At 68.0% G+C, this 57,494-nt stretch carries 47 protein-coding genes and 2 tRNA genes (2 of these 49 only partly in view); 36 read left to right on the top strand and 13 right to left on the bottom strand.

All coding sequences use genetic code 11. The features are described from left to right. Positions 1–119, top strand: the 3' portion of a protein-coding gene (locus tag ACE3OU_RS05045; protein WP_374240450.1) for an adenylosuccinate synthase. 1,192 nt of this gene lie to the left of the window's left edge; only the last 119 of its 1,311 coding nucleotides appear in the window; its start codon lies off the left edge, out of view; the stop codon is at positions 117–119. A gap of 169 nt (positions 120–288) precedes the next feature. On the opposite strand, the gene ACE3OU_RS05050 is transcribed toward ACE3OU_RS05045, so the two are convergent. Beyond that, a tRNA-Leu gene (locus ACE3OU_RS05050) sits at positions 289–373 on the bottom strand. Between the two features lie 152 nt (positions 374–525). After that, a tRNA-Leu gene (locus tag ACE3OU_RS05055) sits at positions 526–610 on the bottom strand. A gap of 151 nt (positions 611–761) precedes the next feature. On the opposite strand from ACE3OU_RS05055, the gene rnr reads away from it, so the two are divergent. The 3 genes from rnr to ACE3OU_RS05070 are packed head-to-tail and all read left to right on the top strand — an operon-like array spanning position 762 to position 4,569. Further along, positions 762–3,143, top strand: coding sequence for a ribonuclease R (gene rnr, locus ACE3OU_RS05060; protein ID WP_374240529.1), 2,382 nt, complete (start codon positions 762–764; stop codon positions 3,141–3,143). Further along, a complete protein-coding gene (rlmB, locus tag ACE3OU_RS05065; RefSeq protein WP_374240451.1) occupies positions 3,064–3,882 on the top strand; it encodes a 23S rRNA (guanosine(2251)-2'-O)-methyltransferase RlmB in 819 nt (272 codons plus the stop codon). The genes rnr and rlmB overlap by 80 nt, the downstream gene beginning before the upstream one ends. A 15-nt stretch (positions 3,883–3,897) precedes the next feature. Continuing rightward, positions 3,898–4,569, top strand: a complete 672-nt coding sequence (locus tag ACE3OU_RS05070) for a HugZ family protein (RefSeq protein WP_374240452.1) — start codon at positions 3,898–3,900, stop codon at positions 4,567–4,569. Positions 4,570–4,580: 11 nt separating this feature from the next. Here ACE3OU_RS05070 and ACE3OU_RS05075 read toward each other — a convergent pair whose 3' ends face one another. Continuing rightward, positions 4,581–5,369, bottom strand: a complete 789-nt coding sequence (locus ACE3OU_RS05075) for an outer membrane lipoprotein-sorting protein (protein ID WP_374240453.1) — start codon at positions 5,367–5,369, stop codon at positions 4,581–4,583. A gap of 84 nt (positions 5,370–5,453) precedes the next feature. Here ACE3OU_RS05075 and ACE3OU_RS05080 point away from each other — a divergent pair, with 84 nt between their 5' ends. The 27 genes from ACE3OU_RS05080 (at position 5,454) to htpG (ending at position 38,821) form a co-directional block, all read left to right on the top strand. Further along, complete coding sequence (locus ACE3OU_RS05080) at positions 5,454–6,212, top strand: ABC transporter ATP-binding protein (RefSeq protein WP_374240454.1); 759 nt, start codon at positions 5,454–5,456, stop codon at positions 6,210–6,212. Positions 6,213–6,252: 40 nt separating this feature from the next. Further along, entirely contained in the window at positions 6,253–7,536 is a 1,284-nt protein-coding gene (locus ACE3OU_RS05085) for a DUF1302 family protein (protein ID WP_374240455.1), read from the top strand. 195 nt (positions 7,537–7,731) lie between these two features. Next, positions 7,732–8,337 (top strand): XrtA/PEP-CTERM system exopolysaccharide export protein, encoded by a 606-nt coding sequence (locus ACE3OU_RS05090; protein WP_374240456.1) that lies wholly within the window; start codon positions 7,732–7,734, stop codon positions 8,335–8,337. Between the two features lie 60 nt (positions 8,338–8,397). Further along, positions 8,398–9,960 (top strand): XrtA system polysaccharide chain length determinant, encoded by a 1,563-nt coding sequence (locus ACE3OU_RS05095; protein WP_374240457.1) that lies wholly within the window; start codon positions 8,398–8,400, stop codon positions 9,958–9,960. A 9-nt stretch (positions 9,961–9,969) separates the two neighbouring features. After that, complete coding sequence (locus ACE3OU_RS05100) at positions 9,970–10,998, top strand: XrtA-associated tyrosine autokinase (RefSeq protein WP_374240458.1); 1,029 nt, start codon at positions 9,970–9,972, stop codon at positions 10,996–10,998. Next, positions 10,995–12,539 (top strand): TIGR03016 family PEP-CTERM system-associated outer membrane protein, encoded by a 1,545-nt coding sequence (locus ACE3OU_RS05105; RefSeq protein WP_374240459.1) that lies wholly within the window; start codon positions 10,995–10,997, stop codon positions 12,537–12,539. The genes ACE3OU_RS05100 and ACE3OU_RS05105 overlap by 4 nt, the downstream gene beginning before the upstream one ends. Positions 12,540–12,546: 7 nt before the next feature. Beyond that, entirely contained in the window at positions 12,547–13,644 is a 1,098-nt protein-coding gene (locus ACE3OU_RS05110) for an XrtA/PEP-CTERM system-associated ATPase (protein WP_374240460.1), read from the top strand. Then, positions 13,641–14,507 (top strand): XrtA system polysaccharide deacetylase, encoded by an 867-nt coding sequence (locus tag ACE3OU_RS05115; protein ID WP_374240461.1) that lies wholly within the window; start codon positions 13,641–13,643, stop codon positions 14,505–14,507. Before ACE3OU_RS05110 ends, ACE3OU_RS05115 begins: the two co-directional genes overlap by 4 nt. Before the next feature lie 14 nt (positions 14,508–14,521). Continuing rightward, complete coding sequence (locus ACE3OU_RS05120; protein WP_374240462.1) at positions 14,522–15,559, top strand: FemAB family XrtA/PEP-CTERM system-associated protein; 1,038 nt, start codon at positions 14,522–14,524, stop codon at positions 15,557–15,559. 6 nt (positions 15,560–15,565) lie between these two features. Beyond that, on the top strand, positions 15,566–16,810 hold the full coding sequence (locus ACE3OU_RS05125; protein ID WP_374240463.1) for a TIGR03087 family PEP-CTERM/XrtA system glycosyltransferase: 1,245 nt from the start codon (positions 15,566–15,568) through the stop codon (positions 16,808–16,810). Then, the gene (locus tag ACE3OU_RS05130; RefSeq protein ID WP_374240464.1) at positions 16,807–17,997 is read left to right on the top strand and encodes a TIGR03088 family PEP-CTERM/XrtA system glycosyltransferase; all 1,191 of its coding nucleotides are present in this window, start codon (positions 16,807–16,809) and stop codon (positions 17,995–17,997) included. The genes ACE3OU_RS05125 and ACE3OU_RS05130 overlap by 4 nt, the downstream gene beginning before the upstream one ends. A 15-nt stretch (positions 17,998–18,012) precedes the next feature. Next, entirely contained in the window at positions 18,013–19,941 is a 1,929-nt protein-coding gene (locus ACE3OU_RS05135) for an XrtA/PEP-CTERM system amidotransferase (RefSeq protein WP_374240465.1), read from the top strand. Continuing rightward, positions 19,942–21,147 (top strand): TIGR04063 family PEP-CTERM/XrtA system glycosyltransferase, encoded by a 1,206-nt coding sequence (locus tag ACE3OU_RS05140; RefSeq protein ID WP_374240466.1) that lies wholly within the window; start codon positions 19,942–19,944, stop codon positions 21,145–21,147. It begins immediately after the preceding gene. Further along, positions 21,144–22,238, top strand: coding sequence for a glycosyltransferase family 4 protein (locus ACE3OU_RS05145; protein WP_374240467.1), 1,095 nt, complete (start codon positions 21,144–21,146; stop codon positions 22,236–22,238). Before ACE3OU_RS05140 ends, ACE3OU_RS05145 begins: the two co-directional genes overlap by 4 nt. 11 nt (positions 22,239–22,249) lie before the next feature. After that, a complete protein-coding gene (locus ACE3OU_RS05150; protein WP_374240468.1) occupies positions 22,250–23,602 on the top strand; it encodes a phenylacetate--CoA ligase family protein in 1,353 nt (450 codons plus the stop codon). Between the two features lie 52 nt (positions 23,603–23,654). After that, positions 23,655–24,992 carry a putative O-glycosylation ligase, exosortase A system-associated gene (locus tag ACE3OU_RS05155; protein WP_374240469.1) on the top strand — a complete coding sequence of 446 codons (1,338 nt, stop codon included), beginning with the start codon at positions 23,655–23,657 and terminating at the stop codon, positions 24,990–24,992. Between the two features lie 18 nt (positions 24,993–25,010). After that, positions 25,011–26,585, top strand: coding sequence for an exosortase A (gene xrtA, locus ACE3OU_RS05160; protein ID WP_374240470.1), 1,575 nt, complete (start codon positions 25,011–25,013; stop codon positions 26,583–26,585). After that, the gene (locus ACE3OU_RS05165) at positions 26,582–27,850 is read left to right on the top strand and encodes a glycosyltransferase family 4 protein (RefSeq protein ID WP_374240471.1); all 1,269 of its coding nucleotides are present in this window, start codon (positions 26,582–26,584) and stop codon (positions 27,848–27,850) included. The genes xrtA and ACE3OU_RS05165 overlap by 4 nt, the downstream gene beginning before the upstream one ends. Continuing rightward, positions 27,843–29,267 carry a glycosyltransferase gene (locus ACE3OU_RS05170; RefSeq protein ID WP_374240472.1) on the top strand — a complete coding sequence of 475 codons (1,425 nt, stop codon included), beginning with the start codon at positions 27,843–27,845 and terminating at the stop codon, positions 29,265–29,267. The genes ACE3OU_RS05165 and ACE3OU_RS05170 overlap by 8 nt, the downstream gene beginning before the upstream one ends. Then, positions 29,264–30,115: an AAC(3) family N-acetyltransferase gene (locus tag ACE3OU_RS05175; protein ID WP_374240473.1), complete on the top strand. Its 852-nt coding sequence runs from the start codon at positions 29,264–29,266 to the stop codon at positions 30,113–30,115. Before ACE3OU_RS05170 ends, ACE3OU_RS05175 begins: the two co-directional genes overlap by 4 nt. A gap of 45 nt (positions 30,116–30,160) precedes the next feature. Then, entirely contained in the window at positions 30,161–31,342 is a 1,182-nt protein-coding gene (locus ACE3OU_RS05180) for a hypothetical protein (protein ID WP_374240474.1), read from the top strand. Then, positions 31,339–32,508: a glycosyltransferase family 4 protein gene (locus ACE3OU_RS05185; RefSeq protein ID WP_374240475.1), complete on the top strand. Its 1,170-nt coding sequence runs from the start codon at positions 31,339–31,341 to the stop codon at positions 32,506–32,508. The genes ACE3OU_RS05180 and ACE3OU_RS05185 overlap by 4 nt, the downstream gene beginning before the upstream one ends. A gap of 77 nt (positions 32,509–32,585) precedes the next feature. Next, positions 32,586–33,587: a glycosyltransferase family 2 protein gene (locus ACE3OU_RS05190; protein ID WP_374240476.1), complete on the top strand. Its 1,002-nt coding sequence runs from the start codon at positions 32,586–32,588 to the stop codon at positions 33,585–33,587. Further along, positions 33,584–35,035: an oligosaccharide flippase family protein gene (locus tag ACE3OU_RS05195; protein WP_374240477.1), complete on the top strand. Its 1,452-nt coding sequence runs from the start codon at positions 33,584–33,586 to the stop codon at positions 35,033–35,035. Before ACE3OU_RS05190 ends, ACE3OU_RS05195 begins: the two co-directional genes overlap by 4 nt. Beyond that, positions 35,032–36,192 carry a glycosyltransferase family 2 protein gene (locus tag ACE3OU_RS05200; protein WP_374240478.1) on the top strand — a complete coding sequence of 387 codons (1,161 nt, stop codon included), beginning with the start codon at positions 35,032–35,034 and terminating at the stop codon, positions 36,190–36,192. The genes ACE3OU_RS05195 and ACE3OU_RS05200 overlap by 4 nt, the downstream gene beginning before the upstream one ends. 74 nt (positions 36,193–36,266) lie before the next feature. Further along, the gene (gene greB, locus ACE3OU_RS05205) at positions 36,267–36,818 is read left to right on the top strand and encodes a transcription elongation factor GreB (RefSeq protein ID WP_374240479.1); all 552 of its coding nucleotides are present in this window, start codon (positions 36,267–36,269) and stop codon (positions 36,816–36,818) included. Positions 36,819–36,901: 83 nt separating this feature from the next. Next, positions 36,902–38,821 carry a molecular chaperone HtpG gene (gene htpG / locus ACE3OU_RS05210; RefSeq protein WP_374240480.1) on the top strand — a complete coding sequence of 640 codons (1,920 nt, stop codon included), beginning with the start codon at positions 36,902–36,904 and terminating at the stop codon, positions 38,819–38,821. A gap of 95 nt (positions 38,822–38,916) precedes the next feature. On the opposite strand, the gene ACE3OU_RS05215 is transcribed toward htpG, so the two are convergent. Further along, a complete protein-coding gene (locus ACE3OU_RS05215) occupies positions 38,917–39,468 on the bottom strand; it encodes a hypothetical protein (protein ID WP_374240481.1) in 552 nt (183 codons plus the stop codon). 167 nt (positions 39,469–39,635) lie between these two features. On the opposite strand from ACE3OU_RS05215, the gene ACE3OU_RS05220 reads away from it, so the two are divergent. Continuing rightward, positions 39,636–40,406: an MBL fold metallo-hydrolase gene (locus ACE3OU_RS05220; RefSeq protein WP_374240482.1), complete on the top strand. Its 771-nt coding sequence runs from the start codon at positions 39,636–39,638 to the stop codon at positions 40,404–40,406. Between the two features lie 15 nt (positions 40,407–40,421). Here the strand turns inward: ACE3OU_RS05220 and ACE3OU_RS05225 are convergent, their stop codons facing one another. Genes ACE3OU_RS05225 through ACE3OU_RS05235 form a run of 3 tightly spaced genes read right to left on the bottom strand, consistent with a single transcriptional unit; the run spans position 40,422 to position 43,403 of the window. Beyond that, positions 40,422–41,600 (bottom strand): VWA domain-containing protein, encoded by a 1,179-nt coding sequence (locus ACE3OU_RS05225; RefSeq protein ID WP_374240483.1) that lies wholly within the window; start codon positions 41,598–41,600, stop codon positions 40,422–40,424. Positions 41,601–41,609: 9 nt separating this feature from the next. Next, positions 41,610–42,452 carry an AAA family ATPase gene (locus tag ACE3OU_RS05230; RefSeq protein ID WP_374240484.1) on the bottom strand — a complete coding sequence of 281 codons (843 nt, stop codon included), beginning with the start codon at positions 42,450–42,452 and terminating at the stop codon, positions 41,610–41,612. Between the two features lie 30 nt (positions 42,453–42,482). Further along, a complete protein-coding gene (locus tag ACE3OU_RS05235) occupies positions 42,483–43,403 on the bottom strand; it encodes a histone deacetylase (RefSeq protein ID WP_374240485.1) in 921 nt (306 codons plus the stop codon). A gap of 78 nt (positions 43,404–43,481) precedes the next feature. Here ACE3OU_RS05235 and ACE3OU_RS05240 point away from each other — a divergent pair, with 78 nt between their 5' ends. From ACE3OU_RS05240 to rmuC, 3 genes are all read left to right on the top strand, one after another. Beyond that, the gene (locus ACE3OU_RS05240) at positions 43,482–44,654 is read left to right on the top strand and encodes a M20 aminoacylase family protein (protein WP_374240486.1); all 1,173 of its coding nucleotides are present in this window, start codon (positions 43,482–43,484) and stop codon (positions 44,652–44,654) included. Positions 44,655–44,839: 185 nt separating this feature from the next. Beyond that, positions 44,840–47,317 (top strand): ABC transporter permease, encoded by a 2,478-nt coding sequence (locus tag ACE3OU_RS05245; RefSeq protein WP_374240487.1) that lies wholly within the window; start codon positions 44,840–44,842, stop codon positions 47,315–47,317. A gap of 121 nt (positions 47,318–47,438) precedes the next feature. Continuing rightward, positions 47,439–48,830: a DNA recombination protein RmuC gene (gene rmuC, locus ACE3OU_RS05250; RefSeq protein ID WP_374240488.1), complete on the top strand. Its 1,392-nt coding sequence runs from the start codon at positions 47,439–47,441 to the stop codon at positions 48,828–48,830. A 378-nt stretch (positions 48,831–49,208) separates the two neighbouring features. Here the strand turns inward: rmuC and ACE3OU_RS05255 are convergent, their stop codons facing one another. From ACE3OU_RS05255 to ACE3OU_RS05280, 6 genes are all read right to left on the bottom strand, one after another. Continuing rightward, a complete protein-coding gene (locus ACE3OU_RS05255; protein ID WP_374240489.1) occupies positions 49,209–50,660 on the bottom strand; it encodes an ArnT family glycosyltransferase in 1,452 nt (483 codons plus the stop codon). Continuing rightward, positions 50,657–52,219, bottom strand: a complete 1,563-nt coding sequence (locus tag ACE3OU_RS05260) for an ArnT family glycosyltransferase (protein WP_374240490.1) — start codon at positions 52,217–52,219, stop codon at positions 50,657–50,659. The genes ACE3OU_RS05255 and ACE3OU_RS05260 overlap by 4 nt, the downstream gene beginning before the upstream one ends. A gap of 13 nt (positions 52,220–52,232) precedes the next feature. After that, positions 52,233–53,288, bottom strand: coding sequence for a glycosyltransferase family 2 protein (locus ACE3OU_RS05265; protein WP_374240491.1), 1,056 nt, complete (start codon positions 53,286–53,288; stop codon positions 52,233–52,235). Between the two features lie 5 nt (positions 53,289–53,293). Beyond that, on the bottom strand, positions 53,294–54,265 hold the full coding sequence (locus ACE3OU_RS05270; protein ID WP_374240492.1) for a lysylphosphatidylglycerol synthase transmembrane domain-containing protein: 972 nt from the start codon (positions 54,263–54,265) through the stop codon (positions 53,294–53,296). Further along, a complete protein-coding gene (locus ACE3OU_RS05275) occupies positions 54,262–55,089 on the bottom strand; it encodes a phosphatase PAP2 family protein (RefSeq protein ID WP_374240493.1) in 828 nt (275 codons plus the stop codon). Before ACE3OU_RS05275 ends, ACE3OU_RS05270 begins: the two co-directional genes overlap by 4 nt. 84 nt (positions 55,090–55,173) lie before the next feature. Beyond that, positions 55,174–56,583 carry a diguanylate cyclase domain-containing protein gene (locus ACE3OU_RS05280; RefSeq protein WP_374240494.1) on the bottom strand — a complete coding sequence of 470 codons (1,410 nt, stop codon included), beginning with the start codon at positions 56,581–56,583 and terminating at the stop codon, positions 55,174–55,176. A 258-nt stretch (positions 56,584–56,841) separates the two neighbouring features. Between ACE3OU_RS05280 and purL the strand changes: the two genes are divergently transcribed. Continuing rightward, positions 56,842–57,494 carry the 5' portion of a phosphoribosylformylglycinamidine synthase gene (purL, locus tag ACE3OU_RS05285; RefSeq protein WP_374240495.1) on the top strand. It continues 3,277 nt past the right edge of the window, so only the first 653 of its 3,930 coding nucleotides appear in the window; its start codon is at positions 56,842–56,844; its stop codon lies off the right edge, out of view.

Raw genomic sequence — 57,494 nt, forward strand, 5'->3', positions numbered from 1 at the left:
CCGAGGCGCGCGCCTACCTGCACCGCATCGAGGAGATCTGCGAGGTGTCCATCGACGTGATCTCGACCGGCCCCGAGCGGGACGAGACCATCCTCAAGCGCCACCCCTTCGGCGTCTGAGTCGCCCGAGGGCGTGATTCCGGGCGGGGCGCTTGTGCGCTGCCCGGAATTGCCTCGAAAGCCGGCGCCCGGGCAGGGCGCCACAACATGCCGGAAGAAGTGCCGGATGGCGACAGCGGGATGTACAGGCGAAAAAAAAACCGGCCAAAAGACCGGTTTTTTTAAAACTTGGTGCCCAGAAGAGGACTCGAACCTCCACGCCTCGCGGCACTAGTACCTGAAACTAGCGCGTCTACCAATTTCGCCATCTGGGCAGCGAAGGCGCTATTATAGACAAAACGTATGCCTGCGCAAGCCCCCAACCAGCAAATGTCGCTCCGTCAGATTACTGCCCTTGCAACTCACCCCGCCGGAGTGACAGACAAAAAAAAAGAGCCGGTCGAATCGACCGGCTTTCCGTAAAACCTGGTGCCCAGAAGAGGACTCGAACCTCCACGCCTCGCGGCACTAGTACCTGAAACTAGCGCGTCTACCAATTTCGCCATCTGGGCAGCAACGGGCGCCATTATAGATTAGAAAGAAGCTGTGTCAACTTTTAAAGCAAAAAATACCAAGAAGCCGAGCAAATTCCGCCAGAGCGATCCGTTCTACGAGCGGGAGTGCCACAAATACGATTTCCCGCTCCCCAGCCGGGAGTTCATCATGCAGGTGCTCGCCGACCGGGGGGTGCCCCTGGCCTTCGGAGAGCTGGCCGAGGCGATGGACATCCTGCCCGTCGAGCGCGAGTTCTTCGAGCGCCGGATGTTCGCGATGGAGCGTGACGGGCAGGTGGTCCGCAATCGTCGCGGCGCCTATCTGCTGCCGGCCAAGGCCGACCTGATCCGCGGCACCGTCCAGGGCCATCCGGAAGGCTATGGTTTCGTGGTCACCGACGACGAGGGGGCGGATCTCTTCCTCGGCCCCAACGAAATGCGCGAAGTGCTGCACGGTGACCGGGTGATGGTCCGCGTCGCCGGCCTCGACCGACGGGGGCGCCCGGAGGGCAAGATCGTCGAAGTGCTCGAGCGTGCCAATACCCGCGTGGTCGGCCGCGTGCTCGTCGAGAACGGTGTGACCCTGGTGGTGCCCGAAAACCGTCGGATCTCCCAGGAGATCCTGCTGGCGCCGGGCGTCAAGGCCAAGAAGGCGGTGGCCGGGCAGGTGGTGGTGGTCGAGATTGTCGAGCAGCCCACCCGCTACGCCCAGCCCGTCGGCAAGGTGGTCGAGGTCCTCGGCAACTACGCCGATCCGGGGATGGAGATCGAGATCGCGCTGCGCAAGCACGAGCTGCCCTTCGAGTTCTCGAGCGCCGCCAAGGAGCAGGCCCGGCGCCTGCCCGACAAGGTCCGCAAGATGGACTGGAAGGGCAGGGAAGACCTCACCGCGCTGCCCTTGGTCACGATCGACGGCGAGACGGCGCGGGACTTCGACGATGCTGTGTTCTGCGAGCGCCAGGGGCGTGGTTTCCGCCTGGTGGTGGCGATCGCCGACGTCTCCCATTATGTCAAGGTCGGCTCCGCCCTCGACGGCGAAGCCTACGACCGGGGCAACTCGGTGTATTTCCCGCGCCGGGTCATCCCGATGCTGCCCGAGAAGCTCTCCAACGGCCTGTGCTCCCTCAACCCGCAGGTGGAGCGCCTGTGCATGGTGTGCGACATGGCGATCTCGATGACCGGGGCGATCAAGCAGTACCGCTTCTACCCGGCGGTGATGTTCTCTAAGGCGCGCCTGACCTACAACCAGGTCGCGGCGGCCCTCTACGAGCAGGCGCCGGATGCCATCGAGAGCGTGGGCGATCTGCTGCCGCACCTGCAGAACCTCGACAAGCTGTTCCGCGTGCTCCTCAAGGCGCGGGCCAAGCGGGGCGCGATCGACTTCGAGACCCAGGAAACCCGGATGATCTTCGACGACAACGGCAAGATCGCCCAGATCGTCCCCGAAACCCGCAACGATGCCCACCGGCTGATCGAGGAGTGCATGCTGGCGGCCAACGTGTGCGCGTCCGAGTTCCTGCAGAAGCACGAGCACCCGGCGCTGTACCGGATCCACGAGGGCCCGACGCCCGAGAAGCTGGCCAAGCTGCGGGAGTTCTTTGCCGAGTTCGGCCTCCAGCTGGGCGGCGGCGAGGAGCCGAGGGCGTCGGACTACGCCCGCCTGCTCGAGAAGATCCAGGGCCGGCCCGACCTGCAGCTGCTGCAGACGGTGATGCTGCGTTCCCTCCGGCAGGCCATGTACAGCCCCGACAACGTGGGCCACTTCGGCCTGGCCTACGAGGCCTACACCCACTTCACGTCGCCGATCCGGCGCTACCCTGATCTGCTCGTGCATCGGGCGATCAAGGCCGTGCTGGCATCCGAGCAGTACAACCCGGCCCAGGAGGCCGGTGACTGGGAACAGATCGGCCTGCACTGCTCGATGACCGAGCGGCGCGCCGACGAGGCCGACCGGGACGTCGAAAACTGGCTCAAGTGCTACTACATGCAGGACCGCATCGGCGAGGAATTCGACGGCAGCGTTTCGGCGGTGGTACCTTTCGGGCTTTTTGTCGCCCTGGACGACGTGTTCGTCGAGGGGTTGGTGCATATCTCCGATCTCGGCAGCGACTACTTCCACTTCGACGACGCCCACCACACCCTGGTGGGGGAGCGTACGGGCGAGCGTTACCGCCTGTCCGACCGGGTGCGGGTGCAGCTGGTGCGGGTGAACATGGAGGCGAGCAAGATCGATTTCCGCCTCGTCGCCGGCCCGTCGCGGGCCACCGAGCGGGTCGGCAAGACGGCTCGGGACAAGCAGGCTTCCGAGCCGGTGCCGGAGGTGGCGCCGAAGCCGCGTCGCTGTGCCGCCAGGGCGGAGGCCACCGCGGTGGCGGCCCCCGAGGCTGTGGAGCCGGTTGCCAAGCCCCGCAAGGCGAAGGTCGCGTCAAAGTCCAGCGCGGTCGCCGACAAAAAGATCGACAAGAAGGCCGATGCCAAGCCGGCAAAGGCCAAGAAGCCGGCCAAGACTTCCCTTGCCGGCACCAAGAAGAAAGCGAAAACCCGTGTCTGAAACTGCAAGTTCCCGTCTCATCTACGGCTTTCATGCCGTGCTGGCCAAACTGCGTCACGATCCTGAGGCGATCTTCGAGATCTACGTGGATGCCAAGCGCACCGACCCCCGCGCCCGTGACCTGCTGCGCCACGCGGAGCAGCTGGCGACCCGGGTGGTCCCGTCCGACGGCGAGCGCCTCGACCGCATGGTCGGCACGCGCCGCCATCAGGGGGTGGTGGCGCGCATCGACGGCCGCCGCAAGGAGCTCAAGCTGGCCGACGTGCTGGATGGTCTCGACGAGCCGGCGCTGTTCCTGGTGCTCGACGGCATCCAGGACCCGCACAACCTCGGCGCCTGCCTGCGGGTGGCGGATGCGGCCGGCGCCCACGCGGTGATCGCGCCGAAGGACAAGGCCGTGGGCCTCAACGCCACCGCCGTCAAGGTGGCGAGCGGAGCCGCCGACACGGTGCCCTACATCACCGTGACCAACCTGGCCCGGGCGCTGCGCGAGATGCAGGACGCCGGCGTGTGGGTGCTGGGGGCAGCGGGCGAGGCGCAGAAGTCGATCTACACCGTCGACCAGAAAGGCCCGATCGCCTGGGTGCTCGGTGCAGAGGGGGATGGGCTGCGGCGCCTGACCCGCGACACCTGCGACGAGCTGGTGAGCATCCCGATGTACGGCACCGTCGAGAGCCTCAACGTGTCGGTGGCCAGCGGCCTGTGCCTCTTCGAGGCCCGTCGCCAGCGCGCGGGCTGACGGCCGGAGCGCCGGGTGAAGGTCGATTACGCCGAGGTTCGCCGGCTGTTGCGGCTGGGAGGCGCGGGCGCCCTGGGCACCCACGCGGTCAGCGCCGCAGGCTACCCCTTCGTGAGCAGCCTGCCCTATGGGCTCGACGAGGCCTGCCGGCCGGTGTTCCTGGTCAGTGGGCTCGCCGAGCACACCCGCAACCTGCTGGCCGATCCCCGCGCCAGCCTGCTGGTGCTGGAAGGGGAGGGCGGGCGTCTCGATCAGGCGCGGGTCACGCTGCTTGGCCGCGTCTTGCCCCTCGAGCCGGGGGAGGCGATTCGCACGCGCTATCTGCGCTACCGGCCGGAGGCCGCGGATTACCTCGCCCTCGGTGACTTCCGTTTTTTCAGGATGGAGCCGGAGCGGGCGCGTTTCATCGGTGGTTTCGGGCGCATGGGGTGGGTCGATGCCTGCCCGCTACCGCAGCAGCTCGACCCCGCCGCCGAGGCCGGGCTGCTCGAAAACCTGGCTCGACTCGCTCCTCCAGGGGTGAGCGTGCTGGGAGTCGATTTCGAAGGTCTGGACCTGCGGATCTGCGGTGTCTTCCGGCGGCGCTGCCTCGCACCCGCAGGGCATGGCACAGCCCAGCTCCTTGAAGCGGCCTCCGAGGCCTTGCGCCGGCTGGAGGCCCCGCCACCGGAGGCTGGGCTGGCCTGAGCCGTCCCGGCTCAGTCCACGCGGTTCAGCTTGTCCATGTATTGCTTGGTGAACACCCGGTCGGGGAGATCCTTGGCGCTCATCTGGGAGTAGCGCAGGGTCGACACCTCGCCCTTGCGCAGGGCGTCCTCCATGACCAGCTGGGTCGGGCGCACCCGGCCGCCGAGGCTCTGGAATTTCTCGTAGCGGCAGACCTTCAGGAGGCGGTCCGACAGGGAGTAGAACTCGGCCTTGTGGGGCCAGTTGTTCGACTGGCGCACCCAGTACAGCACCTTGCCGTAGGTGACCCCCCGATCCACCGCGGTGAGTTCCAGAACGTGCATCTTTTCGCCGTCGATGGTTTCGGTGCGCAGCAGCTTGGGCTCGTAATCCCCCGCGAAGTTGGCGCGGGCCAGGTCGCCGTTGGCCACCTGGCCGGTCAGGCGCTGGGCCACCGACAGGCGCACCGGCTGCGAGATGTTGGGCATGAAGACCCACAGGTCGCGGTCGCGCATCAGCATCGCCTGGCCCCGGTCGGAGGCGGGCTCCAGGGTCTGGACGATGGTCTTCTCGTTGCCTTTTGACAGGATCTTGTATTTCCGCTCGTCGGGCTGCTCGCCGGGGCTGGTGGACACGATGTCGATGGTCACCTGGAAGCCCTCGGCCGGAAAGCGGATTTCATCCGCCTTGGCGACGATGCTCCGGGCCAGATCGGGGTCGTCCGCCGCCAGGCAGCTCCCGCCGCCCAGCAGCGCCAGCGCGGCGAGCAGGCCCAGGAAGCGGCCGGCTCTGCGGCGCGAAGGGGAAAATTTAAGGCTCATGGTGTTATCCTTTGGACGCAAATAACATAGGACGGTGAGGCGATGCCAATTACCAGCGAGGGTGCTGTCGGCGAATCCAAGAAAATGGTCATTGAGATCAAGGACGTTAGCAAGATCTACCGTCTCGGTGAGCAGAACGTCCCTGCGCTCAAGCACGTGAATCTGAAAGTCGAAGAGGGCCGTTTCATGGCGATCGCAGGGTCGTCCGGCAGCGGCAAGTCTACCCTATTGAACATCATGGGCTGCATCGATACGCCTAGCAAGGGCAAGGTGATCATCGACGGCCGGGACGTGTCCGGCCAGACGCCCGACGAGCTGGCCGAGATCCGCTCGCGGGTCATCGGTTTCGTCTTCCAGACCTTCAATCTCCTGCCGGTCCTGTCGGCCGAGGAAAACGTCGAATATCCGCTCCTGCAGATGCCCGAGATCAGCCGCGAGGAGCGTCGCGAGCGGGTCCATGCCTACCTGGGCATCGTAGGGCTCGGCAAGTATGCCGGCCACCGGCCCAACCAGCTGTCGGGCGGCCAGCGCCAGCGGGTCGCCATCGCGCGCGCGCTGGTGACGAATTCCCGCGTCGTGCTGGCCGACGAGCCCACCGCCAACCTCGACCGCAGGACGGGGGCCGGCATCCTCGACCTGATGCAGAAGATCAACCAGGAGCGCGGCACCACCTTCGTCTTCTCGACCCACGACCGGCGGGTGATGGAACGCGCCGATACCCAGGTCCGCATGGAAGACGGGCGAATCATGAAACTCGGCCTCAAGCTGCCCGACGGTTCGTGGAAGTTCGTGCTGGATCAGAGCAAGGGCGAGGAAGGGCCGGAGATCAACCCCGAGGCCTGAGTGCCTGCGTGAGACACCATTGAAAGCTGGAGAAAGACCCATGACTCATACTGTGCGCCGCACTGCCGCGGCGTGTTCCATGATGCTGTGCGTCGCGGCGGCCCAGGCGGCCGACGACGTGCTGGAGCTCGACGAGGCCGCCGACGAGGGCATCCGGACCACCGGCGTGCTGCAGTTCGACGTGGCCCGCACCTACGCCCGCCCAGCCCACTGGTCGATGGCGCGGGCGCGGGCCGAGCTGACGGCCCAGGGCGGCAGCGAAGGGCTGAAGTGGAAGGTGTCGGGGCGCGCCGACGCCGATGCGGTATTCGGCATCGATTCGGGCTTCTACCCGGACGCGGTGCGCCGCGATCAGCAGTACCAGTTCGACCTGCGCGAGACCTACGTCGACTTCTCCGCCGGTGATGTGGACATCCGGCTCGGCCGGCAGCACATCGTGTGGGGCGAGATGGTCGGCCTGTTCTTTGCCGACGTGGTGTCGGCCCGCGACCTGCGGACCTTCTTCCTGCCGGAATTCGAGCAGCTGCGGATCCCCCAGTGGGCGGCGCGGGCCGAATACTATTTTGGCGAGACCCACGCCGAACTGGTGTGGATTCCCGTGCCCAGCTACGACCGGATCGGCAAGCCGGGCGCCGAGTTCTATCCGCTGCCCCAGGGCACGCGCGTGCGCGGCGAGGTCAAGCCCGACAACACCCCGGCCAACTCCAACTGGGGTGTCCGGCTGTCGCGGATGGTGGGCGGCTGGGATCTTTCCGGTTTCTACTACCGCAGCCTCGACGTGGCCCAGACCTTCTATCCGATCGGCAACGAGTTCCAGCCCCGCCACGACCGCATCACCCAGGTAGGCGGCACGATGGCCAAGGATTTCGGCGAGTTCGTGCTGAAGGGCGAGGCGGTGCATACGCGTGGGCGCAAGTTCAACACTTTCGATCCGTTTGCATACCAGGACGGCCTGGTGGCGCAGAGCACCGTCGATTACGCCTTTGGTGTCGACATCCCGGCCTTCAAGGATGGACGCGTCAACCTGCAGTATTTCGGGCGCCGCACCTTCGACTACGACCCGGCGATCGGTCTCGACCGCGTCGAGGACGGTGCCAGCATCCTGCTCAACACCAAGCTGACGCGGGGGTGGGAGGCTGAGATGTTGTACGTGTCGATGCTCAAGCGGACCGATTTCATGTTCCGGCCGCGGGTGATCTGGTCGGCTGCCAAGGACTTGCGGGTTGCCTTCGGCGTGGATGCTTTTGGTGGTGACACGGCAGGGGTTTTCGGCCGCTATTCGGGGCGTGACAGGGTATATACCGAGGCCCGCTGGTCCTTCTAGGACCCCTCGTCAATCGGATAACATCCGCGCCCGGCCTTGCTCCGTGTAGATTTTTAACGTCTTTGCATGGCGGAGTCATGTACCCTTTCCGGGAGGGGCGTGACGTTTTTCTCCGGGCCTGTGCAGCGTCTGCCGTAATATCCGGATGTTATCGTTCAAAGGCCCGAATACGGCTTTATTCAGGGGAAGTAGCTTATGAAACGTTTTCTAACGACAGGCGTGCTGGCCTGCGCCCTGGCAGGTCTGGCCGGCTGTGCCACGACCTTTCCACCGGCTCCGGCAACCGTTGACAACGCTGACTACAATTATCTGATCGGCCCCGGCGATAGCGTGAATATCGTGGTGTGGCGCAATCCGGAGCTGTCCATGTCGGTCGCCGTGCGGCCGGATGGCAAGATCACCGCGCCGCTGGTCGAGGATCTGCCGGCCGCGGGCCGTGACTCCACGACCCTGGCCCGCGAGATCGAGCAGGCGCTGGGCAAGTACATCCGTGACCCGGTCGTGACCGTGATCGTCGGCGGCTTCATCGGCCCGTACTCCCAGCAGATCCGCGTGGTCGGCGAGGCGGCCCGGCCGCAGACCCTGCCTTACCGCCAGAAGATGTCCGTGCTCGACGTGATGATCGCGGTCGGCGGCATCACCGATTTCGCCGACGGCAACCGGGCAACCCTGCTGCGCACCTCCGAAGGCAACAAACAGTACTCGGTCCGCCTCAAGGACCTCGTCAAGCGTGGCGACGTATCCGCCAACGTGGAGATGAAGCCGGGCGACGTCCTGATCATTCCTCAGAACTGGTTCTGAGCTTTCACTTGATTTACTCCCCGGCCTGAACGCCGGGGAGGCTGCATTCGGATTCTCCCAATGGAAGACATATTGAGACAGCTGTCGGTGATCCTCCGCAGCATGTGGCTCTATCGCTGGTGGGGCCTGGCGGCTGCCTGGATCGTTGGCCCGATTGCGGCGGCAGCGGTCTACCTGTTGCCCGATCGCTACGAGGCGTCGGCGCGCGTGTACGTGGACACCCAGTCCATCCTCAAGCCGCTGATGTCCGGTCTGGCCGTCCAGCCCAACGTCGATCAGCAGATCAACATCCTCAGCCGCACGCTGATCAGTCGTCCCAACGTGGAGAAATTGATCCGCATGGCCGACCTCGACCTCGCCGCCAAGAGCAAGGAGGAGCGGGAGGCCCTGATCGTCGCGGTCACGAAGGCCCTCCAGATCCGCGAAGCGGGTCGCGACAACCTGTACACCCTCGCCTACACCGATACCGACCCCCAGCGCGCCAAGCGGGTCGTCCAGTCGATGGTGTCGATCTTCGTCGAGTCCGGCCTGGGCGACAAGCGCAAGGATTCCGACACCGCCCGGCGCTTCATCGAAGAACAGATCAAGGCCTACGAACAGCGCCTGATCGAAGCCGAGAACAAGCTCAAGGAGTACAAGCTGCGCAACATCGGCACCGTGGGTAGCGGCGCGCCGGATTACTTCCGCAAGATGACCGAGGCCACCGAGCAGCTCAACCAGGCCCGGCTTGCGCTGCGCGAGGCCGAGAACTCCCGGGACGCGCTGAAGCGGCAGTTCACGGGTGAGGATTCCATGATCCTGCCCGAGCGCATGACCAGCGCGTCGCTGGCGGCGGTTTCCGTGCCCGAGCTCGACGGCCGCATCGACGCCCAGAAGAAATCCCTCGATGCCTTGCTCCTCAAATACACCGACCAGCACCCCGACGTGGTGGCGGCGCGCAAGCTCATCGAGGAACTCGAGGCCCAGAAGACCCAGGAGATCCAGATCCGCCGCAAGAGCGCCGGCAATGCCCCGGTGATGGCCGGGGGCGGCTCCAACGCGGTCGTGCAGCAGATGAAGATCTCGCTCGCCGAAGCGGAGGCCAACGTGGCGTCCCTGAAGGCGCGGGTCAGCGAATACGAGAGCCGGGTTCAGCAACTGTCGGCGGTGTCGCGCATGCAGCCCGAACTCGAGACCGAGTTCACCCAGCTCAACCGCGACTACGACGTCAACAAGAAAAACTACGATGCGCTGGTGGCCCGCCGCGAATCGGCCACCATGGCCGTCGAGATGGGCGCCACCTCGGGCGTTGCCGACTTCCGCCTGATCGATCCGCCGACGGTTCCCGCCAAGCCTTCGGCTCCCAACCGCCTGCTGCTGATGCCGGGCGCGGGTGCCCTGGCCTTGCTGCTGGGCGCGGCAATCAGTTTCCTGATCAGCCAGATCCGGCCGACCTTCTCCGACACGCAGGTGCTGCGCGACGTGACCGGGCTCGCCGTGCTGGGGACCGTGAGCATGATCGTCGATCCGGACAGGCTGCGGATTCAGCGTCGCGAACGGATCGTCTTCCTAGGCGGGATCGGCGCCCTGGTCGGCTTGTTTGGCGCAATGACTGTCTGGCTCCTGCTGGCCAGGATGGGGTGAGAGGCAAACATGAGCATTATTGAAAAAGCCGTCGAGCGGCTCGAACAGCTCCAGCGGGCGAATGCCGGACAAACGGCACCCGAGGCCGAAAAGCCGGCCGGAGCAGAACCCGCCCCGGCTCCCGCCGCGGTGTCGGCCTTTGCCGTCGAGCCGGTCAAGCCGGTAGCCGAAGCGGTCGTCATGCCGGCTCCCGCAGCCGCACCGGCAGCCGAGCCGGTTCAGGCACCGGCTCAGCCCGCCGCGCCGAAGCCCGCGGCCCGTGCGGGGGGCGCCGCCCAGACCGTCGAAATCGATCTCGATCGCCTCAATTCGATCGGCGTCGTGACCCCCAACGCGCCGCGCTCGCTGATCGGCGACGAGTTCCGGATCATCAAGCGTCCGCTGCTGCGCAACGTGCAGGGCAAGGGTGCGGCGGCGATCGACAACGCCAACCTGATCATGATCACGAGCTCGCTGCCGGGCGAGGGCAAGAGCTTCAGCTCCATCAACCTGGCCATCAGCATGGCGATGGAGCTCGACCACACGGTCCTGCTGATCGACGCGGACGTCTCGCGCCCGTCGGTCCTCAACATCCTCGGCCTGCCGCCCCGCAAGGGCCTGATGGACGTGCTGACCAACCCCGACATCCAGCTCGGCGACGTGCTCCTCCAGACCAACATCGAGAAGCTGCGTCTCCTGCCGGCGGGTACGCCCCATCCCCGGGCCACCGAGCTGCTGGCCAGCGATGCAATGAACAACCTGCTCGACGAGCTGGCCGAGCGGTACTCCGACCGGATCATCGTCTTCGACTCGCCGCCCCTGCTGGTGACCACCGAGTCCCGCGTGTTGGCGACCCACATGGGCCAGATCGTCATGGTGGTCGAGTCCAACAAGACCACCCAGGCGGCCGTCAAGCAGGCGCTGTCCACCATCGAGTCCTGTCCGGTGAAACTGATGCTCCTCAACAAGGCCGCCCACTCCGGGGCTGGTGCCTATGGCTACGGTTATGGCTACGGCTATGGTTATGGTTACGGCCACACGCAGAAGGAGAACGAGTGATCGCCCCGGTCTCAACCCGCTCCCGTCAGCCCGGTGCCTGGCGCCTCGCGGCTCTTTGCGCGCCCATCGGCCTGGTGGCGGCAGCGCCGGCCCTGGCCCAGCAGCAGACGCTCAAGGTCACGCCCTCCATCCGTCTCACCGAGACCATCACCGACAACGCGGGGCTGCGGCGTGACGGCCAGGGCCAGTCTGACTGGATCACCCAGATCAGCCCGGGCGTCAGCATCGATGCGCGCGGCTCCCGGGTGACCGGGGCGCTGTCGGTGTCTGCCAACGCCAACCATTACGCCAACGGTTCCCTGGCCGACTCGACCAACATGGCCCTCAGCGGCAAGGGCAAGATCACGGCCTGGGAGAATCGTCTGTACGTCGACCTCACGGGTTCGGTCACCCGCATGGCGACCTCCGTGTTCGGCGCCCGCCCTGCGGATTCCGTCACCGGCGCCAACCAGACCCAGGTGAGCGTCTTCAACGTCAGCCCCTACTTCACCACCCGTTTTGGTGAAACGGGGTCGGTGCAGTTGCGCTACACGCTGGGTGTCTCCGATTCCGGCAGCTCGGCGATGGCCCGGAGCACCGCCCAGACCTGGATGCTCGACGCCTCGGACCCGCGGATGACGGGCTTCCTGGGGTGGGGGTTCAATCTGCTCGATCGAACCAACGACAATGCCGCGTCGTCCCGCGTGCTCAAGCAGCAGACGGCACGCTTCACCGGCATGGCCCAGGTGGCGCCCGACTTCATGCTGCGCGCCATCGTCGGTTCGGAATCCAACAACTACCGCATCAGCAACCGCAGCAGCTCGATCTACGGCATGGGCGCCGACTGGACGCCGACGCCGCGTACCCGCGTCACTGCCACCGTCGAGGACCGCTTCTTCGGCACCGGCTACAGCCTGTCGGCCGATCACCGTTCCTCCCGGATGGCCTACCGGATCGGCTACAGCAAGGACGCCAGCACGACCAGCGGCGCGATGCTGGGCGCCTTGTCGCTCTACGATCTGCTGATGCTGCAGTACACGGCCCGTTATCCGGATTTCGCCGAGCGGGACGCCTACGTCCGGCAGCTCATCGAGAGCCAGGCACCGGGGATGGGCAACGTGATCGTCGGCGCCCAGTCGGTGCTCACCAACTCGACCTTCCTCGACAAGCGCCTGCAGATCGGCGCGACCTACGTGGGGCCGCGCGACTCCCTGGGCCTGGTGCTGTTCCAGTCGGAGCGGGACAGCCTGGTCGACCGCGATTACGCCGTCGGCAACGACCTGCAGACGGGTTCGCAACTTCGGACGACCGGAGCCTCCCTCACCTTCAGCCACCGGGTGACCGAGCAGACCAACTTCAACGCCTCCCTGACCTCCACCCGGAGCCGCAACCAGGGGAGCCTCACCCAGAGCTCCGACTCGCGGCTCCTGACCGCCGGCCTCACCTCCCGGCTGACGCCCAAGGCCACCGGTTCCCTGAACGCGCGGCGCAACGAGGGTTCTGCCACCACCGGCGACTACAGCGAGAACGCGCTGATCGGCAGCCTCGCAATCCAATTCTGAGCATCTCATGTACGAAGCCTACTTCGGGCTGCGGGGCAAGCCCTTCCAGCTCAACCCGGATCCTTCATTTTTCTACGGCAGTCGCGGCCATCGCCGTGCCATGGCCTATCTCGAATACGGGCTGCATCAGAACGAAGGCTTCATCGTCATCACCGGCGAGATCGGGGCAGGGAAGACCCTGCTGGTCCGCAGCCTCCTCGAAAAGCTCGACCCCAAGAAGATCGTCGCCGCCAACCTGGTGAGCACCCAGATCGACGCGAGCGACATCCTCCGGCTGGTGGCGGCCGCCTTCGGGATCCCCAGCAAGCACCTGACCAAGAGCGATCTGCTGCTCGCCATCGAGGCCTTCCTGGTGTCCACCACCGCGGCCGGCAAGCGCGCCCTGCTGATCGTCGACGAGGCCCAGAACCTCACGCCCCAGGCGGTCGAGGAGCTGCGCATGCTCTCCAACTTCCAGCTCGAGGACCACGCGCTGCTGCAGAGCTTCCTGGTGGGCCAGCCGGAGTTCCGCACCATCATGCAGAGCCCGGAGATGGTGCAGCTGCGCCAGCGGGTGATCGCCTCCTACCACCTGGGCCCGCTGGATCTGCTCGAAACCCAGGCCTATATCGAACACCGCCTGTCCTGCGTCGGCTGGAAGGGCAACCCCAGCTTCGATCAGGAGGCGATTCGCGAGATCTTCAACGTCAGCCAGGGGATCCCGCGGCGCATCAACGCCATCTGCGACCGCATCATGCTGGGCGCCTTCCTCGGCGAGCAGCGTCGGGTCAGCCTCGATCTGGTCAACCAGATCTCGACGGAGATGCGCGACGAGCAGGTCACGCCGGCGACGGTGCAGACCGACGCCTTCGCGGTGCAGCCCGCGGCGGCGGTTGTCGAGGCGCCGGCCCAGGCCCAGGTCCTCGACCTGCAGCGCCTGCTGGCCAACCCAGAGGCCGCGAAAGTACTGGCCGGAGCGGGCGAAGCCTTCGACACGGCACGCTTCGAGGAGCGCCTGGCGGTCATCGAGCGGACCCTGTCCACCACCCTCAACGCCCTCAGCCAGCTGCTCAAGTCAGCCCAGCAACAGGCCACTCAAACGGAAAACGGAGGGTCCGGCAAGTGAACGCCTCCACCGCCAAGGCCCGCGGTCCGATCGTCAATGCGCTGACGATCGACGTGGAAGACTATTTCCAGGTTTCCGCGCTGGCCGGCCATTTTCCCAAGGACAAGTGGAACTCCACCGAGTGCCGGGTCGAGCGCAACGTGCATCGCATCCTGGAGCTGATGCATCGCCACGGGGCGAAGGGCACCTTCTTCACCCTCGGCTGGATCGCCGAGCGCTACCCCAAGCTGATCCGTCTGATCGCCATGGAAGGGCATGAGATCGCCAGCCATGGCTACGGCCACGAGCGGGCCAGCGACCAGACGCCCGAAGCCTTCCTGGCCGACATCCAGCTGGCCAAGGTGGTGCTCGAGGACATCGCCGACTGCGAGGTGCGGGGCTACCGCGCGCCGAGCTTCTCGGTGGGCGACTCCAACCCCTGGGCCCACGACTGCATCGAGACGGCGGGCTACACCTACAGCTCCAGCGTCTATCCGGTCAAGCACGACCACTATGGCGTGCCGGATGCGCCGCGCTTCCCGTACACGGTCGCCAAGGGCCTGATCGAGATCCCCATCACCACGGTGCGCCGTTTCGGGCGCAACTGGCCGGTGGGCGGTGGTGGCTACTTCCGCCTGCTGCCTTACCCGGTCTCCGCCTGGGGCATACGCCAGGTCAATGCCGAAGACCGCCGTCCGGCGATCTTCTACTTCCATCCCTGGGAGATCGATCCCGGCCAGCCGGTGGTCAAGGAGGCGAGCGCCAAGACCCGCTTCCGCCACTACGTGAACCTGGAGCGCACCGAAGCGCGTCTTGAGCGCCTTCTGCAGGATTTCTCGTGGGGGCGGATGGACGAGGTGTTTCTCTCCGCTAACCGAACTTAACTCCGGGTTTTTCCATGGTTTCTGACGTAAAAGTACGCCCGTACGAGGCGGGTGATGACGCGCGCTGGAACGCCTTCGTGTTCGGCTGCCCGGACGCGACCTTCTTCCACCGCATCGAGTGGCGAGGCATCATGGAAGGGGTGTTCCGCCATCGCACCCATTACCTGCTCGCCGAGCGCGACGGGCAGATTGTCGCGGTGCTTCCGCTGGTCGAGGTCAAGAGCCGCCTGTTCGGCCATGCCATGACCTCGCTGCCCTTCGCCGTGTATGGCGGCATCGCCGGCACCGACGCCGAGGCCGTGGCGGCCCTCGACCAGGCCGCCGACGCCCTGTCGCGCAAGGCCGGGGTGCAGCACCTCGAATACCGCAATCTCGCTGAACGCCACCCCGAATGGCCGCGCCAGGAGGTCTACGTCACCTTCCGCAAGGAGATCCTCCCGGACGAAGAGGCCAACATGCTGGCGATCCCCCGCAAGCAGCGGGCGATGGTGCGCAAGGGCATCAAGAACGGGCTGGTCTGCGAGATCGACGCCAACGTCGACCGCTTCTTCGCGCTGTATGCCGACAACGTGCTGCGCCACGGCACGCCGGCGCTGCCGAAACGTTTCTTTGAAACCCTGATGCGGGTTTTCGGGCAGGATTGCGAGGTGATGACCGTCCTGTCGCCCGAGGGCAAGCCCCTCTCCACCGTCCTGACCTTTTATTTCCGCGACGAAGTCCTGCCTTACTACGCCGGCGACGACCTGGCCGCGCGGGATCTGGCCGCCAACGATTTCAAGTACTGGGAGCTGATGCGCCGCGCCTGCGCCCGGGGCTACAAGATCTTCGACTACGGCCGCAGCAAGGTCGGCACCGGCCCCTACAGCTTCAAGAAGAACTGGGGTTTCGAGCCGCAGCCCCTGTCCTACGAATACCGCCTCTACAAGCGCGACGAAGTGCCCCAGAACAACCCGCTCAACCCCAAGTACCGGGCCTTCATCGCCATGTGGCGGCGCCTGCCCCTGGCCGTGGCCAACGCGATCGGGCCGCACATCGTCCGCAACCTCGGGTGAGCGCCGGTGGCAGACGACCGCAGCCCGCTGCTCTACCTCGTTCATCGCATTCCTTTTCCGCCCAACAAGGGCGACAAGGTCCGCTCCTTCAACATCCTGCGTGAACTGGCCCGTCGGCACCGGGTCTTCCTCGGCACCTTCGTCGATCATCCGGACGACGAAGCCCACGTCGGCCGGCTCGCCGAATGGTGCGAGGCGAGCCACGTGGTGCGCCTCGACCCGCGCCTGTCGCGCGTCCTCAGCCTGCGCGGCCTCCTCGGCGGCGAGGCGCTCAGCCTGCCTTACTACCGCGATGCCGGCCTGATGCGCTGGGTGCGCGACGTGGTGGCCCGCCACGACATCCGGCAGGCGGTGGCCTTCTCCGGCCCGATGGCCCAGTACCTCGACGTGCCGGGCCTGACCCGGCGGGTGATCGACTTCTGCGATCTCGACTCCGCCAAATGGACCCAGTACGCCCCCGATCACCGCTGGCCGATGTCCTGGCTGTACCGGCGCGAGGGGCGCAAGCTCCTCGACTTCGAGCGCCGGGCCGCCGCCGCGAGCGACGCCAGCCTGTTCGTCACCGAGGCCGAGGCCAATCTCTTCCGGCAGGCCGCGCCCGAGGTGGCGGGGCGGGTCGGCGTGATGCAGAACGGCGTCGATTCGGAATATTTCAGTCCGGAGCACGGCTTCGACAACCCGTTCCCGCCGGGCGGGCCCGTGCTGCTGTTCACCGGCGCGATGGACTACTGGCCGAACATCGACGCGGTGGTGTGGTTTGCCGGCGAGCTGCTGCCCAAGGTGCGGCAGCATGTCCCTGACGCCCGCTTCTGGATCGTCGGCATGAACCCCGCGCCGGCGGTCCAGGCGCTGGCCGCCGAGGGCGTGGTGGTGACCGGCACGGTGCCCGACGTGCGCCCCTACCTGGCCCACGCCGACGTGATCGTCACGCCCCTGCGGATCGCCCGCGGAATCCAGAACAAGGTGCTCGAGGCGATGGCCATGGCGCAGCCGGTCGTGATTTCCTCGGCATCCGCCACCGGTCTCGAGGCCACGCCGGGGCAGGACTGTGAGATTGCCCACAGTGGGGATGAATTCGTATCGCGTATCGTGGGCTTGCTCGCTGATGTAATATTGCGATGCAGCATGGGCGCCGCCGCCCGCAAGCGGGTCGTCACCCGTTATAGTTGGGGGGCCCATTTGTCAGCCCTCGAAAAATTGCTGGATGCCGCGCCCGAAACCGCCGCGCAGCCCCACCCGAAAGCGTCATGACCGATTCCCGCCCCCTTGTGATCCATGTGGTTTTCAGCTTCGATGTCGGAGGCCTCGAGAACGGGATCGTGAATCTGCTCAACCACATGCCGGCGGAGCACTTCCGGCACATGATCGTCGCGCTGACCACCTGTGCGCCCGGCTTCACCCAGCGTGTGCGCCGCAGCGACGTGGAGTTCGTGTCGCTGCACAAGCCGCCGGGCCATGGTTTCACGCTCTTTCCGGTGTTGTTCCGGATGTTCCGCGATCTGAAGCCGGCGATCGTGCATACCCGCAACCTCGCCGCCCTCGAGATGCTCGTGCCGGCCTGGCTGGCGGGCGTGCCGGTGCGCATCCACGGCGAGCATGGCTGGGACCACAACGACCGCGAGGGCACCAACCGCAAGTACCAGCTGGTCCGCCGGGTCTATTCGGGGCTGGTGACCCGCTACGTGGCCCTGTCGCGCAAGATCCAGACTTACCTCCAGGACAAGGTGGGCATCGGGGCAGGGCGCATACGGCGCATCTGCAACGGCGTCGATGCCCGCCGGTTTTCCCCCGCCGCGGGGCGCCAGCCGCTGTCCGGCTCGCCGTTCAACGATCCGTCGCTGCGGGTGTTCGGCTCCGTGGGGCGCCTCCAGACCGTCAAGGGCCACGCCCACCTCATCCGTTCCTTCGCCGCCTTCGTGCGCGAGGACGCCGAGGCCGCGCGCGGGGCCCGCCTGGCGATCGTCGGCGGGGGCCCGCTCCATGCCGAACTCACCGCCCTCATCCAGGAAGAGGGGCTGGACGGCAAGGTCTGGCTGGCCGGCGAGCGCAGCGATGTTCCCGAGGTGATGCGCAGCTTCGACGTGTTCGTCCTGCCCTCCATCGCCGAGGGCATCTCCAACACCCTCCTCGAGGCGATGGCCTCGGGGCTGCCCGTGATCGCCACCGACGTGGGGGGCAACCCCGAGCTCGTCGATGCCGGGCGCACCGGCCTCCTGGCGCCCTCCGGCGACATCCCCAGGCTCGCGGCGGCGATGCGCCAGCTGTTCCACGCACCCGACGCGGCGGTCGAGATGGGGCGTGCGGGGAGGGCGCGTGTCCTCGCCGAGTTCAGCCTCGACGCCATGGTCGGTGCCTATCTCTCCCTCTATCGGGAGCTGGTCAGCGGTGTTTCCGCGCCGCGTGACCCCGCCGTTCAATCCCGCAAAGCGCTTCCCTGAAAGTAGAGACCATCCATGTGCGGTATCGCCGGCCTTTTTGACACCCGCGGCAGGCGCGACTTCGATCGCGGCCTGATGCAGCGGCTCAACGACATCCAGTTCCATCGCGGCCCGGACGAGGGCGACATCTACCTCGAACCCGGCGTGGCGCTGGGGCATCGCCGACTCTCGATCATCGATCTCTCCACCGGCCAGCAGCCGCTGTTCAACGAGGACGGTTCGGTGGCGGTCGTCTTCAACGGCGAGATCTACAACTACCAGGAGCTCGTGCCCGAGCTCGAGGCCCTCGGCCACGTCTTCCACACCCGCAGCGACACCGAGGTGATCGTCCATGCCTGGGAGTCGTGGGGCGAGGCCTGCGTGCAGCGCTTTCGTGGCATGTTCGCCTTCGGCCTGTGGGACCGCAACCGCCAGACCTTCTTCATGGCCCGCGACCGGATGGGCGTCAAGCCCCTGTACTACGCGCTGCTCGACGACGGCACGCTGGTGTTCGGCTCCGAGCTGAAGGTGCTGATGCAGCACCCGGGCCTTGACCGGCGCATCGACCCCCATGCGGTCGAAGAATACTTCGCCCTCGGCTACGTGGCCGAGCCGCGCACCATCTTCCAGGGCGCGCGCAAGCTGCAGCCGGCCGAGACCCTGTGCATCCGCCGCGGCGAGCCGATCCCCGCGCCCCGCAGCTACTGGGACGTGCGCTTCTCCCTCGACAACCCCATGTCGGTGGGCGACGCCTGCGCCGAGCTCACCGAGCGCCTGCGGGAGTCCGTGCGCCTGCGCATGATCTCCGACGTCCCCCTGGGCGCCTTCCTGTCCGGCGGCGTGGACTCCAGCGCGGTGGTGGCCACCATGGCGGGCATCTCCGGCGACCCGGTGAGCACCTGCTCCATCGCCTTCGACGACCCGGCCTTCAATGAATCCGAGTTCGCCAAGATGGTGGCCGACCGCTACCACACCCGGCACTTCGTCGAGACGGTCAAGTCCGACGACTTCGACCTCATCGACACCCTCGCCGCGCTCTACGACGAGCCCTACGCCGACAGCTCGGCGATCCCCACCTACCGGGTCTGCCAGCTCGCCCGCAAGCACGTCACCGTGGCGCTGTCCGGCGACGGCGGCGACGAGACCTTCGGCGGCTACCGGCGCTACCGCATGCACCTGATGGAAGAGAAGATGCGCAGCGCCATGCCGGCGGGCATCCGCCGGCCGGTGTTCGGGCTGCTCGGCCGGGTGTATCCCAAGGCCGACTGGGCGCCGCGCGTGTTCCGCGCCAAGACCACCTTCCAGGCCCTGGCCCGCGACTCGGTGCAGGCCTACTTCCACTCGGTGTCGATCCTGCGCGACGACATGCGGCGCAACCTGTTCTCCAGCAAGTTCCGCGCGGAGCTGGCCGGTTTCAACGCCATCGAGGTGTTCCGCCGCCACGCCGCCAACGCCCAGACTGACGACCCCCTGGCGCTGATCCAGTACCTCGACACCAAGACCTACCTGGTCGGCGACATCAACACCAAGGTCGACCGCGCCAGCATGGCCCATTCCCTCGAGGTGCGCGAACCGCTGATGGACCACAAGCTGGTCGAGTGGCTCGCCACGCTGCCCTCCGACCTCAAGATCAAGGGCCAGGAGGGCAAGTATCTCTTCAAGAAGTCGATGGAGCCCTACCTCCCGCGCGACGTGCTGTACCGCCCCAAGATGGGCTTCGCGGTGCCGCTGTCCCGCTGGTTCCGCGGCCCGCTCAAGCAGCGCGTGCGTGACGCCATCCTCGGCTCCACCCTCGCCGAAACCGGCATTTTCAACCGCGACTACCTCGAGCACCTGGTTGACGCCCACCAGTCCGGCGCCCGCGATTACAGCGCGCCGCTGTGGACCACCATGATGTTCGAAGCCTTCCTGCGAAACAGCCAGCGCCAGGCCAGCGTGCCCGCCGGCGTGGCAATGAGCCAGTAAATGCGCATCCTTCACGTTCTCGACCACTCGATCCCGCTGCATAGCGGCTACACCTTCCGTACCGCGGCGATCCTGCGCGAACAGCGCGCCCTCGGCTGGGAGACCTTCCATCTCACCTCGCCCAAGCAGGGCAAGACCGGAGCGCCCGTCGAGGACGTGGACGGGCTGCGCTTCCACCGCTCCGAGGTGCCGCCGCCCGGCCCGGCCGGGCTCAACGAGTGGCGCCTGATCCGCGCTACCGAAGCCCGCCTGCTGCAGCTGGCCCGCGAGCTGCGGCCCGACGTGATCCACGCCCACTCGCCGGTGCTCAACGCCATTCCGGCGATCCGCGTCGGTCGCAAGCTGGGGATTCCGGTGGTGTATGAGATCCGCGCCTTCTGGGAGGACGCCGCGGTCGATCACGGCACCACCTCCGAGGGCAGCCTGCGCTACCGCGCCACCCGCGCCCTCGAGACCTGGGCGATCAAGCGCGTCGACCACGTGTTCACGATCTGCGAGGGGCTGCGCCGCGACATCCTTGCCCGCGGCATCGCCGAATCGAAAGTCACCGTCATCCCGAACGCTGTCGATGTCGAGGGGTTCCAGCTCTCCGGCGCGCCGGATGACGCCCTCAAGGCCCGGCTGGGCCTGGCCGGCCGCACCGTGCTGGGTTTCGTCGGCTCGTTCTATGCCTACGAGGGCCTTGACCTGCTCCTCGACGCGTTTGCCGCGATGCACGCCAGCCAGCCCGACCTGCGCGTGCTGCTGGTCGGCGGCGGCCCCCAGGACGCCAATCTCAAGGCCCAGGCCGAGCGGCTGGGCATCGCCGGCAAGGTGGTGTTCACCGGCCGCGTGCCCCACGCCGAGGTGAGCCGCTACTACGACCTCATCGACCTGCTGGCCTACCCGCGCCACTCGATGCGCCTCACCGAGCTGGTCACCCCGCTGAAGCCCCTGGAAGCCATGGCCCAGGGCCGGATCTTCGTCGCGTCGGACGTGGGCGGCCACCGGGAGCTGATCCGCGACGGCGAGACCGGGCGGCTGTTCGCTGCCGGGCAGGTTCCGGCGCTGGTCGCCACCCTCCAGGACATGCTCGCCCACCGCGACCGCTGGCCCGCGATGCGTACCGCCGGCCGCCATTTCGTCGAGGACGTCCGCAACTGGAAGAACAGCGTCGCCAACTACAAGGCCGTCTATGCGCGGCTGGCGCTGAAGGCGGCGGCATGAAATTCTCCGACCTCCGCATCGTCCTCGTGGGCCCCTTGCCGCCCCCCGCCGGCGGCATGGCCAACCAGACGCGCCAGCTCGGCGAGCTGCTGCGCCAGGAGGGCGCCCAGGTGGAGGTCGTGCAGGTCAATGCGCCGTACCGTCCGGCCTGGGCCGAGAAGCTCAAGGGCGTGCGGGCGCTGTTCCGGCTGGCGCCCTACGTGGCACACCTGTGGCGGGCCGCGGGACGCGCCAACCTGATGCACGTGATGGCCAACTCGGGCTGGTCGTGGCACCTCTTCGCGGCGCCGGCGATCTGGATCGGCAGCCTGCGCGGCACGCCGGTGGTCGTCAATTACCGCGGGGGCGAGGCCGAACCCTTCCTGCGGCGCTCCGCCGATCGCGTGCGGGCGACGATGGGCCGCGCGGCAATGCTGGTCCTCCCCTCGGGCTTTCTGAAGGACGTCTTCGGGCGTTTCGGCATGGAAGGGCGGATCGTCTCCAACATCATCGACCTGTCGCGCTTCCGTCCGTCCGACCCGGGCCGTCGGCCGGCCGCCCACATCGTGGTGGCCCGCAACCTCGAAACCATCTACGGCATCGATACCGCGCTGCGCGCCTTCGCCCGCATCGCCGCGGCACGGCCCGAGGCGGTGCTGTCGGTGGCCGGCACCGGCCCCCAGGCCGGCGAGCTCCAGGCCCTCGCCCGGGAGCTGGGCGTGGCCGACAAGGTGCGCTTCACCGGGCGCCTCGACCGCGACCAGATGGCGGCGCTGTACCGCGACGCCGACCTCACCCTCAACCCGAGCCGGGTGGACAACATGCCCAACTCGGTGCTCGAGGCCCTGGCCAGCGGCGTGCCGACCGTGACCACCGACGTGGGCGGCATTCCGTACATCGTCGAGCATGACGTCACCGCGCTGATGGTGCCGCCCGACGATCCGCAGGCGATGGCCGAGGCGGCCTTGCGCTGTCTCAATGATCCCGGGCTGGCAGCCCGGCTGAGCCAGGCAGGGCAGGCCGACGTGCGCCGCTACGCCTGGTCGGCCGTCAGGAACGAACTGCTCGCCGCGTACGCCGATGCCAGCGCCGCGGCGCGGCGTCGCAAGTAGGAACCAGAAAAATGTCCGATCTGTATACCCGATTCGTCTCGAACGTCGTCTTTCCGCTCCAGGAGCGCCTCAAGAAGCACGACACCGTCGCCGTGCGCGACCGGATGGAAGCGTCCCAGTGGTGGCCCCGGGAACGCATCATCGAACAGCAGACGGAGCGGCTGAGGGGCTTCCTGGGCGACATCGGCACCCACGTGCCGTACTACCGCGAACTCTTCGCGCGCACCGGCTTCGATCCGCGCCAGGTGCGCGGCACGGCCGACCTGCAGGCGCTGCCCTTCCTCACCAAGTCGGTGATCAAGCAGAACAGCGACGCCCTGCGCGCCGCCGACGCCCGCGGGCTGGCCCGGTTCAACACCGGCGGCTCCAGCGGCGAGCCGCTGATCTTCTTCATCGGCACCGAGCGCGTCACCCACGACGTGGCGGCCAAATGGCGCGCCACCCGCTGGTGGGACGTGGACATCGGCGACCCCGAGATCGTGGTGTGGGGCTCGCCGATCGAGCTCGGCACCCAGGACAAGGTCCGCCTGATCCGTGACCGGCTGATGCGCACCGAGCTGCTGCCGGCCTTCGAGATGTCCGACGCCAAGGTCGAGGGCTTCATCGCGCGCATCCGGGAGGCGCGCCCGCGCATGGTGTTCGGCTACCCGTCGGCGATCAGCCACATCGCCGGCTACGCCGAGAAAAAAGGCATTCGCCTCGACGACCTCGGCGTGAAGGTGGTCTTCGTGACCTCCGAGCGTCTCTACGACCACCAGCGCGAGATCATCAGCCGGCTCTTCGCCTGCCCGGTGGCCAACGGCTACGGCGGGCGCGACGCCGGCTTCATTGCCCATGCCTGTCCGTCGGGCTCGATGCACATCACCGCCGAGGACATCATCGTCGAGATCATCGACGGGGAAGGGCGGGTCCAGCCGCCGGGCGTGTCCGGCGAGATCGTCGTGACGCATCTCGCGACCCGCGACTATCCGTTCGTGCGTTATCGCACGGGTGATGTCGGTGTCCTGAGTGAAGATCCTTGCCCCTGCGGCCGCGGTCTGCCGGTTCTCAGCGAGATCCAGGGTCGCAGCACCGATTTCGTCATCGCCGCGGATGGCACCGTGATGCATGGCCTTGCGCTGATTTATGTTCTTCGGGATATTCCGGGGGTGGCGTCCTTCAAGATCGTCCAGGAGACGACCGCGCTCACCACGGTGTTCGTCGTGCCGGGGCCGCTCTTCGAGGCAGCCGATGTCGGACGCATCCAGGAGGGCCTCAAGCGGAGGCTGGGGGCGTCGGTGACGATCGACGTGAAGGTCGTCGACACGGTGCCGGCGGAGGCGTCCGGAAAATTCCGGTATGTGACCAGTCGCGTCGCGGCCTGATCCTTTTGAGTCCATCCTTTGGCGGAGCTGATGATTGTGTGGGGCGATGTGAGTGCGTGATCTACTGGTAACCCTCCTGTTCTGTTACGGTGGGATCAAGGCTTTGCGGTATCCCTTCATAGCGGCCCTGCTGTGGACGTGGATCGGCCTGATGAACCCCCACCGCCTTGGCTGGGGGTTTGCCTACAACCTTCCCTTCGCGATGATCTCCGTCGGGCTGCTGGTCATCAGCATGATGGCCCACCCGAAGCTGGTGCGCTGGCCCTCGAGCGGGCCGGTGAAGGTTCTCGTGTGCTTCCTGGCCTGGATGGGAATCACCACCCTGGCCGCCTTCCACGTGCCCGAGAGCGCCACCAGCTACGTCAACGTGCTGAAGGTGCTGGGCGTGACCCTGCTCGTCGGGTGCGTGATCCGCACCCGCGAGGAAATCCTCGCCTTCATTGCGGTCACCGTGCTGTCGGTGGCCTTCTTCGGCATCAAGGGGGGCGCCTTCACCCTGATGACCGGGGGCGCCTACCGGGTGTGGGGCCCGCCCGACAGCGTGATCGCCGACAACAACGAGCTGGCAATCGCGCTGGTGGTGTCGATCCCGCTGCTCTACTACCTGATCCTGCGGGCCGAGGAGCTGGTGAAGTTGCCGATGATGTCGCGCCTGAGCCCTAAATGGATCAAGCGCTTCCTGTTCGTCAGCATCGGCCTGTGCGCGGCGTCGGTGCTCGGCAGCCATTCCCGGGGCGCGATGCTGGCGATGTCGTCGATGGCCGTCGTGCTGTGGTGGCGCAGCAAGTCCAAGCTCACCATCGGCATCGTGCTGCTGCTGCTCGCCCCGGCGCTGATCATGTTCATGCCCTCCGAGTGGGGTGAGCGGATGGGCACCATCAAGACCTACGATTCCGACGCTTCGGCGATGGGGCGCCTGAACGCCTGGGGCATGGCGATCAACATCGCCAACAGCCGCATCGTCGGTGCCGGCTTCGCAACCGACACGCCCTTCGTCTATCACATGTTCGCGCCCAACGCGAACGAGGTGCTGGTGGCCCACAGCATCTACTTCCAGGTGCTGGGCCAGCACGGCTACATCGGGCTCGCCCTGTTCCTGACCTTCTGGATCCTGACCTACCGGACCGCCGGGCGCCTGATGAAGCTGGGGCGCGGGCATCCCGACCTGGTCTGGGTCACGGAGCTCGGCGCGATGATGAAGGTCAGCGTGATCGGCTTTGCCGTGGGGGGCGCCTTCCTCAACCTGGCGTTCTGGGACATGCCCTACTACCTCATGATCATTCTCGTCGTCACCGAGAAATGGGCCAAGGGCATCCTCGGCGAACAAAAGGCCGCGGCGCCCGGCGACGCTCCCGGCCTGAAGAGCGGGGGCCCGCTGGCGACCTCCTGATAACCGGAAATGGAATCGATGAAATCCCTGGATCCCCAGCTGAAATCCGTGCTGCCCGGCATGCAAGCCCATGGGGCGGAGACCGGCTCGCGCCACGTGAGCCCGATGCTCGCCTGGGCCCTGATCGTGGCGGCGTGGGCAGCCCTGCTGTTCGTCTTCCGCCCCTACGTCGAGATGGTGCTGGTGGCGTGGGAGACCCTGCCGAGCCATGCCCACGGCTACATCGTGCTGCTGGTGGTCGCCTATCTCCTGTGGACCAAGCGACAGCACCTGGCGGCCTCCGTCTGCCGCCCGTCCTGGAAGGGCTTCACGGCGCTGGTGCTGTTGTCGGTGGTGGCGATGGCCGGCGAGCTGGCCTCCGTTGCCGCGGTGGTGCAGTTTGCGCTGGTATTCCTGATCGCCGCCACCGTCTGGGCGGTTGGTGGTGACCAGATGGCCCGGGCGTCGGTCGGCCCCCTCAGCTTCCTGCTGTTTGCCGTCCCGTTCGGCCAGGAGGCGTTGCCTGTCCTGATGAACTGGACGGCGGACGCCACGGTCGTCGCGCTGCGCTACTCCGGTGTGCCGGTGTTCCAGGAGGGCCGCAATTTCGTCATTCCCAGCGGCCGCTGGTCGGTGATCGAGGCCTGTGGCGGCATCCGCTATCTGCTGAGCTCGATCTTCATCGGGGCCGTGTACGCCTACCTCACCTACACGCGCACCTCCAAGCGGGTGCTGTTCATGGTGTGGTCCGTGGTCATGCCCCTGCTGGCCAACTGGCTGCGTGCCTACGTGATCGTGATGGTGGCCCACTGGACCAACAACGAGTGGGGCCTGGGCGTGAGCCACCTGGCCCTTGGCTGGATCATCTTCGGGATCGCCGTGTTCGTCGGCTTTGCGGTGGGAACCCGTTGGCGCGACCCGCTGCCGGCCGCTCCGGGCGGCGTGGCGCCGGCCGGCGGCAGCTCGCTGGCGGTGGCGCTGGCCGCCACCGTGCTGGCGGCGGCCATTCCGCCGGGGGTCGTGGAGGCGGGGCAGGCATTCGCCGCGCGCTCGACCAGCACCGATGAGCCCCGCCTGCGCTTCGACTCCCTGGCCGACCTGGAGCGCGACGACTCGTCGGCCGAAGGCATCCGCCCGAGCTTCCCCGGCGCGCGGGCCGTGCATCAGGCACGCTACAAGACCAAGGGCGGCGACACCGTGGACGTCTTCGTCGCCTACTTCCGCAATCAGGTGCAGGGCGCCGAACTGGTCAACGTGGGCAACAAGGTGGAGCCCACCCACGACTGGAGCTGGTCCACCTCCCGCAAGGTCAGGCGCGACAGCGGCTCGGTGCCGGATGTGCGCCTGGAGGGCTACGTCAAGGGCGGTCGCCACGCGGCGGTCTATGAGGTGTATTGGGTCAACGACACCACCACCACCAGCGATGCGCTCGCCAAGCTCCATGAGGCCATCTCCCGCCTGCGCGGGCGTGGCGACGACTCGGCGGCGATCATCCTGACCATGTACAGTCCGGAAGATCTGGAGTCGGCCCAGGGCAAGACCGAAGCCTTCGCCGCCGAGCGTCTCGACGGCCTGCTGGCGGATCTCCGCCGTACCTCGGGAGCCAGCCAATGAGCACGGTCGCAAAGAACGGGGCGGCGGAGGGCAACGCATGCCTGATGGTCGCCAGCATCTTCACCCCCATCCAGGGCGGGTCGGCGACGGTGTATGCCAACCTGTGCCGCTTCGCGCCGCCGGGCAAGATGGTCGCGCTGGCAACCCGGCGCTATTACCACGACGGCGCCGAGATCGCCGGCTGGCGCGAGCACGACGAGCGCTGTGGCTTCCCGGTCCACCGGCTCGACCTGCTGCGGCCCGAGATGGCGCCGCCTCCGGCCAACAAGCTGGTGTCGGCGTGGCGTTTCCTGACGATCGACATCCCGCTCCGCTTCAGGATCGTCACCACCGTCCATCGCCTCATCCGCCAGCACGGGATCGGCGTGATCTGCATCGGCGAGCTGGTGTCCACCGCCTGGCTGGGCGAGTTCTGCCGGCGTTTCTTCGGCACCCGGATGGTGCTCTACGTGCACGGCGAGGAGATCACCCAGCGCATGGGCGCGGGCTCCTTCGGGCGTCGCCGCGGTGAGCACCTGCGGGGGGCGGACGCGGTGGTCGCGGTCAGCCGCTTCACGCGGCAGGCCCTCATCGAGCAGATGGGGGTGCGACCCGAGCGGATCTGCCTCATCGAGAACGGGGTCGACACCCGGCGCTTCTCGCCGGGGCCCGATGATGCCGGGTTGCGGGCGCGCCTCGGGCTGGCGGGCAAGCGGCTGGTGGTCGCGGTCGGGCGGCTGGTGCCGCGCAAGGGTTTCGACAAGACCATCGCCGGCTGGGCCCAGGTCCAGCGGGCCCATCCCGACGCCCACCTGCTGATCATCGGCGACGGGCCCCAGCGGGCGGAGTTGCAGGCGATGGCCGACGCCTCGCCGGCGGCGGCCTCGATCACCCTCGCCGGCGCCCTCGATGACGCCGATCTGCTGGCCGCCTATCGCAGTGCCAGCCTGTTCGTGATGCCCAACCGGACCATGCCCGACGGCGACACCGAGGGCTTCGGCCTGGTCTTCCTCGAGGCCAACGCCTGCGGCCGGGCGGTTGTCGGCGGGCGGGCGGGCGGCGCCGTCGAGGCGGTGAAGGACGGCGAGAGCGGCCTGCAGGTGAACGGTGAGGATGTCGACGAGATCGCCGGGGCGATCAGCCGCATCCTTGGCGACGACGCCCTGCGCGCCCGGCTCGAGGCCGGCGCCCTCCGGCACGCACAAGCCAACAGCTGGGAGACCCGCGTGGGCATCTTCCAGGATCTGTGCAGCAACTTGCTGCGAACAGGAGAAAAAAATGTCTGAACCGCGCACCTTGCTGGTGATCGCGGGCGAATTTCCGCCTCTCAAGACCATCGGTCGAATCCGCACGGTAAAGTTTGTCGAGCAGCTCCGCCAGCATGGCTGGCGCTCCATCGTGATCACGCTGCAGCCCTCCGGCAACGAGGGCAACTACGACCCGTCCCTGATGGCCGAGATCGCCGACGGGGTGGAGGTCGTGCGCGTGCCGCTGCGTACCAGCGAGGAGAACATCGCCAACGGCGTCAAGCGCCTCCTCGGACGCAAGCCTGCGCCGCCGGCCGCCGTTGCCGCCGGTGCGGCGACGGGCGGCGTGGCGGTGGCCACCCGGGCCGCCCCTGCCGCGGCGACGGGCGGCGGCGGCCTGCTCGACCGGGCCCATGCCACCACGCGCTGGGTGCTGCGCAACCTGGTCGACGTGCCCGACGATTTCCGTCCGTGGGCGAGCGACGCCCTGAAGGTGGCCCGGCGCCTGTGTGCCGAGCGCCACATCGACGCCGTCTACACCACGCTGCCGCCGTTCTCGAGCATGTTCATCGGCCACGCCCTCAAGCGCGAGACCGGCCTGCCCTGGATCGCCGACTACCGCGACCTGTGGTACGGCGACGTGCTGCGGGAGTGGCTGCCCGAGTGGCGCAAGCAGCGCGAACTGCGCATGGAGCGCCGCCTGCTCAAGGAGGCCGACGTGGTTGTCACTGTCTCCGAGCAGAAAACGGCCTACATGCAGCGCCTCCATCCGGACATCAAGGCCCGCTGGGAAACCCTCACCAACGGCTACGACACCGAACTTTACGGCGAAAGGGCGCGTACGCGGCCCTTCTCCGGCGATACCATCGAGTTCGTGTACACCGGCCGCCTGTTCAAGAACCGGCGCGGGTACGCCTTCGCCGAAGCCCTCGGGCGGATCCACCGCACCGATCCCGCGCTGGCCGGCAAGGTGCGGGTGCGCATCCTCGGCGGGCTGGAGCCGGCGATCCGCAGACGCTACGACGAAATCCTCAAGGAATACGGCATCGCGCATCTCTATGATTTTGCGGGTGATGTCGCCTACGCCGAGGCCATGGACGCACAGGTCAACTGCGATTACCTGCTGCTGATCGTCGATACCGGCGAAACCTCCGACGGGGTGATTCCGGGCAAGCTGTTCGAGTACGTCTCGGTCCGCCGCCCGATCTTCGCGCTGTGCGACCCGGGTGCGACCCAGCAGATCATCGAGCGCGCCCGCCTGGGCCGCGCGGTGCCCGCCGAATCGGCCGAGGCCTGCGAGGCGATGCTGCGCGAGTGGCTGGTCCGCCCGGTGCCCGAGAAGGTCGATTCCGACGACGCCTACCTCGCCCAGTTCGACCGCAAGGCGATCACCCAGCGTCTCGCGCGGCTCCTCGACGAAGTCGTCGATGGGCAGCCCGGAAAGGAAAAACGTTGAAGCCTGCCGCACTCAAGCAATGGGCAAAGGACATCGCGGCCCGCACGGTGTGGGCCTACGGGCCCGACGAGCTGATCGCCCGGCTGCGGCGGATCGGCGTGACGCCCGGCGATACCCTGATGGTCCACTCGTCCTGGCTCGCCCACAACGGCTTCAAGGGCAAGCCGGCCGATCTGGTGCGGGCGCTCAAGCGGGCAGTGGGGGAGGAGGGCCTGCTGGTCATGACCTCGATGCCCTACCACAACATGAGTTCGAGCCAGTGGCTGGCCCGTGGCAAGCCCATGAACGTGCTGCGCAGCCCGTCGATGATGGGGCTCGTCAGCGAGGTCTTCCGGCGCAGCGAGAACGTGCGGCGCAGCCTCAGCCCGACCCACCCGCTGCTGGCCTGGGGCGCGGATGCGGACGCCTTCATCGACGGCCACGAGCACACCGACCGGCCCTTCGGGGCTGCCTCGCCGTTTGCCCGGCTGCTGGAGCGCAATGCGCTGCTCCTCGGTTTCGACGCGCCCTTCGACACCTTCACCTACACGCACTTCGTCGAGGACCAGCTCGAGGCGACGCTGCCCTGCGCGCTCTACGAGCCGGCCCTGGTCGACGGCGTGGTGATCGACCGGGAGGGGCGCAGCCGCGTCTGCCCGGTGCGGGTGCTGTCGCCGGAGGCCAACCGCCTGCGTCGCGAGGCGCGGCTCATCGAACACCTCACCCGCAGCGGCGTGCTGCACGGCGGCAGGATCGGCAACACCCGCCTGCGCTGGATCCGGGCCCAGGATCACAGCCGCGAGTCGCGGCGCCTCGTCGAGGCCGGCGGGCATTTCTTCGATGTCCCGAAGGCGGCCGCGGCGGCCTGACCCCAACGAATTCAACGTATCAATCCTCGAAATCTGGAACTTCCCATGAGCATCAGTGCAACCCTCCGCGAGAAGCGCCTCGTCCTCAAGGACTCCCTCGGCATCGGCCTGACCCAGCCGGCCGACAACCGCGTCCACCTCGACGCGGCCATCGACTGGCTCAAGCGCGCCCAGGACGTCACCGGCAATGGCGGCGTGGCCCAGACCTGGCTGGTACGTTCGCGGCGCTGGGCGCCGTCCTACCCGGAGACCACCGGCTACATCATCCCGACCCTGTATCGTTACGCGGCCATCACCGGTGACCAGGACTGCCGCGCCCGCGCCCGCCGCATGGCCGACTGGGAGATCGACATCCAGCTGCCCGGTGGCGGCGTGCTGGCCGGCGCCCTGGGCGACTCCGACAAGCCGACGGTCTTCAACACCGGGCAGGTGATCTTCGGCTGGGTCCGTGCCTTCGAGGAGGAGCGCGACGAGCGTTACCGCGAGGCCGCCGTGCGCGCCTCCACCTGGCTGTGCGACATCATGGACGACGACGGCTGCTGGCGTAAGTTCGGCTCGCCGATGACCGGCAAGGACGTCAACACCTACAACACCCGCTCGGCCTGGAGCCTGGCGCGCACCCACCAGATCACCGGCGAGCAGCGTTTCCTCGACGCCGCGGTGCGCAACTGCGAATGGGCCCTGACCCAGGCCCGCGCCAACGGCTGGCTCGAAACCAACTGCCTGCAGGACAACGCCCAGCCCTTCACCCACACCATCGCCTACGCCATGCGGGGCCTGCTCGAGATCGGCGACTACGCCGGCCGCGACGACTTCCTGGTGGCCGCCCGCAAGATCGGCGACGCGATGATCGCAGCCCTGCCGGCCGACGGCCGCCTGCCCGGCCGTTTCGATGCCAACTGGCAGCCCACCGTCAAGTGGTCCTGCCTCACCGGCGACTGCCAGCTCGGCATCAACTGGGGCCGGCTGTTCCAGATCACGGGTGACGCCCGTTATCGCGACGCCACCACGCGGATCCTCGGTTTCGTCAAGAAGACCCAGCTGCTGGCGGGCAAGGAAGAGGCCACGATCGGCGGCATCAAGGGCTCCCACCCGATCAACGGTGGCTACCATCCGTGGCAATACCCCAACTGGGCGACCAAGTTCTACGCGGACGCGCTGATGATGGACAGCGCCAACCGCAACGGCTCCCGCTACGGCCTGACCGGCGACGCGAGCGCGTCATGACTGGCAAGGTCGCGGAGTCTGTGAAGGGCCGCATGCTGTTCTTCCTGCCCTGGGAGTTCGACATGATCGGCGGCGTCGACGTGGTCGTCGATCGCCTGTGGCGGGAGGTCGAGCGCACGATGCCCGGCCGCTCCCTGATCGGGATCCAGGACTGGAGCTTCGAGGGCGAGAAGGTCGATGCGGGCGGGCGCAAGTTCCTGCACGTCAACTTCCCCGCACCTTCGGGCCCGCAGCCGCTGTCGCCGCGCTATCTGCTGACTGCGGTGCGCCGCCTGCCGACCATGCTGCGCCAGCTCCGCACCTACGACATCCAGGTCGTCAATTTCCATTTTCCGCGGCTCAACGTGTACCCGCTGGCGCTCCTCAAGCGCGCGGGCCTGTGGCAGGGGCGCATCGTGCTGTCCTTCCACGGCTCCGACGTCAAGGAGATCGACCTGGCCAATCCGGCATGGCGGGTGATCGCCAGCCAGACCGACGCCATCACCGCCTGCTCGGCAGCGCTGGCGGAGCGCATCAAGGCCCTCGGGCTGTTCGGCCAGACGCCGGTCCGCGTGGTGCATAACGGGATCGACTGTGCCCACTTCCAGGCCGAATCGGGTGACAGCGGCGTGCCGGCCGGTACACCGTTCATCCTCAACATCGGCAACTACGTGCCCCGCAAGGCCCAGAACGTGCTGATCGAGGCCTTCGCGCGGATTGCCGGGCGTTTCCCCGAGCTCAAGGTGGTGCTGGCCGGGGGCGCCGACGATGGCGCTTGGCAGCCGGGCCTGCGCAAGCTTGCCGTCGAGCTTGGCGTCGCCGAGCGGGTGATCTTCCTCGAGAGCATTCCCCAGCGCCAGGTGGCCGACCTGATGCGCCAGGCGATCTGCATGGCCCACTCGGCCCTCGACGAACCCTTCGGTCTCGTCGTGATCGAGGCGGGGGCCTGCCGCTTGCCGGTTGTGGCGAGCCGCATCGGCGGCATCCCCGAGATCGTGAACTCGCCGGAGTACGGCTGGCTCTACGAGGTCGGCAATCCGGCGGCGCTGGCCGAAGCCCTCGAAGCGGTGCTCGACGACCGCGAGGAGGCGTCCCGGCGGGCCGGCAACCTCCTGCGGCGCGTGCAGGACACCTTCTCCGTCGAGGCGACCGCGGCGCGCTTCCTCGACGCCTGCCTCGCCCGCTGAGCGGCAGGCGGAGCGCCGTCTCCCTGGTGGGCAAACCTGTTCAAGCCCCATTCGTTCATCCTCTTTCGATCCATCCGATGAAGATCCACTGCGTAGTCCTGAACTGGAACGATTGGGCCTCGACGATCCTGTGCGTGAAATCCCTGTTCGATAACGGCGTCGCGGCGGAGCACATCCTGATCGTCGACAACGCGTCCACCGACGGCTCGCCAGCCTGCCTCCGGCGGGAGCTTCCCGAGGTGCCGCTCGCCGTTGCGCCACGCAACCTGGGCTTTGCCGCCGGGATGAATTTCGGGGCCCGCCTCATCCTCGAACGCTGCGACGAGGGCGATGCGATCATCTTCGTCAATAACGATGCGCTGATCGTCAGTGGCATGGCGGCCCTGGAGGCGGCCCTGGCCCGGCCGGACGTGGGCCTCGTCTCGCCGATGATCCTCAACAAGGAACATCCGGAGAACGTGCAATTCCAGGGCTCGGATTACGACTGGAGCCGCGCCGAGATCATCTTCTACGACCAGGCCATGGCGGCCCGCCGGCAGGTGGACGGCCTCATCGATTCCCCCCGGGTCGTGGGGGCGGCGGTGGCGGCGCGTGTCGATTTCATCCGCAAGGTCGGGCTGTTCGACGAATCCCTTTTCATGTATTTCGAGGATGACGACCTGTCGGTGCGCGCCATCCGGGCGGGCTACCGGAACGTCGTGGTCCCCGGCTTCCTGATCGCCCACACGGGCAAGTCGAGCAAGGACGCGCCGCCCCATTACTATTTCTACATGAAGCGCAACAGCCTGTATTTCTGGGGCCGTTATCTGCCCGCCGGCCGCTGGCGTTGGTGCAAGCTGAGAATGCTCGCCGACGGTTTCATGAATGCCTATCAGTGGCGCGCCGATCCCGAGCGGGGAAAGGCCGTGCGGGAGGGCATCCTGTCGGCCCTGCGGGGACGCACCGGTTTCCGCCAGGAACTGCAGCCCGGCCTGCTGGGCGCGCTGCTGTTCCTTAACCCGCGCCTGAGCGCCTGGTGCGCCAGAACCCTCTGCAAGATCGTCAAGAGGCTCACCCCACCAACGGGAGACCTTCAGTGAAGCAGATTGCCTGGGCATCCTTTGATTCCTATGCGTCGTCCATCCTGGCGATCATCTCGGTCGCGGTGGTGGGGCGTCTGGTCGCACCGGACGAGATCGGCGTGTTTTCGACGGCCGCGGTGTTCGTAGGGATGGCAACGCTGCTGCGGGATTTCGGCGTCTCCAACTATCTGGTGCAGACCAAGGAGTGCGACCAGCGGCGCATCGAGACCGCCCTCTTTGTGACCCAGGGCATTGCCACCCTGATCGGGCTGGTGATCGCCCTCGGCGCCTATCCCATCTCCCTGTTCTACAACGAGCCGCGCCTGATCCCGACCCTGCTCGGCCTGGCGTTCAATCTGCTGCTGGTGCCGCGCGTGTCGGTGACGCTCGCGCTGCTGCGGCGGGAGCTGCGGTTCGACCAGGTGGTGTCCGTCAGTTTCTTCATGAACCTGGCCCAGAACGGCGGCGTCATCGTGTTCGCCTGGTGGGGCGCCGGGTACATGAGCATGGTCTATGCGGCCCTGCTGTCGAACGTCGTCGGGCTGGCGCTGGTCCTGCGTCGGCGAGAGTCCCACCGGATGCGCATGGACCGCTCGGTGGTGCGCGAGCTGCTGTCCTTCGGCGCGCTGAGCAGTTCGACCAACATCCTGCGGGATGTCCGCTCCTACCTTAACGAGATCGTCCTCGCCAAGACCCAGGGCATGGCGATGGTGGCCTATCAGTCGAAGGCCCTGTCGGTGATGAACCTCTTCTGGCGCAGCGTGATGCCGGGGGTGTACTCGTTCTCGTTCTCCTACTTTGCCCAGGGCTTCCGTTCGAACGCCGACATCAAGTCCATGTTCCTCGGCGTCAATCAGCGGGTCATGGGGCTCGCCCTGTCGGTGCTCGTGTTCCTGGTCGTCGAGGGCGACGTGCTGATCCTCCTGCTCAACGGCCCGAAATGGGGGCTGTCCGCAGAGGTGGGGCGTCTCGTCCCCGCCCTGTTCCTGCCGGCCTTCCCCCTGCTGGCGCTGATCGGCACCCTGCTCGCGGCGGACGGCAAGATGCGGGAGCTCGTGCTCATCCAGTTCTGGGTGCTGCCCATGAAGCTGCTGGTCGTCTTCAGCCTGATGTACGAGACGCTCAGCGTGTTCCTGCTCGGCAACGTCGCCGTCGAGGTCGTGGTCGAGGCGGGCCTGATGCTGTATTTCGTAAGACGTCTCTACGGCATCGGTTTCTCGGCGATCTACAAGGCCTCGCTGAGCGCCTTCGCCGTTGCCGCCCTGTTCGGCGTGTTCGCGTGGCTGGCGCGGCATTTCCTCGCCGGCGTCATCTCCGTGGATATCCTCCGGCTCTCCATCGAGGCGCCGCTGCTGATCGGCATCTGGCTGGCGCTGGTCAGGCTGTTGCGGCACCCGTTGTCGGCCGATGCGGCGGCCATCTTCGACCGTATCCGCGAGCGCTTCGCCGCGGGCAGGGGGGCATGATGGAGGTGAGCGCCACGCTGCCGGGCATTCCCAGGGTGTCCGTCGTGATGTCCACCTTCAACCGGGCGGAGCTGCTCGGGAAAGCCCTCGATTCCATCCTCGCCCTCGACCCGCCGGTCCACGAGGTCGTGGTGATCGATGACGGCTCCTCCGACCGGACGGCCGAGGTGCTGGCCGGCTTCGGGCCCCGGGTCCGCTTCGAGTGTCGCGCCAACGGGGGCAAGTCGAGCGCCATCAACCGCGCGGTGGCGATCGCCACCGGTGACTGGGTGTGGATCTGCGATGACGACGACGAGGTCGTCCCGGACGCCGTGGGGGTGTTCACCCGCGGGCTTGCCGAGGCGCCCGGGGCCGATTTCGTCTACACCGGCGTGGCCCATCTCATCCGCGACGGGTGCGGCGAGTACCGGCAGGTGCTGCCGGGCGCCGTGCGGCTGCCGCCCTCCGCGGCGCTGGAGGCCAGCCTCTTCGCGGGGCGCTGGATACCCTACCTGCCGTCGGTGATGATCCGCCGCGATCTCTACCTGTCCCTCGGTGGCCTGCGGGAAGACCTGCGGCGCGTCGAGGACGAGGATTTCGCCCTCCGCCTGGCCCACGCCGGGCGCGGCGCCCCCGTCGAGGCGGTGACCTACCTCATCCGCGCCCACGACGGCGAGCGCGGCGCCGGTGCCGGGCAGTTCTCGAACGCCATGCGCGAAGACGTGGACATCACCTTCCTGCGCGCCATCTACGAGAACATCTACCGCAGCTATCCCCTTGACGCTTTCCGCCCGCCCGCGGGCGGCGCGGGCCCGCTGCCGGACCAGCCCGGCCTTTTCCGCCTGATGGTGATGTTCCGGGTCTGCTCCTGGGCCATCGTTCTGGACGAATACCGCCGGCTCCGTGCGGAGTCGCAGGGCGCAGAATGCCTCGGAGCCCTGCAGGATGGCGTCTCCGGACTCATCGACGGCTTCAGCCCCAACAAGGTGCGTGCGCTGTTTGCGTCTCCTTTCGTTGCCGAACTGCTGCGGGACAAACCCTCGCCCCTGCGCGCCGCGCTCGTGCAGGGTATGGCCCGTGGCCTTTACTGGTCGCTGCGGCGGGATCTCCGGCAGCGCGCCTTTGGCGGCCTGGCAGCCAAGGTCTGGCGGATCATCCGGTGCCGCATCGCCGCTTGAGCCCCGGCGGGGCGCTTGCGGCGGCGCCGGGCTGCGCTACCATTGCAGGCTTGCGGATTTTGGAGTTTTGAAGGGTGAACAAAGCCTTCGTCACGGAAAGCGACCAGGACGACGACGACGCGCCGCCGGGCGCTCCGAGCCTGCCGCCGGGCACGCGCAACTACATGACCCGGCGGGGCTTCGAGACCCTCAAGGCCGAACTGGACCAGCTCGTCCGCGACGAGCGGCCGCGGCTCGTCGAAACCGTCCGCTGGGCCGCCTCCAACGGCGACCGCTCCGAAAACGGTGACTACATCTACGGCAAGAAGCGCCTCCGCGAGATCGACCGGCGCATCCGCTTCCTGATCAAGCGGCTCGAGAGCGCCACCGTGGTGACGCCGTCCGAGCAGGAGAACACCGGGCAGGTCTTCTTCGGCGCCACCGTGACAGTGTGCGACGTGGATGGCGCCGACGAGCAGACCTACCAGATCGTCGGCGTCGACGAGGCCAACGCCTCGGAGGGGCGCATCAGCTGGATCGCGCCGCTGTCCCGCGCGCTGCTCAAGGCCCGCGAGGGCGACGTGATCCGCTTCGCCAGCCCGGCCGGGCTGCGCGAGATCGAAGTGCTGGAAATCCGCTACGAGTGACGCGCAGTTGATGGCGGGCTCTTGAAACCGGGCAGGGCGTACCCATATGGGTGACTGTCTTTCGTTTCCTTGGAGTCCGTTTCATGACCGTCGAGCAAGCCGCCGCGCAAACCCTGAACTTCCAGGCCGAAGTGAAGCAACTGCTTCACCTCATGATCCACTCGCTGTACTCCAACCGCGAGATCTTCCTGCGCGAACTGGTTTCCAATGCCTCCGACGCCTGCGACAAGCTGCGCTTCGAGGCCCTCGAGAACGGCGGCCTGTTCGAGGATGACGCCGAGCTCAAGATCCGCGTCGCCTACGACAAGGCCGCCCGCACCCTGACCGTCTCCGACAACGGCATCGGCATGAGCCGCGCCGAGGTCGTCACCAACCTGGGCACCATCGCCAAGTCGGGCACCAAGGAGTTCTTCGGCAAGCTCACCGGCGACCAGAAGAAGGACGCCCACCTGATCGGCCAGTTCGGCGTGGGCTTCTACTCCGCCTTCATCGTGGCCGACAAGGTCACCGTGCGCACCCGCCGCGCTGGCCTTGCCGCCGCCGAGGGCGTGCAATGGACCTGCGCGATGACCGGCGAAACCGCCGGCGAATACACCGTCGAGCCCATCGAGAAGGCCGCCCGTGGCACCGAGATCACCCTGCACCTGCGCGAGGACCAGGACGACCTGCTGGCGTCGTGGAAGCTGCGCTCCATCATCCAGAAGTACTCCGACCACATCCTGCAGCCCATCGTGATGAAGAAGGAGCAGTGGGACGACGAGAAGAAGGAGCAGGTCCTCACCGACGAGGACGAGACCGTCAACAAGGCCAACGCCCTGTGGGCCCGCGCCAAGGCCGACATCACCGACGAGGAATACACCGAGTTCTACAAGCACGTCGGCCACGACTACGAAGAGCCGCTGGCCTGGACCCACAGCAAGGTCGAGGGCCGCCACGAATACACCCAGCTGCTCTATGTGCCGGGCCACGCCCCCTTCGATCTGTGGGACCGCAACGCCCGCCACGGCGTCAAGCTCTATGTGCGCCGCGTGTTCATCATGGACGACGCCGAGAAGCTGATGCCGCTCTACCTTCGCTTCGTGCGCGGCGTCGTCGACTCCAACGACCTGCCGCTCAACGTCTCCCGCGAGATCCTGCAGGAATCCAAGGACATCGACACCCTGCGCGCCGGTTGCACCAAGAAGGTGCTGGGCCTGCTCGAAGACCTCGCCGAGAACCAGAAGGACAAGTACGCCACCTTCTGGAAGGAGTTCGGCAAGGTGCTGAAGGAGGGCGTCGGCGAGGACTTCGCCAACAAGGAGAAGATCGCCGGCCTGCTGCGCTTCGCCTCCACCCTGGCCGACACCGCCGACGAGACCGTGTCGCTGGCCGACTACATCGGCCGCATGAAGGAAGGCCAGGACAAGATCTACTACGTCACCGCCGACAGCTTCAATGCCGCCAGGAACAGCCCGCATCTCGAGATCTTCCGCAAGAAGGGCATCGAGGTGCTGCTGCTGTCCGACCGGGTCGATGAATGGGTGGTCGGCAACCTCACCGAGTTCGACGGCAAGCCGCTGGCCTCCGTCGCCAAGGGCGGCCTCGACCTGGGCAAGCTGGAAGACGAAGCCGAGAAGGCCGCTGTCGAGAAGGAAACCGGCGAGCTGAAGGACCTCCTCGACAAGATGAAGACCAGCCTGGGCGACAAGGTGAAGGAAGTCCGCGTCACCCACCGCCTGACCGATTCGCCGGCCTGCCTGGTGGCCGACGAGCACGAGATGGGGATGAACCTGGCCCGCCTCATGAAGGCCGCCGGCCAGAACATGCCGATCTCCAGGCCCATCCTCGAGATCAACCCCACCCACCCGGTGGTGTTGCGTCTCAAGTACGAGGACAAGCAGTTCGAGGACTGGGCCGCGGTGCTGTTCGATCAGGCCCTGCTGGCCGAGGGCGGCACGCTGGACGACCCGGCAAGCTTCGTGAAGCGCATCAACCAGCTGATGCTGGCGATATCAACCAGCTGATGCTGGCGATGAACGCCAGCTGAGGCGGTGGCATCGGGGGCCGCTGGCCCCCAGGCGCATCAGATGGGGGCGAGCCGCAGGGCGCGCCCCCGTTTTCATTGCTGGTAGATCTGGTAGGCGTCGAGTTTCTTGGCTGGGCGCAGGACGCCGGTGGCCGGGTCGTACATCGACGGCGCCTTGCGGGGCATCATCGAGCTGGTGGCCGAGCGGTTGACGTAGCCGTCGCTCGCCGCCTTCAGGGTGTGGGTGCTGCGGTTGTAGGCGGTGGCCGGCTTGGCGGCCTTGCTGCGGGCGCGCATGCCGGGAAGCGCGGCATCACAGTCGGCATAGATGTTGCCGCTGCGTTTCGAGAGCGCCGCGGGGTCGTTGAAGACATGGGTCTTGCCGGACGCCTCCTGGCGGGTGGCCCGGCCGGCCGAAGCGCCGGACTGGGCGCGCAGCGCGCAGGTGCTGGCGCTCGGGCGCTTGAGGTCTTCCGGCCGCTTGCCGACCTGGGTGGGCGAATAGGCGCCCCCGAAAGGCACCGCCTGGGCACCCAACGGTTTGCCGCCGGGGCCCGCCTTCCCCCGCTCGAGGGCGAAGGCGTGGTGCGCCGGGAAGAGGGCGATGCTGCCCAGCAGCGCCAGGGTGAGGAGTGGTTTGCTCAAGGGAACGCCTCTTTTTTGTGCAAAGCAAAACAACAAAAATACCCCAAAAGGAGAATGGTGACGAGGTAATAGTTTGACGGACGTCAAAGTCGTCGGTGGTTGCCTGGATTGGGCAGTGGGAGTCAGCTAAAGTTGCTGTCCATTACAACTCCAATCCGTATTTCCCCATGGCCGTTCAACTCTTCAACAACGGAACCCACGCCTGTCTCGCCTTTTACGATCTGGTGGATGAGGAGGCCGATCACGCCGTTCAGTGCAACCAGTTCCTGATCGTCGATGGCCAGCACGGCGCGTTGATCGACCCGGGCGGCAACATGACCTATTCGGGGCTGCTGATGGCGATGCAGCGCTTCTTCCCTTCGCGGGACCTGGACTACATCTTCGCCACCCACGCCGACCCCGACATCATCGCGTCCCTCAACAAGTGGATGGTGGCGACCCACTGCAAGGTGCTGATCTCGCGGCTATGGACGCGCTTCGTGCCCCACTTCACGACGGGCAAGGACTACACCCAGCGCATCGTCGGCATCCCCGACGCCGGCATGAACATCCCCCTCGGCGACAGCCGGATCAAGGCCCTGCCGGCGCACTTCATGCATTCCGAGGGCAACTTCCAGTTCTACGACCCGGTGTCCAAGATCCTGTTCTCGGGCGACATGGGGGCGTCCCTGGTGGATCACGACGTGGCGGCCCAGCCGGTGACCAACTTCGACGATCACGTGCTCACCATGATCGGCTTCCACCGCCGCTACATGATCTCCAACAAGATCTGCCGCTTCTGGGTGAACATGGTGCGTCAGCTCGATGTTGAGATGATCGTGCCCCAGCACGGCTGCCGCTTCGAGGGCAAGGCGATGGTCAACCGCTTCCTCGACTGGATCGAGAAGCTGGAGTGCGGCGTCGACCTGATGACCCAGGACAGCTACCGGGCGCCCTGAGCCGGCGCCGGGCCGTCACTGCTTGCGCGACAGGTGGGTGATGGCCCGGGTCAGGCCGTCCAGGCTGAGCGGAAACATCCGCTCGCCGAGGATCTTGCGGATCAGCCCGATCGACTGGCGGTAGTCCCAGGTGCGCTCGGGTTCCGGGTTGAGCCAGGCCAGCGACGGGTAGGCGTCGGCGAGGCGGCGCAGCCACACGGCACCGGGCTCGGTGTTGCTGTATTCGATGGAGCCGTTGGGCTGCATGATCTCGTAGGGGCTCATCGTGGCGTCGCCCACGAAGATCAGCTTGTAGTCGGGCCCGTACTTGTGGATCACGTCGAGGGTGGGGGTCCGCTCCGAGTGGCGGCGGTGGCTGTCCCGCCACACGTGGTCGTACACGCAGTTGTGGAAGTAGAAGTACTCGAGGTGCTTGAACTCGGCCCGGCAGGCCGAGAAGAGCTCCTCGCACACCTTGATGTGGTCGTCCATCGAGCCGCCCACGTCGAAGAAGATCAGCACCTTGACCGCATTGTGGCGCTCGGGGCGCATCAGCAGGTCGAGCCAGCCGGCGTTGCGGGCGGTGGCGGCGATGGTGCCGTCGAGGTCCAGCTCATCGGGCGCGCCCTGCCGCGCGAAGCGGCGCAGCCGGCGCAGCGCCACCTTGATGTTGCGGGTGCCGAGCTCGACGGAATCATCGAGGTTGCGGTATTCCCGCTGGTCCCACACCTTGACCGCCGTGCGGTTGCCCGCCGATTCACCGCCGACCCGGATGCCCTCCGGGTGGTAGCCGCTGTTGCCGAAGGGCGAGGTGCCGCCGGTGCCGACCCACTTGCTGCCGCCCTGGTGGCGGCCCTTCTGCTCGGCGAGGCGTTTCTTGAACTCCTCCATCAGCGTGTCCCAGCCCAGCTTCTCGAGCTTCGCCTTCTCCTCGGGGCTGAGGTGCTTCTGCATCATCGCCTTCAGCCACTCGGCGGGCAGATCAACCTCCAGCCCGGGGATCTGCTCGATGCCCTTGAAGTATTCGCCGAAGGCCTGGTCGAAGCGGTCGAACAGGGATTCGTCCTTGACCAGCGCGCTGCGGCTGAGGAAGTAGAAGTCTTCCATGCTGTGACCGCCGAGGCCGGCCTGCAGCGCTTCGAGCAGGGTCAGGAACTCCTTGGTGGACACCGGCAGCTTGCGGGCCTTGAGGTGCAGGAAGAAGTCGATGAGCATGGCCGCGCGTCAGCGGTTGCGCTGGGCCATGAAGACCAGCCGCTCGAAGAGGTGCATGTCCTGCTCGTTCTTGAGGAGTGCGCCGTGCAGCGGCGGGATGCTGGCCTTCTGGTCGGGCGAGCGCAGCGCCTCGACCGGGATCTCCTCGGCCACCAGCAGCTTGAGCCAGTCGATGAGTTCGGAGGTGGACGGCTTCTTCTTGAGGCCGGGGATCTCGCGCAGGCCGAAGAAAACCTCCAGCGCCTCCTTGAGCAGCGCCTGCTTGATGCCGGGGAAATGCACGTCGACGATGCGCTGCATGGTGTCCCGGTCGGGGAACTTGATGTAGTGGAAGAAGCACCGGCGCAGGAAGGCGTCGGGCAGCTCCTTCTCGTTGTTGGAGGTGATGAAGACGATGGGCCGGTGGCGGGCCCGGATGGTCTCCCGCGTCTCGTACACATGGAACTCCATGCGGTCGAGCTCGCGCAGCAGATCGTTGGGAAACTCGATGTCGGCCTTGTCGATCTCGTCGATCAGCACCACGGTGGGCTCCTCGGCCTCGAAGGCCTGCCACAGGGTGCCCTTGACGATGTAGTTGCCGATGTCCTTGACCTTGTCGTCGCCGAGCTGGGAGTCGCGCAGGCGCGACACCGCGTCGTATTCGTACAGCCCCTGCTGGGCCTTGGTGGTGGATTTGATGTGCCACTGCATGAGCGGCATGCCGAGGGCCGCGGCGACCTCCTCGGCGAGCATGGTCTTGCCGGTACCCGGCTCGCCCTTGATCAGCAGCGGCCGCTGCAGGCGGATGGCGGCATTCACCGCGAGCATCAGGTCGGGGGTGGCGACGTAGTTGTCGGAGCCTTCGAAGCGCATGGGTAATTTCCTTGGCGGGAGCTTGGGCGATTATAGCGAGGCCGCCCGGGGCTGGCGGAAGAGGCGGGCGGCGGTGGTGACTGTCATTGCGTGAATGTCCACCGTGTCGTCGATGTTGCGGGCGTAGCCGCCGGCCATCGCGATGGCCACTGGCAGGCCGAGGCGGCGGCATTCGCCCAGCACCAGCGCGTCGCGGGCAGCGAGGCCGGCCTTGGTGAGCTTGAGGCGGCCCAGGCGGTCGCCCTCGAAGGGGTCGGCGCCGGCCAGGTAGATCACCAGCTGCGGCCGGCTGCGGGCGAACACGCGGGGGAGCGCCGCGTCGAGGGCGTCGAGATAGCCGGTGTCGCCGGTGTCGTCGGGCAGCTCCACGTCGAGGTCGCTGGTCTCCTTCTCGAAGGGGAAGTTGCGGGCGCCGTGGAGGCTGAAGGTGAAGCAGTCGGGCTGGCGGGCCAGGATCGCGGCGGTGCCGTTGCCCTGGTGCACGTCGCAGTCGATGATCGCGACGCGCTCCACGCGGCCCTCGGCCCGCATCGCCAGCGCGGCAACGGCGGCGTCGTTGAAGACGCAGAAACCCTCGCCCCGGTCGCGGAAGGCGTGGTGGGTGCCGCCGGCCAGGTTCGCGGCGCAACCGTCTTCCAGCGCCGCCCGGCAGGCGGCCAGGGTGGCGCCGGCGGAGCGGCGCGAGCGCTCGACCATCGCCTCCGACCACGGAAAGCCGATCCGCCGCACCTCGCTTGGCGCAAGGCTGCCGCGGATCACCCGCTGCAGGTAGCCGGCGTCGTGGGCGCGCAGCAGTTCGGTGTCGCTGGCGGCGGCCGGCACGTGGAAGTCGTCCGGCGTGAAGCCGCCGCCGGCCATCAGTCGTTCCCGCAGGCGGGCGTACTTTTCCATCGGAAAGCGGTGCCCGGCCGGGAGGGGCAGCACGAAGTGGTCGGCGTAGAAGAGCTTCATGGCGGGTCGTCCTGCGGGGCGGCGGGCGCTGCTATCATTGATCCATCAAGGCCGATGGGCCGTTTCTCGGGACGCATCATGCACCTTCTGGATCATTTTCGGGCCGATCACGCGGAGACCACCGCCATCCGCCGTGACATCCACGCCCACCCTGAGCTTGCCTTCGAGGAGCACCGCACCGCCGCGCTGGTGGCCGACCGTCTCGAGGCCCTCGGCATCGAGACCCACCGCGGCGTCGGCCAGACCGGCGTGGTCGGGGTGCTGCGCGCCGGCACCAGCAAGCGGGCGATCGGCCTGCGCGCCGACATGGACGCGCTGCCGATCCACGAGAAGAACGACTTCGCCCACCATTCCCGCCACGCCGGGCGCATGCACGCCTGCGGCCACGACGGCCACACCGCGATGCTGCTCGGCGCGGCGGCCCACCTGGCCCGCAAGCCCGACTTCGACGGCACGGTGTATTTTCTGTTCCAGCCCGCCGAGGAGGGCGAGGGCGGCGCGCCGGCGATGATCAACGACGGGCTCTTCGAGCGCTTCCCCATGGAGGCGGTGTTCGGCCTGCACAACTGGCCCGGCCAGCCCCTCGGACACATCGCGGTGCACCACGGCCCGGTGATGGCCTGCGCCGACCGCTTCGACATCGAGATCCGCGGCCACGGCGCCCACGCGGCGATGCCCCACCAGGGCGTCGACCCGGTGCTGGCCGGCACGGCGCTGGTCCAGGCCCTGCAGTCGGTGGTCAGCCGCAACGCCGACCCCCAGGACGCGGCAGTGCTGTCGGTCACCCAGTTCCATGCCGGCGACGCCTACAACGTGATCCCCGACGTGGCCCGCATCGGCGGCACCGTGCGGGCCTTCCGCCCGGAGGTGCGCGCCCAGGTGGAGGCGGCGATGCAGCGGATCTGCACCGGCATCGGCGCGGCCTTCGGGGCCAACGTCAACTTCGAATACCGCCGCGGCTACCCGCCGACCATCAACACCCCGCCCGAGGCCGATTTCTGCATCCAGGTGGCGGCCGAGGTGTGCGGTGAGTCCCATGTGCTCATCGACCCCAAGCCCAGCATGGGCGCCGAGGATTTCTCCTACTTCCTGCAGGAGAAGCCCGGCTGCTACGTGTGGCTCGGCAATGGGCCAGGGGAGGGCGGCTGCACGCTGCACAACCCCCACTACGACTTCAACGACGAGGCCATCCCCTACGGGGTCGCCTACTGGGTGCGCCTCGCGCAGCGCTGGCTGGCTTGTGGGGGATAGGTAGTGGGTAGTGGGGTGGCGGAGGGCACTCGGCCTCCCGTGCCCCGCCTTCCTTGAAATCCCAGCGCTGCCTCATCGCCAGTGCAACCCGGCCGGGATCACGCTCATCACCCACCCCGAGCCCTATCGCCAGCGCACGCCAGCCAAAACCTCGCCCCCACTTCTCACGACCCACTTTCCATAAAATGCTCTTCTCCCTCCGCATGCTCCGGCGCGACCTGCGGGCCGGTGAGCTCGGCTTGTTGCTGGTGGCGCTGATCATCGCGGTGACCAGCCTCACCAGCGTCGGCTTCTTTACCGACCGGGTCGCCCGGGCCCTCAGGCTCGAAGCCAACCAGCTCCTCGGCGGCGACGTGGTGCTGGTGGCCGACCACGCCCTCAACCCCGAGTGGCGCGCCGAGGCCACCCGCCGCGGCCTGCGGGCGGTGGAGAGCGCCAGCTTCACCAGCATGGCCACCCGGGGCGAGGCGGCCACGCTCGCGGGCGTCAAGGTGGTCGAGGACGGCCATCCGCTGCGGGGAAGCATCCGCATCGCGCCGGGGCTCAACCAGCCGGACGCACCGGCGCCGGGCATCCCGGCCCGTGGCGAGCTGTGGCTCGACGAGCGGCTCGCCAGCACGCTGGGGGCCCGGGTGGGCGACACGGTGGGGCTGGGGGCCTCACGCTTCCGGATGGCCGCGGTGCTCAGCTTCGAGTCGGACCGGGGGGCCAACTTCTTCAGCCTGCTGCCGCGGCTCGTCATCAACGCCGCCGACCTGCCGGCGACCCAGCTGATCCAGCCGGGCAGCCGCTCCTTCCATCGTCTCCACGTGGCCGGCGATCCGGCCGAGGTGGCGCGCTTCGAGGCCTGGGCCAAGGACCGGCTGCAACGGGGCGAGAGCCTCGAGACCGTCGACAACGCCCGCCCGGAGGTGCGCACCGTGCTCGACCGGGCCGAGCGCTTCCTGCGCTTTGCGGCGATGCTGGCGGTGGTGCTGGCGGCGGTGGCGGTGGGCCTGGCGACCCGCCGCTTCGTCGAGCGCCACCTGGACGGCTGTGCGGTGATGCGTTGCCTGGGGGCGCGCCAGGCCCAGGTGATGGGGCTGTTTATCGGCGAGTTCGTGCTCCTCGGGCTGGCGGCCGGGGTCGTCGGCTGCGCCCTTGGGTTTGGCGTGCAGTTCGTGCTCGCCGGGCTGCTCGGGGGGCTGGTGGGGGTGCCGCTGCCGGCGCCGGGCGGCTGGCCGGTGGCCCACGGGATGGCGGTGGCGCTGCTGCTGCTCCTCGGTTTTGCGCTGCCGCCGCTGATCCGCCTGGGTCGGGTGTCCACCCTGCGCGTGCTGCGCCGGGAGTGGAACGGCGTGGCGGCGCGGGAGGGCCTCGCCTGGGGGCTCGGGGCGCTGGTGCTGGCCGGGCTGCTGGTGGCGATCGCCCGGGACTGGCTGCTCGGTGCCTGGGTGGTGGGCGGTTTCGCGCTGGCCTTCGGGGCGTATGGGCTGGTGGCCTGGCTGGTGCTGGGCCTGCTCGGGCGGGTGCGCGCGGTGGCCAGCAGCGGCTGGCGCTACGGCCTCGCCGGGCTGCACCGGCGCCCGCTGGCGAGCCTCGTGCAGGTGCTGGCCCTGGGCATGGGGCTCACGGCACTGCTGCTGCTCACCCTGGTGCGCAGCGACCTCCTCGACAACTGGCGGCAGGCCACCCCGGCCGATGCGCCGAACCGTTTCGTGATCAACATCCAGCCCGACCAGCTGGAACCGCTGCGTCGCTTCTTTGCCGATGAGGGCCGCCCGGCGCCGCTGCTGCAGCCGATGATCCGCGGCCGGCTGGTGGAGGTGAACGGCCGCCCGGTGAGCCCCGACGACTACACCGAAGACCGGGCCCGGCGACTGGTGGATCGGGAGTTCAACCTCTCCGTGGACGCCCGCCTGCCGGAGGGTAACAGCGTGGTGGCGGGGCGATGGCACGGGGCCGACACCACGCCGCAGTTCTCCGTCGAGCAGGGCCTCGCCCAGACCCTCGGGCTGGCGCTGGGCGACATCCTCACCTTCGAGATCGCCGGGGTGCGCAGCGAGGCGCGCATCAGCAGCCTGCGCAAGCTCGACTGGGACTCGATGCGCGTCAACTTCTTCGTGATCGCCGCGCCGGGCATGCTGGATGGCCAGCCGGCCAGCTACATCACCAGCTTCTACCTGCCGCCGGCGCGGCTCGACTTCGCCAACCGGCTGGTGGCGGCCTTTCCCAACCTCACGGTGATCGACGTGGCGGCGGTGATCGGCCAGATCCAGGGCATGGTCGACCAGCTGATCGGCGCGGTGCAGTTCGTGTTCGGCTTTGCGGTGGTGGCCGGGGTGGTGGTGCTGGTCGGCGCACTGCAGGCCACCCACGACGAGCGCGAGAAAGAGCTGGCGATCCTGCGCACCCTGGGTGCCCGCAACCGCCAGCTGCGCGGCGCGCTGCTGGCCGAGTTCGCCGCCCTGGGCCTCATCGCCGGGGCGCTGGCCGGCATCGGGGCGACGGGCATCGGCTGGGCGTTGGGGCATTTCGTCTTCAAGCTGCCCTACGCGCCGAGCCCGCTGCCGGTGCTGGCCGGGGCGCTGGCCGGTGGCCTGGTGGTGATGCTGGCCGGCTGGTTCGGCACCCGCCACCTGCTGTCGCGGCCGCCGTTGGAGAGCCTGCGGGCGCTCAACTAAGTCTTCCCGGGGCCGGGCGCCGCCCAGCCCGACCCTCCATGGGGGTAAGGAACCCGGGGGCTGCCCTGCGTTGCCCTGAGAGCGCCCTGGCGGTGGCCGGGGCGCCGGTATACTCGGGCCCATGAATCCCGACTCCGTGCCCAGCCTGCTGCCCTGGCTCATCGCCGCCCTCGCCGCAACCCTCGTCGTAGCCGTCTGGCTCGCCCTCCAGCTCGGCCGCCTTGGCCGGCGCCTGGACGGGCAGCTCGCCCAGCAGCAGCTCGCCCTGCTGCGGGAAGTCCAGACCGTCACCACGGCGGGCAGCGACCGGGTGATCGATCTGATGGCCGGCGAGGTGGACAACCTGCGCGACCGCCTGGACGCGGAGCAGGCCGCGACCCGCCAGGCCCTGCAGCAGCTGCACCTGGCCTTCGTCGGCCAGCTCGGCACCCAGCGCGAGGAGACCATGCTGCGCCTCGCCGAGCTGGCGAATGCCTTCGCCGCCGGCCAGGAAAAGCTGCGCAGCACCCTGCTCGCCGAGACGCTCAAGACCCTCTCCGAGCACGCCCGCGCCGACCGGGAGCTGCTGCAGAGCGGCCTCAAGAGCGCCTCTGAGCAGCTCTCCGCGAGCTTCGAGGCGCTCAACCGCTCGGTGGGCGAGCGCTTGGAGGCGATCACTGGCCACGTGAATCAGCGCCTCGACGAGGGCTTCCGCAAGACCAACGAGACCTTCACCAGCGTGATGGCCCGCCTCGCCACCATCGACGAGGCCCAGAAGAAGATCGGCGATCTCACCACCAACGTGGTCAGCCTGCAGGAGCTGCTCGGCGACAAGCGCGCCCGCGGCGCCTTCGGCGAGGTGCAGCTGGAGGCGCTGGTGCGCAACGCGCTGCCGCCCGAGGCCTTCGACTTCCAGTACACCCTGCCCAACGGCACCCGCGCCGACTGCGTGCTGCGCCTGCCCGAGCCGACCGGCATGGTGATCGTCGATTCCAAGTTTCCCCTCGAGAACTACCACCGCATGTACGCCCCCGAGGCCGGCGAGCTGGAGCGCCGCGCCGCCCAGGGGGCCTTCCGCGGCGACGTGAAGAGGCACGTGGATGCGATCGCCGGCAAGTACATCCTGCCCGACGTGACCTCGGACGGCGCGGTGATGTTCATCCCCGCCGAGGCGGTGTTCGCCGAGATCCACGCCTACCACCCGGAGGTGGTGGCCTACGCGATGAGCCGCCGGGTGTGGATCGTCTCGCCGACCACCCTGATGGCCGTGCTCAACACCGCCCGCGCGGTGCTGAAGGACGTGGAGACGCGCAAGCAGATCCACGTGATCAAGGACGCCCTGGGCAAGCTGGCGAAGGACTTCAACCGTTTCGACGAGCGCATGCAGAAGCTCGCCACCCACATCCGCCAGGCCGGCGAGGATGTGGCCGAGGTACAGACCTCATCGCGCAAGATCAGCGCGCACTTTCAGAAGATCGAGGCGGCGCAGCTGGATGAGCTGCCGGGGGCATTGCCGGGGGAGGGGGGCGGTTGAGGGGGGGCGTTGTTTGCTGCTCGCTGATGAAGACCGGCCCTATAAAACCCACCATGGGCAGCAAATACATCCCCCACCACCAGCATTGCTAGCTCAGGCACCACCGTTGCTGCTTTTTTGGGCATCGTCGGTGGTCCGAGGCACCATCGTTGCTGCTTTTTTGGGCACCGTTGGTGGTATGAGGTAGCAATGTCGCTGCTTTTTTCCGCAACGGTGGTGGTGTGAGGCACCAATGGCGCTGCTTTTTTGTGCATCGTTGGTGGTGTGACGTACCAATGATGCTGCTTTTTTGTGCAATGTTGGTGGGTGCAGGCAGCACCATTGCGCGCTGCCACACCAATGTCGCAGCCCGGAAGAGCAGATTTGCTCCCCCGGGGTTCAATACCCCTTGAACCCCTTCAGCAGGAACACATGTACCTCCCGCCGGAAGTCCCGGTGGATGGGCACGACGACCTTGCCGAGGGTTTCGCTGGACTCGAAGCGGGCGGCGATGTCGGGGATGGATTCGCGGCGGCTCACGTAGATCACGTCGCGGCCGGTCTTGTCATCGAGGCGGGTGACGAGTTCGTAGTGGTCGCGGGGCAGGCCGTCGGGGTTCCAGGCGGCGTATTCGCGGGGCTTGAGGCGGTAGAGGAGGTGGGCGATGAGCTCCCGGTCGTCGGCCACCAGGATCGCCTCAGGGTGCGCGGCGGTGTACTGCCCGACGCCGTCGGCGAGGCTCTGCCAGCCGCGGGCGCGCTTGAAGGGGTCGTTCCTGGCAGTGAGCGCGGTGCCGGTGGCGCGGGCGATGTCGGGCCAGTGGTAGGCGACGGCGGCCACTACGAGGTTGAGCGCCACGCCGGCCACCACCCAGCGCGGGTTGCGGGCCAGGAACACCGCCGGGACCAGCAGGCAGGCGCCCACGAAGATCGGCGCGGCCCAGTTGCCGTTGGCCCGCCCGGTGAGGGCCTGGGCGCTCACCAGCAGCAGCAGGGGCAGGATGAAGACCAGCAGGGTCCGGTGCGCCGGGTTGCGCCACAGCCCGCCGCTGCGGGCCAGCGCCCAGGCCAGCAGTGCCCCCAGCAGGGGGCCGAAGGACAGCCACTGGGCGCCGATGAACTCGCCCAGCTGGCCCGGGTGCCAGCCCCGCGCACCGTGCCCGACCCGGGTGATCTCGGCGGTGTGGCGGAAGGTGGGGAAGCCGTTGGTCCAGTTCCAGTAGAGGTTGGGACTGAGGATGGCCACGGCCAGCAGCACCGCCACCCATGGCTGCGGGCGGGCCAGCCAGCGGCGGTGGCGGGCGTCGAGAACGATCAGCAGCAGCGCCGACGGCAGGAAGGCCGCCATGGTGTACTTCGACAGCAGCCCCACGCCGACCACCGCACCGCAGGCCAGCCAGTTGCTCCAGCCGTCCCGCTCCAGCGCGCGGAGCAGGAACAGCAGGGCCAGCGACCAGCACAGCAGTAGCGGCGCGTCGGTGGATACGAAGAGGCCGAGGGCCGCCACCAGGGGCATCGACATGAAGCCCAGCCCGGCCCAGAAGCCGACCCGCTCCGAATACAGCCGGGTGCCCAGCGCATAGAGTACGGCGGTGGTGGCCGGGTAGAGCAGCAGCGAGGGCAGCTTGATGGCGACGAGGCTGTTGCCGAGCAGCGCGGTGCTGGCGGCGATCAGCGCGGCGATCACCGGCGGCTTGGAGAAGTAGCCCCAGGCCAGGGCCTGGGACCAGGTCCAGTACTGGACCTCATCCACGTAGAGATCGATGCCCAGGTGCTGGATCACCCACAGCCGGTAGGCGGTGAGGATGGCCGTGATGAGGGCCAGAGTCGGAGCGAGGCTGCGCCCGGTCACGGCTTCAGCCTCACCAGGGCGACACCGCCCTGGCGGAACACCATGTCGACGCTGGCGTCGGCGGGCAGGCGGTCGGTGCGGGTGAGGGCCAGCTGGCCGGGCTGCGGGTCGGCCTTGACGGTGACGGCCTGGCGGTAAACGCTGAAGCTCGGCGCGGTGGTGAAGCGCCAGAACACCACGCTCTCGCCCAACTCCCGGGCCTTGAGGCCGGCGGCCTTGACCGGGCCCTGGGCCAGCTCGCCGGCGTAGGGCACCACCACCCCGGCCAGCAGCGCGGCCTGCAGCGCGGCGGTGGCGGTGAGCTTGGCGATGGGCGTCACGCGCGGGAACAGCACGAACAGGCCCCAGGCCACCAGGCCGCCCACCGTGAGGGCGATGTAGCGGGTGTCGGCCACCTCGAGGGCGCGGCCCAGCTGGGCCCGGTAGAAGCCGTCGCCGAGGGTGCTGCGGGCGAGGGCGTCGAAGAGGTTGGGCAGCAGCGGGAACAGTACGAACAGCAGCATCGGCGCCAGCAGCTGCGGCCAGGCCCGGCGCAGGGACTGGGCCTGCAGGCCGATCAGCACGAACAGCGGCGTGCAGCCGTACAGCACGTAATGGGGCAGCTTGGTGCCCGACAGCGAGAAGAAACCCAGCACGAAGGCGAACCACAGCCACAGGAAGCGCAGCAGCGGGTCCTTGAAGGCGCCCTTGATCCGGCCCAGGGCGCCAAAGAACAGCCCGCTCCACGGCAGCAGCAGCAAGGGCACGGCCAGCACGTAGTAGAAGGCGCTGCCGCCGTGGCCTTCCAGCGAGCCGGAGAAGCGCTGTACGTTGTGGCGCATGATGAAGCCGTCGATGAAATCCTGGCCGTGGCGGGCGTAGGCGTGGAGGTACCAGGGCGCGACGATGACCACCAGCACCACAAGGCCGAGGGGGTTGAACACCATCCGGGCCCAGCGCGCCCATTCGCCGCGGCTGGCGCAGTACAGCAGGCTCACCGCGCCGGGAACCACCAGGGCCACCGGCCCCTTGGTGAGCGCGCCCAGGCCCATCCAGAGGAAGGCCCGCAGCAGAGGGGCGCGGGCGCCGCTCTCGAGGTGGCGCCAGACGTCGAACAGGGTGAGGGCCAGCAGGCAGTTGAGCAGCGCGTCGGCGGTGGCGGCGCGGCCGATGGCGAAGGGGCCGAGGGCGGTGCTGGCGACGGCCAGGGCGATCAGCGCGGCGTCACGGCCGAAGCGCGCCCGCGCGAAATGCCAGGTGGCGTAGCTCCACACGATGGCGGCCAGCGCCGAGGGCATCCGGAAGGCCCATTCGCTCACCCCGAAGACCAGATAGCCCAGGGACTGCAGCCAGTAGATGAAGATCGGCTTGTCGAAGCGGGGCGCGCCGTTGAGGTAGGTGAACAGGAAGTCGCCCCGCTCGAACATCTCCCGGGTGGCCTCGGAGAAGGCGCCTTCGTCCACGTCGAACAGCGGCGCTCCGCCCAGGCAGAGCAGGAAGGAGAGCAGCGGCAGGGCAAGGATCAGACGGCCGAGGAGGGGGCCGATGAGCCGGCCCCCGGCGGAGGGGTGTGCAGTCATGGGGCGGGTGGGCTCAGGCAGCCTTGCCGTGCCAGCCGTCGGCGTCGTCGAGGGGCGCGCTGTCGCGGGCGACGTAGGCCTGGCTCTGGCCGGATTCGAAGTACACCCGGGTCAGGAGCTCGGCGAGCACGCCGGTGGTGACCATCTGGATGCCGGCGATCACGAAGAAGAAGCCGCCGAAGAACATCGGCCGGGTGCCGATGGAGGCGCCGGTAAAGATCTTGAGGCCGGTGAGGTAGGCCAGGATCAGCATGCCGAGCGCGCCGAGGGTGAGGCCGATGCCGCCGAAGAAGTGCCCCGGGCGGGTGCGGAAGCGCATGAAGAAGTACACGAACACCAGATCGAGGATGACCCGGAAGGTGCGCGAGATGCCGTACTTCGACTCACCGAACATGCGCGCGTGGTGGGTGACGACCTCCTGGGCGATCTTGCGCGGGGTGGTGACCGTGGCCAGCCAGGCGGGGATGAAGCGGTGCATCTCGCCATAGAGGCGCACGTTCTTGATCGCGCTGGCGCGGAAGGCCTTGAGGGAGCAGCCGTAATCCTGCAGGTGCACGCCGGTGATGCGGGCGATCAGGCGGTTGGCGATCTTGGAGGGGATCTTGCGCAGGATCATCCCGTCCTTGCGGTTCTTGCGCCAGCCGGCGACCAGGTCGAGGTCTTCGCGGAGCAGGCGGCCGACCATGCGCGGGATGTCGATGGGGTCGTTCTGCAGGTCGCCGTCCATGGTGACGATCACGTCGCCGCGGGCGGCGTCGAGGCCGGCCTGCATCGCGGCGGTCTGCTTGAAGTTGCGCATCAGCGCCACCACGCGCACGTGGGGGCCGTAAACCAGCGCGGCCTTCTCGAGGTTGGGCACGGTGTTGTCGGAGCTGCCGTCGTCGACGATCACCACTTCCCACGGATAGGGGTAGGGGTTGAGGGCGAGGTGGATGCGCTCGAGGAGCGGCACCACGTTGTCTTCCTCGTTGTAGAGCGGGACCACCACCGACAGGCGATGGGGGGGCAGGTCAGCCGGAATCTCCGGCGTGGCCGGCGGAAGGGGGGAGAGCGGGGTGGATTCGGTCATGATGGCTATTCGGCTGAAGATCGGGGGCGCGCCTCGGGGGCCGCGGACGGAGCGGATTGTAAGCCGGACTGGGGCGCGGCGGTCGGTTTGGGTGCCTCGCCGGCCGGGAAAAGCCAGGCGATGGCACCGGCGCTGACGGCGCAGGCGATGACGAAGAGGTGCAGCGCGAGCGCCACCTGCAACCCGGTGGCGAGGGGTACCCCGCTGGGGAGCAGGGCCGCGGCGGCACCGGCTTCGTAGGTGCCGAAGCCGGCCACGCCCTGCACCGGCAGGATGGCTGCGAGTTCGGCCCCCAGGGCGCCGGCGGCGCCGACATCGAGTCCGGCGGGGATCAGTGCCGCCAGCAGCCAGGCTTGGGCGGCCAGCTTGATCGTCCAGTTGGCGATCGTCCAGAGCCAGCCGAAGCGGGCGTGGCGCGTGCTTTCGGCAAAGGCGTCGCGCACCTTGGCGAGCTTGCCCGTGAAACCGGCCGCCTCGCCCCAGGCATGGGGCGCCCGCGCCCAGCGCGGCAGCCACCAGGCCAGCAGCAGCACACCGGCCACCGCCGCGGCCTTGAGCAGCGGATGCACGCCGGGCCAGACGATGGCGGCCAGCGCCATCACCACGAAGGCGTCCTGCAGGCGAAACCAGAACAGCGATGCGATGGCCCGCGGCAGCGCGACGCCGAAGCTCTGGCGCAGCAGGATCGGGAAGGCCGCCTCGCCGCCCCGGAAGGGCACGACGTTGATCATCGCGTTATGTACCAGCACGATGCGCAGGCAGGTGCCGAAGCGGCCCGCCGCCTGGGCGCGGAACTCGTCGAAGACGCGCAGCGCGCGCAACAGGTAGGACGCCAGGAAGCCCGCAAAGGCGAGCCCCAGGGTGAGGCCGTCGAGGCGCCGGAACACCTCGCCGATGCCGCGCCAGCGCCCGTCGGCGAGCAGCCAGGCGAGCAGGCCGGCGGAAACCGCGACGGCCAGGATGCGTTTGATCTTCACTGGAAATCCTCCCGGCCGCGCATGAGGGCCGCCGCCGCGCCGCCGATGCCCCAGGCTGCGAGGCCGATGCGAAAGAGCCGGACGTCGGGCTGGCCGGCGTCCACGAACAACAGGGCCATGCTGGTGGCCAGCGCCACCGTGGCCAGCACCCGCACGCCGCCCGGGCCCTCCCAGAAACGCAGCCGGGCCGACAGCCAGACGCCGGCGGCGCCGCACAGCCAGCCGCCGGCGGCGCCGGTCAGCACGTCGAGGGGCCAGTGGGCGCCCACCGCGATGCGGGAGAAGGCGAGCAGGGCGGCCAGGCCGAGCGCCAGCAGGCCGACCCGGAGGCGCCGCTCCGGGCGTGGCCAGGCCAGCACCAGGACGGCGGCCACCACGAAGACGGTGGTCGCGTGGCCCGACGGGAAGGCGTGCACATACAGTTTGTGGCCGATCAGGTTGAAGCTGTCGGCGGCCAGGAAGCCGGCGGGGCGCAGCACGTCGAAGTAGCGCTTGCCCCCTTCGCTGAACAGCATCGCCAGCGGCGCCGCGAGGAAGGCCGAGGCGAGCCAGCGGGGCTGTGTCTTGAGGCTCGGGGCGAGCAGGGCGACCGCTCCAAGCACCGTGCCGCACACGCTCAGCATGGCCCACAGGGCGGCCGGCAGGCCCGCGGCGGCGGCATTGAGTGTGCGGAACAGCGCGCCGTTGACACCACTCGCCCACACGGCCGCGGCGAGGCTGCCCAGCACCAGCGTCGGCGTCAGGGCCCAGCGGCGGGACGGGCCGGCCCGATCGCCCGTCGGCGGGAGGCGGGCAGGATCTTGAAGCGTTGATTGGATGGGCAAGGGCGCGCTGTGGCAGGAAAACCCGGCATTTTACCCGATCGCGCGGTTTCGTCGTGGCCGCGGAAAAACCGCCGCGGCTGCGCTTCAGGCGACCCGGTCGCCGCCGATCGCGGCGAGGTGGATGCGCCGCTTGCCGGCCTGCTTGGCCCGGTACATGGCGTCGTCGGCCGCCTTCAGGAGGCTGTCCTGGTCGTCGCCGTCGGTGGGTGCGACCACCAGCCCGATGCTGCAGCTCAGGCTGAGGGTGTGGCCCATCACCTCGAAGGGCGTGTCGAACACGCCGAGCAGACGCTCGCCCAGGAAGGTCAGGCTGTCCCGGTTGCCCACGTCCGGGAACAGGCCGATGAACTCGTCGCCGCCGACACGGGCGATCACGTCCGAGAGGCGCAGGGCCGCGCTCAGACGCTGGGCGATCTGCACGAGCAGTGCGTCGCCCACCGCGTGGCCGTAGGTGTCGTTGACCGGCTTGAAGCCGTCGAGGTCGAGGGCCGCGACACCGAGGATCACGCCGTCCTTGCGGCAGCGGGTGAGCTCCTGCTTGAAGCGGCCTTCCAGGTAGCCGCGGTTGGGCAGGCCGGTGAGCGGGTCGTGGTTGGCCAGGTGCTGCAGGCATTCGGCGGTGAGGTGGCGGGCGGTGACGTCGAGGAGCGTGAGGATGCGCAGCGGGCCGCGTTCGCTCTCGATGGTGCCGGGGATGCGCTCGATCGCCAGCGGCATGCCGTCGGGGCGCTCTCCGACCCACACGCCTTCCTTTTCGGTGAGGATGTCCTCGATGCGCTTGCCGCGCAGTTCGCGCCGCGGGCGGCCGAGCATGCGGCAGGCGGCGCGGTTGGCGTCGGCGATCTTGTCGGTGCTGCCGATGATGCAGACCCCGGCGCCGATCTGGTTCATCATCGAGCGCAGCAGCCGGCCGGAACGCTCGAGCCGCCGGGACTGGCGGAGCAGCAGCAGCCCGGCGGCGATGAAGCCGCCGGTGGTGGATACGAGGGCCAGCCCGACGAGCAGCGCGGCCAGTCGTCCGGACTCGTTGCGCTGGGCGGCGAGGTGGGCGCCGAGCTGGGCGAAGGAAGGCACCAGGCCGCGGATCTCTTCACGGACGAGGTCGGAGCCGGGCATCGCGCCGTGGAGCCGGGTGGCGCTGCCGAGGCGCGCGATGGCGTCGGTAAGGGTCTGGCGTGCCTCGGGCGACCTGACCGGCTCCAGCTGGATGAGGGTGTTGTCGAGGGTATTGACCGGACCGCCGCGGTTGAGGCCCTCGAGGATGGATTCCAGCCACGCCAGCTGCGGCTCCGCTTCGGCGGCGACGGTGGTGGAGGTGAGGCGCCAGGCGACGCCGGAGGCCTGGTGGGTGACCGCGAGCTGGGTGGCCAGCCGGTCTTCTTCGGTGCTGTAGTCGAGGGCCGTGGCGAGGATCGCCGCCTCGAGGGCGCAGAAGACCAGGGTGATGGCCCAGAATATGCGCGACGAGAGGAGGGCGGCTCGGACGGGCTGCATCGGCGGTCGGGTGGTTCGAGGTTATAGAATGTGAATTATCGCATACATTTGTCCTAAGCCGTTCGTGTTGCGTGACCCGAAACGGGCAGTCGTCCTCCGGAGCGGGCCGGCCGGCGTCGCCGCCGCCCGTGCCGACGGATGCAATCGGAGGTCGGAGGCGGCGTGGGGCTCGGGTATAATCCGGGGTCTTCGACGTGTCCGGCCGCCCGGGTTGCCAGCCCGCGCCGGGCCGCTTTCAACTTCGCGCCCATCCTTGCCATGTCCGAAATCCTCAAGCTGCGCGGTGCGCCCGCCTTTTCCAGTTCCCGTCTTGCCCGCCTGACCGACCAGGTCAGGGCCGCCCTGCCACGCCTCAAGGGCCTGGCCGCCGAGCACTGGTATTTCGTGGAGGTCAATGCCCCGCTGTCCGCCGAAGAGCAGGCGCGCCTGGTGGATCTCCTCGGTGCCCATCCGGAGGGCGATGCCCCGGTCGGCAGCGTGCTGGTGGTCACCCCGCGGCTGGGCACGATCTCGCCGTGGTCGTCGAAGGCCACCGACATCGCCCACCAGTGCGGCTTCGACAAGATCGTCCGCATCGAGCGTGGCCTGGCCTTCAGCCTTGACCTGCGTGGCGGCCTCGACGCCGATGGCCGCGACGCGGTGCTGCCGCTCCTTCACGACCGCATGACCGAGTCGGTGCTCGACAACGCCGACGCCGCCCACGCGCTGTTCCACCACTACAGCCCGCAGCCGCTCACCACGGTGGCGATCATCGAGCAGGGCCGCGACGCGCTGGTCATCGCCAACACCGAGCTGGGCCTGGCCCTCTCCGAAGACGAGATCGACTACCTGGTGGACAACTTCACGCGGATGGGCCGCAACCCCACCGACGTTGAACTGATGATGTTCGCCCAGGCGAACTCCGAGCACTG

The sequence above is a fragment of the Zoogloea sp. genome (genome assembly GCF_041908905.1).
Lineage (GTDB): Bacteria > Pseudomonadota > Gammaproteobacteria > Burkholderiales > Rhodocyclaceae > Zoogloea.

What these genes read in the sequence shown, in the direction of transcription:
- ACE3OU_RS05090 (WP_374240456.1), top strand. Translation starts at nt 7,732, where the DNA reads ATGAAACGTTTTCTAACGACAGGCGTGCTGGCCTGCGCCCTGGCAGGT.
- ACE3OU_RS05230 (WP_374240484.1), bottom strand. Translation starts at nt 42,452, where the DNA reads ATGCGCTTCGAAGGCTCCGACAACTACGTCGCCACCCCCGACCTGATG.
- ACE3OU_RS05100 (WP_374240458.1), top strand. Translation starts at nt 9,970, where the DNA reads ATGAGCATTATTGAAAAAGCCGTCGAGCGGCTCGAACAGCTCCAGCGG.
- ACE3OU_RS05135 (WP_374240465.1), top strand. Translation starts at nt 18,013, where the DNA reads ATGTGCGGTATCGCCGGCCTTTTTGACACCCGCGGCAGGCGCGACTTC.
- ACE3OU_RS05280 (WP_374240494.1), bottom strand. Translation starts at nt 56,583, where the DNA reads ATGCAGCCCGTCCGAGCCGCCCTCCTCTCGTCGCGCATATTCTGGGCC.
- ACE3OU_RS05180 (WP_374240474.1), top strand. Translation starts at nt 30,161, where the DNA reads ATGAGCATCAGTGCAACCCTCCGCGAGAAGCGCCTCGTCCTCAAGGAC.
- ACE3OU_RS05225 (WP_374240483.1), bottom strand. Translation starts at nt 41,600, where the DNA reads ATGCTCATCGACTTCTTCCTGCACCTCAAGGCCCGCAAGCTGCCGGTG.
- ACE3OU_RS05265 (WP_374240491.1), bottom strand. Translation starts at nt 53,288, where the DNA reads ATGACCGAATCCACCCCGCTCTCCCCCCTTCCGCCGGCCACGCCGGAG.
- ACE3OU_RS05130 (WP_374240464.1), top strand. Translation starts at nt 16,807, where the DNA reads ATGACCGATTCCCGCCCCCTTGTGATCCATGTGGTTTTCAGCTTCGAT.
- ACE3OU_RS05235 (WP_374240485.1), bottom strand. Translation starts at nt 43,403, where the DNA reads ATGAAGCTCTTCTACGCCGACCACTTCGTGCTGCCCCTCCCGGCCGGG.
- ACE3OU_RS05220 (WP_374240482.1), top strand. Translation starts at nt 39,636, where the DNA reads ATGGCCGTTCAACTCTTCAACAACGGAACCCACGCCTGTCTCGCCTTT.
- ACE3OU_RS05120 (WP_374240462.1), top strand. Translation starts at nt 14,522, where the DNA reads ATGGTTTCTGACGTAAAAGTACGCCCGTACGAGGCGGGTGATGACGCG.
- ACE3OU_RS05245 (WP_374240487.1), top strand. Translation starts at nt 44,840, where the DNA reads ATGCTCTTCTCCCTCCGCATGCTCCGGCGCGACCTGCGGGCCGGTGAG.
- ACE3OU_RS05190 (WP_374240476.1), top strand. Translation starts at nt 32,586, where the DNA reads ATGAAGATCCACTGCGTAGTCCTGAACTGGAACGATTGGGCCTCGACG.
- ACE3OU_RS05200 (WP_374240478.1), top strand. Translation starts at nt 35,032, where the DNA reads ATGATGGAGGTGAGCGCCACGCTGCCGGGCATTCCCAGGGTGTCCGTC.
- rlmB (WP_374240451.1), top strand. Translation starts at nt 3,064, where the DNA reads ATGCCAAGCCGGCAAAGGCCAAGAAGCCGGCCAAGACTTCCCTTGCCG.
- ACE3OU_RS05185 (WP_374240475.1), top strand. Translation starts at nt 31,339, where the DNA reads ATGACTGGCAAGGTCGCGGAGTCTGTGAAGGGCCGCATGCTGTTCTTC.
- ACE3OU_RS05260 (WP_374240490.1), bottom strand. Translation starts at nt 52,219, where the DNA reads ATGACTGCACACCCCTCCGCCGGGGGCCGGCTCATCGGCCCCCTCCTC.
- ACE3OU_RS05085 (WP_374240455.1), top strand. Translation starts at nt 6,253, where the DNA reads ATGACTCATACTGTGCGCCGCACTGCCGCGGCGTGTTCCATGATGCTG.
- ACE3OU_RS05095 (WP_374240457.1), top strand. Translation starts at nt 8,398, where the DNA reads ATGGAAGACATATTGAGACAGCTGTCGGTGATCCTCCGCAGCATGTGG.
- rnr (WP_374240529.1), top strand. Translation starts at nt 762, where the DNA reads ATGCAGGTGCTCGCCGACCGGGGGGTGCCCCTGGCCTTCGGAGAGCTG.
- ACE3OU_RS05170 (WP_374240472.1), top strand. Translation starts at nt 27,843, where the DNA reads ATGTCTGAACCGCGCACCTTGCTGGTGATCGCGGGCGAATTTCCGCCT.
- ACE3OU_RS05240 (WP_374240486.1), top strand. Translation starts at nt 43,482, where the DNA reads ATGCACCTTCTGGATCATTTTCGGGCCGATCACGCGGAGACCACCGCC.
- xrtA (WP_374240470.1), top strand. Translation starts at nt 25,011, where the DNA reads ATGAAATCCCTGGATCCCCAGCTGAAATCCGTGCTGCCCGGCATGCAA.
- htpG (WP_374240480.1), top strand. Translation starts at nt 36,902, where the DNA reads ATGACCGTCGAGCAAGCCGCCGCGCAAACCCTGAACTTCCAGGCCGAA.
- ACE3OU_RS05145 (WP_374240467.1), top strand. Translation starts at nt 21,144, where the DNA reads ATGAAATTCTCCGACCTCCGCATCGTCCTCGTGGGCCCCTTGCCGCCC.
- ACE3OU_RS05075 (WP_374240453.1), bottom strand. Translation starts at nt 5,369, where the DNA reads ATGAGCCTTAAATTTTCCCCTTCGCGCCGCAGAGCCGGCCGCTTCCTG.
- ACE3OU_RS05165 (WP_374240471.1), top strand. Translation starts at nt 26,582, where the DNA reads ATGAGCACGGTCGCAAAGAACGGGGCGGCGGAGGGCAACGCATGCCTG.
- ACE3OU_RS05150 (WP_374240468.1), top strand. Translation starts at nt 22,250, where the DNA reads ATGTCCGATCTGTATACCCGATTCGTCTCGAACGTCGTCTTTCCGCTC.
- ACE3OU_RS05110 (WP_374240460.1), top strand. Translation starts at nt 12,547, where the DNA reads ATGTACGAAGCCTACTTCGGGCTGCGGGGCAAGCCCTTCCAGCTCAAC.
- ACE3OU_RS05140 (WP_374240466.1), top strand. Translation starts at nt 19,942, where the DNA reads ATGCGCATCCTTCACGTTCTCGACCACTCGATCCCGCTGCATAGCGGC.
- ACE3OU_RS05080 (WP_374240454.1), top strand. Translation starts at nt 5,454, where the DNA reads ATGGTCATTGAGATCAAGGACGTTAGCAAGATCTACCGTCTCGGTGAG.
- rmuC (WP_374240488.1), top strand. Translation starts at nt 47,439, where the DNA reads ATGAATCCCGACTCCGTGCCCAGCCTGCTGCCCTGGCTCATCGCCGCC.